Source organism: Nonomuraea solani (assembly GCF_900108335.1).
Lineage (GTDB): Bacteria > Actinomycetota > Actinomycetes > Streptosporangiales > Streptosporangiaceae > Nonomuraea > Nonomuraea solani.
The window spans coordinates 1-57,671 of record NZ_FNVT01000026.1 but is presented as its reverse complement, the minus strand read 5'-3'; the positions used below and the strand labels follow the sequence as shown (position 1 = coordinate 57,671).

Here is a 57,671-nt window from a genome sequence, read left to right as displayed (position 1 = left end):
TCTTTCTCCGGTACGGCAGGCAGCAGGAAGAGCGGCGTGCCCTCGATACGCGACATCACCACCAGATCGGTCCCGTACTCCACGGGTGAGGGCGTGAGCCCGGGTGCGTGCTCCGCCAGCAGCACCAGCGCCCGCCACTCCCGCTCGGCGCCGCCCGGCTTGCCATCGACGAAACGTTTGCGCACCAGGTCGCCGTTGATCTGCACATCGTGGGTTTGCATGAGTGGATATTGAACCGGACCGCCCCGGCCCTCACTACGCCAACCTCATGATCGAGCTCCGCAAGCTTGCCGCATCCCTAGCGAGACTGATCGACTGATCATGACCTCTACTACCCAGCCGCCAACAAAACCTGGGAACCGTCATCTATAACTGGAGGTCGCATCTGCACCGGGTGGTGTGCGCCGACACCCGCCATCTATCGTTCACAGCCGCCAACTACGAATCACAGGCACATCCTCCTCCTCACGCGTGCTGCCGGGCTGGGTTCAGGTCCAGGTCATGACGAGTTGCGTGTGGCGCTTGCGGAAGACCCGGCCGATCTTCGGCGCCGCCACGGCCGCGTCGATCGGGTACAGGGTGAAGTCCGGACCGGGATGAGCCCGCCACTCCCGATCCCAGGTCACGACCTCGGCGGCGAGCTAGCGAGCCAGGTCGTCGCCGAGGCGGCCGTGGCCGTAGGCACCGAGTTCGTAGCGGCGTTCCCCGCTCTCGCTGTCCTGGTGCTCCGGTCCCATGGTGAGGTAGGCGAAGCTGTCGGGCGTGATGAGGGCGGGGGTGAACCAGCGCATGGCGGGCTCGATACGGTCACTGCCGCGCTCCGGGTCGGCCCAGATCACGCCGAAGGTCTCGCGCTGGGCCGCGAGCCACAGGTGGAGGGTGTCGAACGGGTCGTCGTAGCCCACGGTGACGCCGGTCCAATATTCGGTCCGGTCGCCGTCCAAGGCCCTGCCGAGCGCTGCCGCGTCGAGCGCAGGGCCAGCATCCACCAGCAGATTCACCGTCCTGTCGACCAGCACGGCCAGGTTCTCCAGGTGGGCACCCGCACCTTGGATGGGGATGAACCCGCACACCGTGGGATTCAGGCCAGCGAAGTGGTCGCCGTCGCGGACGAAGGTGAAGGAGCGGGTGAGCCCACCGAAGCGCAGCGGGACGATCATCCGGCCTCCGGGAGCCAGCAGGTGGCCCCAGGGGCAATCCCAGGCGCCGATCGTGACGAGGATGACGTCGAACGGGCCAAGGTCGTCGGCGGCGTGCTCGGCGTCTCCGAGCACCACCTTCACATGCGGGTAGCCGGTCTCGGCGAGGAAGCGGGTGGCCCGCTCGGTGACGAACGAGTCGATGTCTACGCTGATCACCACACCCTCCGGGCCGACGAGCTCGGCGATGAGCGCCGCGTTGTAACCGCCGCTGCCTACCTCCAGCACCCGCGCGCCCGGCCGCAGCTGCGCGGCCTCGAGCATCTACGCCTGCAGCCACGGCGCGCTGATCGAGCTGGTCGCCTTTCCTTCCGCATTGCGCTTGGTGACGACCGTGTCACGAATGGAGTAGGCGGCGGAGACGACGGCCTCGGGGGCGAACTTCTCGCGCGGCACCGCAGCGAAGGCGGCGGCGACCTCGGGCGAGCGAAGCACGCCGCACGCTCTCAATTCGGCGACCATGTCGGCGCGCAGACGGTCAGGACACTCGACTGGTGACGCACTGTCCGCTGACACTCGCGCAATGCTATCGGAGGGCGGCCAGGTGTGCCGCCGCCTCGCCACCGATACCCCTGCCATCTGCAGCAGATTCCGCAGTGTCTCAGCCTTCGCTATGCGCCATATCCGTGTCCTGGTCAGGATGCCGACGGAGACATCGTTAGCCAGTCCCAAGTCAGGAACCCCATATTTGGACGCCCCTCCGCTGTACTCGGGGTTCGTGGCTGTGGGCTCGTTGTGTCGGCGACGTCTGCCATGATGCCGCTTGTGGGAGAGTGGAATGGAGACGCCGACCTGCAGCAGGAGGGCAGCCCGTTGGGGCCCGGAAGAAGGATCGCCCTGCAGGGGCATCTGCCCGTTGTAGGGCGAGTCGTGCGCTCAAGCCGATTGTCTAAGTCCGTGATCCTGGCGAGGGATATCGTTGTTAGGTCGCCCATACAGGAGTACGACGCCTTGTGTGTTCTTCCTCAGGCCGTGCCCGCTGTGAACATGCCGGTAACGCCCGCGATGGGTGACCAGTAGAAATTCCCCGGCCTTCGGGCCGCCACCTTTGACGAGCGAGGACCCCCGACTGATGGCAGTGACCCAGCAGGAGATCGAGAACCGCTTGTGGGATGCCGCCGACGAACTGCGCGTGGCGATGCCCGAGGCACAATATGCCTCCGTCATCTTCCCTCTGATGTTCTGGAAGTACCTGTCGGACACCTGGGAGCACCAGCACGAGCAGTTCCTGGCCGAAAACGAGGGCCTGGACGACCTGTCCGCCGAGGAAGCTCACGAGATCGAGTACCGCGACTACCAGTCGTTCGAAATTCCGTTTATCCACCCTGGCACCGTCCACCAGCGTCGCGCCTCCTGGACGTCCATCCTCGCCACCATCACCCAGCCCGGCCTCGGCCAGCGCGTCCGCACTTCCCTGCAAGCCATCGAGACGGCCAACCCTGACAAGTACTCTCGCCTGTTCGGGGCCATGACCTGGACCTCCGAAGAGGTACTGCGGGGGGAGGTGCTGGCGGCGGTCATGCAGACGATGGACCGCACCCCGAAGATGCACGAGGGCAACATGTCTCACGATGTCCTTGGTGGGGCGTATGAGTATCTGCTGAAGCGGTTCTCCGACGGGTCCGGCACCCGAGCCGGCCAGTTCTTCACCTCCCGCGAGGTCGTCGAGCTGATCGTCGAGGTCCTAGACCCCAAGGGCTATGAGTCGGTGTACGACCCAACCTGCGGATCGGGCGGCATGCTCATCGCCTCCGCTAACCTCCTCAAGACCCGCGGCGGGCGTGGCTACACGCTCAAGTTGTACGGGCAGGAGGCCGTACCGGACACCGCGGGCGTGGCCCGCATGAACCTCTTCATGCACAACCTCACCCAGTTCAAGGTCGAGGTCGGCGACACCCTGAAGGACCCACGCTTCAAGAGGCCGGACGGGTCCGTCGCGCAGTTCGACGTGATCGTTGCCAACCCGCCCTACAGCCTGAAGTGGAAGCCCTGGACCAACGACCCGCGCGCCCTCGGCGGGGTCGCCCCGCCCTCAACCGCTGACTGGGCGTTCGTCCAGCACATGATCGCCAGCATGAGCCCTCAGAAGGGACGCGCCGGCGTCGTCCTGCCCCACGGCGTCCTCTTCCGAGGCGGCCAAGAGGCGGCCATCCGCCAGCGTGTCCTGGACGATGACCTGCTCGAAGCAGTCATCGGCTTGCCTGCCAACCTCTTCTACAACACCACCATCCCCACAGCGATCCTGGTGTTCCGCGCACCCGGCACCAAGGACCCGGAGCGGCAGGGCGGCGTACTGTTCATCGACGCCTCCAAGCGGTTCTCCAAGGCCAAAAACCGCAACGTCCTCACCGACGCCGACATCGCCGACATCGTGACCGCCTACCACTCCAAGATGGACGCCGACGGTAACCCGGTGGACCCCGACGGAGAAGGCGGACTCGCGGCGCGATTCGTCCCCGCCGCGGAGATCGCGGCGAACGGATACGACCTGAACATCGGGCGGTACATCAAGCAGGTCGCCGCCGAGCAGGAAGACCTCGGCACCCTCATCGACGCCTACAACCTCGCTCGTGCTGAACGTCAGAGGACCGAGCAGCGTATGCTCACCGTCCTCGCCGATGCTGGAATCGAGGGCTTCGATGAGTGACAGCTATCCGCTTCGTCCGCTCGGAGAGGTGATGCGCCTCGACATCCAGCGCACACCGATGAGGCCTGCAACCACCTACCGTCTGGCCGGAGTCCTGAACGCAGGACAGGGGCTCGTCGCCAAAGGCGAAATCGACGGCGGAGGCACAGAGTACTCGGCAATGAACGTGCTGCGCGTCGACCAGGTCGTGATGCGAAAGCTGACGGCGTGGGAAGGCCCGATCACCGTAGTACCTGCCGAGTTCGACGGATTCGTCGTCAGCAACGAGTTCCCGACATTCACGCTTGGTCCAGAACTGGTGCCCGCCTGGATGAGGCACGTCTGCCGCTCACCGCGACTGTGGGCAGAAATGAAGAACCGGGTGAGCGGGACAGTTCAACGGCGTAAGCGCCTCAATCCAGAGCAACTCTTGCAGATCGAACTGCCGATCCCACCCCGAGAGGTACAAGCGCGAATCGTCGAGATACTCGACGCAGTCGACGACCAGATCACCGCACTCGATTCCGAGGCCAACACTGCACGGAAACTCCTCCACGGGGTGCTCGCAGAGCACTTTGCGACTGTCAAGGGTGAAAGGCGTCGGATTGTTGATCTGTGCTCCCATGTGGTCGGGGGTGTCTGGGGCAATCCCGAGGGCGAGGGCGAAGTTGATCGGCTCGCGCTCGGGCCTCGCATCTACGCGCCCGGCACCTCCGACTTTGTAACCGACGGCTCCCCAGTCCGGTCGTTCACAAGCAAGCAGGCGGGCACCCGGACGGTACAGGAGCAGGACATCATCTTGGAGCGGTCAGGCGGTTCGCCCGAGCAGCCCGTCGGCCGAGTCGTCATCGCAGGCTCCGATCTGGAGCCGTGCGTGCCCACCGATTTCCAGCGGTTGATTCGGGTAGACCCGCAGAAGGTGTCCCCCAGGTACGTGTTCTGGCGGCTCCGACACGACTGGGCATCAGGGCTGACCTACAGCTACTCCCGCCGAACGACCGGGATCACGAATCTGTCGGTGAAGGAGTACATCGCCCGCGAGGTTCCGCTGCCTGCGTTGGAAGAGCAGACGGGACTCACTGAGAGCGCCGAAGCGGTTGATGCGCTGGTAGCCACACTGCGCACGGAGGCCGTCAGACTGCGTCAGGCTCGGGCGGGGCTGTTGGCAGGGTTGTTGGATCGGACCATCGACATCAAGTCCGCCGAGCTAGAGGGATGAGCCGTGGCGAAGGGCATTCGGGAGCGCGAGTTCCAGAACCTGCTGATCCAGTGGTCCCTCCCCATGGGCTGGACCTTCACCGCGGGCAGGGCGCTGCCGCGTGAGACGACACAGACGGTGCTGGCCGGCCTGTTGCGGGACGCCATCGTCCAGTTCAACCCCGGAGTGATCGACGGGTACGACGTGGACGCAGTGGTCGAGGAGATCACCGCCACGGTCAATGCTGTCGAGGGCGGGCTGGTGCGGGCCAACGAGCAGGTGCTGCGCCTGCTGCGAGGGCACAAGGAGTTCCGGGATGCCGACGGCGCGTGGCACGCCCTGAAGATCATCGACTTCGAGGACCCGACCGCCAACACGCTGGTCGTGTCGGACGAGGTGACCATCACCGTCCCCGGCAAGACCTCCCGCCGATTCGACCTCGTGTACTGGGTCAACGGGCTGCCCCTGGTCGTGGTCGAGGTGAAGTCGCCGACCGCGAACTCTGGATGGGCGGACGCCGCCCGCGAGATCAACGACGTTTACGCCACCGAGTACCCATGGTTCTTCACCCCCAACGTCTTCGCCGTCGCCTCCGACGGGCTGAAGCTGCGGTTCGGTGCCGCCGGAGCCCCCACGAACCTGTGGCAACCGTTCCGGTCCACTGCCGACGACGAGAACCTGTCCGGGCAGACCGACGTGCAGCGCTCCGTCGAACTACTGCTCAACCCAGCCACCGTCCTGGACATGCTGGCCAACTTCGCCTTGTTCGACACCTCCGGCGGCGGGGTGGACACGAAGTACCTGCCACGCTATCCCCAGATGGAGGCCGCCCACCTCATCCACAAGCGAGTCCTGGCCGGCGGCCGGAAAGGGCTCATCTGGCACCACCAAGGCAGCGGGAAGACGCTGCTGATGGTGTTCGCCGCCTCCCTACTGCTGGCCGACACCCGCACGGAGTCCCCCACGATCATCCTGCTCTCGGACCGGACCCAACTCGTCCGCCAGACCTCCGGCGTGTTCACCTCCGCCATGGGGAGCGCCTACTTCCACCAGCCCGCCACCAGCCAGGAGTTGCGTGCCCTGCTAGCCGACGACGTGCGCGGCGTCATCTCCACGACCGTCCACAAGTTCGCCGACGCCGGCAAGAACCTGTCGACCCGGGACAACATCATCGTGCTGGTAGACGAGGCACACCGCACCCAGTCCGCCCGGTCGGCGTCCCTGGCCGGGCAGATGCGCGCAGCGTTGCCGCGCGCGAAGTTCTTCGGCATGACCGGTACCCCCGTCAGGAACCTCTCCACCGACACCTTCGCCCTCTTCGGTGAAGAGACCGATCCAGGCAGGGTTCTGCACCGGTACTCGGTGTCCCGGTCTCTGCTGGATGGGGCCACCGTTCCGGTCTTGCTGGACCCGCACCCGGTCGCCTTCGATTTAGACGACCAGGCGTTGCAGGCTGAATTCGACCAGTTCGCCGACGACTTCGACCTCGACGACCCCGACCGCGAGCTCCTGTCCCGCAAGTTCGGGCGCCTCACCTCGGTGTTCGCCAACCCCGACCGCATCCACGCGGTCTGCCAGGACATCGTGGACCACTACCTCGCCGGCGCCTACCGCAACAGCCTGAAGGCCCAGGTCGTCGCCTACAACCGTGAACTGGCCGTGGCCTACACGGACAAGATCAACGAGCTGCTGGCCGGCTTCGAGGCGTCACAGGTGCTCGCCGAGGTCGGCAAGCATGACCGGATCACCGCCGAGGTGAACATCTCCGTCTCGGACGCCAAGGGCGAAGACCCCGCCATGCGCCCGTTCCGGCTTTCGGAGGCCGAGGAAGAGGAGCAGAAGCGGCGCTTCCTCACCCCGGACGACCCGCTGTGCTTTCTGGTGGTGACCGCGAAGCTGATGACCGGGTTCGACGCCCCCAACGAGGGCGTCCTCTACCTGGACAAGCCGCTGAAGGCCCACACCCTCTTCCAGACGATCACCCGCCCGAACCGTACCTGGGTGTCCCCCACCGGGTTCGTCAAGACCTCCGGCGTGATCGTGGACTACATCGGGCTGGCCGAAGAGGTGCAGCGGGCCGTCGTCGATCCCACCTCGCCGGGCACCGGTAAGGGCGGCGGGTTCGTCACCGACCTGTCCGAGCTCGTCGATGAGTTCCGCACCACCTTCGCCCGCATCGAAGACCTTCTCGTGGACGTGGACGGCCTGGACCTCACGGTCCACGGATACGAGTCCGTACGAGCCATCAACGCCTTCCTGGACGCCAACCCTGGCACCGCCGAAGTGTTCAGCAAGGACTACCGGCTCCTGGCCCGCCTGTACCCGCTCATCAGCACCGACAAGCGCGTGGCCAAGTACCGGGACGGGCTCGGGCTGTTCGGATCCGTGTACACGACCCTGTTCAAAAGGTCCTCCGACGAAGAGAGGAAAGAGCGGCTGAGTGAGCTGGGACCGATGGTCCTGGAGATCATCAACGCCCACGTCCACTCCTTCTCCGTGGTCGCCACCCGAGAGGAAGCCCTCATCCTGGACGCACAAGGCATCGCCATCCTCAAGGAACTGATGGCCCTTGTCCGGCCTAAGCCCAGCAAGGACGGCGAGGACAAGAGGCCGCCGTCCGCAGCGGAGATCCTGGACCACATCAAGGCCGCCCTCGAAAAGGGCGTCGAACCGGGGTCCGCCAAGTACACCGCCCTCGCAGAGCGGATCAAGCTGCTGCGGGACCGGATCATCCAGAACTCCCAGGACGCCCTGGAGTTCCTGTCCGAGGCGCTCCGGATCGCTCGCGCCATCGTGAACGCCAGCAAGCACCCCGACGAAGCGGTCGTGCTGGACGACGACCACGTGGGCGTCCTGTCACGGATCATCCACGACCACGCACCTCCCGGCCTCACCATCACGGAAAGAAACCTGGCCGAGGAGATCGACCAAGTGGTCACCCGCACCCTCGCCCAGACGTGGGACAACGCCGACGCCCGCAACCGCGGTGTCCGTCGCGCCACCGCCGCAGTCTTCCGCAAATACCTGCTGAAGCCGGTGGGAGAGCCATATGACTCCACCGTCGCCTACATCGAAGCCCACTACCTAGTCGACTGATCAACGGAGGCCCGGCGACCTGTGGCAGCCACTGGGCCTCCGTGATTCCGCGTTCGGCTCCGGCCCTGATCTACCCCTAGATAGCCCAGCATGTAGCCGTCAACCTACGAGACGTGCGACGAATGACGAGGCCCATACTCAAGCAGCGCCGCACTCGCCGACTACCGACACGCCGCCGGACGTCGGCGGCAGAAGTCAGGACGGGGCCGTACCGCGCGGTCGGAGCATTGCGCCAGCGCCTGCGATGGCTTCCCTCCGTTGCGCTCAGTAGGGCCAAATCGAGACGCGACAGGTTCAGGTCGCCTAACCGGATGTATCGCGGCGGGCTGACTCGATCAGACCCACATATTGCGCGTGGCGGCCGTCAACAAAGTCGATCTCGCGGATCAGAGTGCCTTCCTCGCGCCGGTAGATGGGGGAGGAACCACCCCGATAGGACAGCCACTCGAAGCTGCTGTTGATCCAGGTGTCGTCGAAGATGAGGCAGTGGGGGTACGGCTCGTCGAGGCGAGTGAGGGTGAGGTTGTCGTGTCGGTCGGCGAGTCGGCGTAGACGTTTGACGGCACTGGAGTCTTGATTCGCGGGGCCGTAAGCGATGTGCACGCTAACGCTGGTGCGGCGCAGCATCGCTTTCAGCTGCGTGATCAGGTTGTCAGTGACGACGGCGCTGTGGAGCGTGGAGGTGACGAGCAAGAATCGACGGCGGGTGTGCTCGATTGCGTTCGCCAACAGCTCTGGGTGCTCGAATACCGGCACGCATCGTACGGTCAGGGCGTCCAGTTCCTCCCGAGCGGTTACCCTGTCGCCTTCTGCTGCTGCGTCGAGGTTGGGCAGTTCGGGCAGGGCGGCGTCGATGCGTCGTTGCAGGGCTCGGACGGTGTCGTAGGGAGCCCTCTGGTCGCGCAGGTGCTGGGGCAGGTCGGGTTCGCCTTTAGGCGGCGCCACGGTGATGCCTAGCTTGTAGGCGCCGCCGAGTTTAGCGAGTAGATCGTCATGTTCCCGGCTGGGCAGGTCGTCAACCACGAGGGTCAGGCGGATGTCGTCAGAACCGGTCGCGGAGTACACCAACAGGACGGCTGGCAGGTAGCGGCGGCGCTGTCGGATGACCTCTTCGACGGAGAGAACTTCGACCGTTCCGGCGCCGGCTCGGCGGCGGGACTCCCCTGAGACCGTGCCACGGGCTCGGCGCAGCTCCTCGAATGTGCGGTTGAGAGCGCGCGCCGAGACTTCCTGCGTGGTGACCTCGTGAGTGCGGGTAGACGGCAGGAGTAGCATGCCGCGGGCTGTGGCGTTGTCGCGGGTGATCAGGTCATGGTGGAGGTGTGCAGAGGGTGCCCACAGCAGGCGGTTGAACGCGTGCGGCAGCTCGACGCGGCGAGGAGTGATGACTTCCAGGTCGTTGACCGTACGGGTTCCGGTTGTGCTGAGACTGATGATGCGGCTACCGCGGTGTTCGGGCCGCGGGTCAGGCCGGTAGTCGAGGGTCTCAGCAGACAGGTGGTAGGCGACGGAGTCCCTGATGACGTCGTCCTTCATGCCGAGGACGGCGGCGACGTCGGTGATGGTGTCGACGCCCGCTGCGCACAGCCGTAGTACGAACTCTTCGACCAGCGGCAGCGGTTTACGTTCTTGGGCGATGACGTCGAGGGTGAGCCAGGCGAAGGGGATCGCGGCATCAATGGCGGCGACTAAGTGGTAGCCGGGATGTAGTTCGTTGTAGCGGCGCGCGGCGAGGGCGGTGGCGTCTGTCATGCGCGAGCGTTTCCGATCCAGCAGGCGTCGGGGTGGCGGCGGATATGGGTGAGGACATCTTGAAACGGGCCGGGCTCGGCTTCACAGAATGGGGCGTCCCCAATGATGACCAGTCCGTAACGGGATCGGGACAGTGCCACGTTGACGCGGCGCCAGTACGTTGGGCCGAGGAATCCGAGGCTGTGGTGGTCGTTGCTGCGCGCGACGGAGAAGAAGGTCACGTCGGTCTCACGGCCTTGGACGGCGTCCACGGTGTTGACTTCGACCTCAAGGAGCGGTGAGCTGGGACCAGCAATGGCCCGGCGCAACTCCTCCATCTGCTTGCGATAGGCGGTAAGAATCAGGACTCGAAGGGGTTTGCCGTCGTCGGTTCGGACCTTCTGGGCTATGAGAGCTTGGCGCAAGTCAGCCAACGCCTGTTTCACGACGCGAACCTCGTGGTGGTTGACTATGCCGGTCCCGACGCGTTCTTCGCGGCGCTGTGCTGATCGGCCGGTGTCCAGCCAGGCGACGGGCCTGTGGAAGCAGGTGTCCCAGCCCGCTAGCTTTGGGCGGGCTGCCGAGCGAAGGGAGCCCTTATAGAAGCAGTCGGAGATCAGGCCACCAATGCTGGGGTGCATCCGATACTGCTGAGTGAGTTGGTGATGTGCAGCGGCTGGGGCGCCGTCCAACAGTTCTTGAAACAAGCTGCGTTCAACGTCGGTGCGTTCTAGGCCGTGACGATCCATGATGTCTGGGTGGTCGAGGACTTCTTCCTGCATCGGGGGAAGTTGGTGTGGGTCGCCGACGAGTACCCATCGCCGAGCGCGGGCCAGCGGAACCAAGGTCTCCGTCGCGGTGGCTTTGGATGCCTCGTCGAGGATGCACAGGTCGAACTCCAGGTCCCGCACTGCTGGGTGAGATAGGAATCCCAGGCATGTGCCGGCCACGACGCGAGCTTGACGCAGCAAAACCGCTTCCAGGTCTCGGCTGGATTCGATGCGCTGGAACCATTCGGCCTGCAGTCTGAGGATCCCGGCTAGTTTACGCAGTGCGGGGTTATGGTCGACTGCGGAGTTAAATGCTGTGCGGGCAGTGGCGGGTGTGAGCACTGGGCCAGGAGGCAGCAGGGCGGTCAACGCATCGGTGCCAAGCAGCGAGGCGGCGCGATCGAGTAGCTCACTGATCCGATCGGACAGCCGCTGGAGGCTGTCATTAAGCTGGCCCGCCGCGGAGGTGTCATTATCGCCGTCGGCCTGTCTGGATACCGGCGGGGCGGCGGGCTGCTGTAGGACGTCGATGATTGCCGCGCGCCGGGCGTGTAGGTCGCTCTGTTCCTCAAGCGCGGCGATGAGTTCACCCAGCGCGGCCACACCACGTACGTTCTCTAGGTCCACCTGCGCAGTGTGCGCCATCTCCTCCAGTTGGCCTTCGGCCCGGTCACGGATGTCCTGCACCCAGCCGGGCATGAGCTGGTCGAGCAGGTAGGGTTGGGCCCGCTCGGCGACACGCGAGTCATCGGGCCGACCCAGTCGCACGACGTTGTCCAGTCCTGCATCGACAAGCCGGACCAGGGCATTGTCGACCGCCACGTGGGTCTGGCTGACCAGCAGAATTCGGGCGTCGGGGTTGCCGCGGAGTTCTTGCCGTACTAGTTCGGTGATGAAGCTCGTCTTCCCCGTGCCGGGCGGTCCTTCGAGTAGGTAGAAGTCCTCACAGCCCAGGGCACCAGCAATGGCGGTCCGCTTATCCTCATCCAGGTGCTCGTCGAACCAGTTCATCTCGGGCTGAAGCATGGGCGGCGCGATGCGCGATGGGTCTAGCAGCAGTTGCCGGAGCTGAGGGCGTACCGAGGTTTCGGAACGAACGTTGACGACGGCTTCGCGCTGCCGCGACAGCGCCACGGAGCTCGCGCCGGTGCTCAGAACAAGTTCGCCTGCAGTGGGAAGGTTTGCCGGCTTGTACTTGTAGGCCAGTGTGACGCTGTGATCGTCCTGAGCGATCACGACTCCGATGCCGCCGACGACCTTGGTCCGCCCGTAGTTGGAGGCACGAACACGACAGATGCGTTCCTCGCCGACGACATCAGTGTCGGGGGCAGCTGCTAGGTGGAACCGCGCTTGCTTGCCCTTCACGGAGACGGCGTGGTACGGAAGTGGAGCAGAGCGCTCGGCTTCCAGGTCCTCCTTAGCCTCGAGCAGATCAAGCCATTTGTCGAACATGCGGTTCTCGTCGCGCTGTTGCTGGAGGTCGTCCTGCTGTAGATAGTGCGCGTCCAGGGCAGCGAGCACGCGGTCCTTGGTCTGGCGTGCTGTCGCGGCTGCCTGATCGCGTGAGGTCCATTCGACCTCCTCGACGACGGGCCAGGCATCCCGCCGGGCCGCGTCGAGTTCTCCTTCATTGGCCTTGTAAATCTTGGTGACGATGAACGCTGGCTGGTCGGGTATCACGACGAGTCGCAGCCGCCTTTGGCTCCCGACCAGGTGCAGAATGTCGACTCTACGTTCCGCGGTATTGGGGTCAACCATGCGCGCCAGGTGCGTTCCGTGGGCGAACTCGGCCTGCAAGGTGCGCTCAATCGCATCCCGGTCGCGATCGTTGGGCGGAGTCAAGAGCTGGCGAGCCGCCTCGTCCCGCACGATGAGTTGGGCTTTATGCACCTGCATCCATTTACGGGTGCGACGCAGGTGGATCTCCCGGATCAGATCGCGCAGAATGATGGCGTTGCTAGGGCGGGCGTCGGGGTCGCGGCTAGTGCATTCCCGCAGGATCTTCTCGACCTCCGGCGGCACATCGACGTCATCAAGTGCAGTTTCCAGGTGTGGGTAATCTTCGAAAGGGCCGTCGATCAGGCAGCTCAGCGCTGTGGCAGCGAACCCCCAGACGTCACGGCTGGCACGGCTCATCCCTGTCAAGTCCGGCGGCGCGAAGGGGCGGGAGGCTAGGCTGGCGACGGTGGCCTCAGTGGCGATGCGACTACGAATAGTGCTGATGCCGAAATCGGCTAGCAGCAGCGTCCCATCGTTGTCGATGAGGATGTTGGATGGCTTGACGTCACGGTGCACGACTTCGTGCTCGTGGGAATAGGCTAACGCGTCCAGTAGAGGCAACCCCCACCGTTCAATGAGGTCGTCCCACCCGAAGTCGTCGACCGAAGGCAACACCTCTGGCAATTGCCGCTCCAGCCACGGGAATACCAGGTAAAACGAGTCCTTGCCTTCGTCCTCGCCATAGTCGAGCAGCGACACGATGTTGGGGTGGCGCAACCTGCGCAGGGACTCGACCTCACGGCGGAAAAGCACCCGATGTGTGTCATCGGCGTCGGTTCGCGGAATCAGTTTCACCGCGACGTGCCTACCGTCGGGCGAGCGCATGTCTATCGCTTTGACCACCACCGTGGCCGTGCCACTTGAGCGCTCCTGCTGAGGCAGCAGCGCATACCGATCAGCCACTGTGTCGAACACATAGCTCCTTTGCCGGTGCAGCGCAGCAGTCTATCTCGTCAGTCCTGGCGATATAGGTCTAATGCGAACTGAATTTATTTCTCTCTGACCAAGGACGGGCAGGTGCCTTCCGGGGGTCGGCGACCTGGCTGGGGATAGGTGCTGGACGGTCGCACCACCGATGGCCGGTGGGCGAGGATCAGCCAGCGTGTCCTCACGCCTCGACGCCGTGATCTGTCACAGCTAGAACACCCAGAGACCGTGGATACGCGGCTCGGTGGTACTCGTTGATCAGGCGGCCGATCTGCTGCTCGATGCCAAGCGGCGCAGGATGCGCGCGCCGGTGTTGGCCATCGGCGACGGCGCGGCTCTGGCTATCGTTCCGGATCCCCTTCGCGGGCTTCCAGAGTACGAAGCAGCGGCTCCAATGCTGACTCTCCGCGGTTGAGGATTATGTCGGTCAACTGCTGCTCGAACCATGCGGAGCGAGGATCGAAGCCATGGCGCCTGAGCGCTGCGCTATAGGCCGCCGGGATCTCCCCTACCTTAATCGAATTGTGGGTGGCGGATGCGAGTTGTCCGATGAGAGTCCGCAAGCTCTCAGTTAGACTGCGCCCTAGTTCAACATCCTGACCGGTTGCCTCGCGAGCAAAGAAGCCGCCCTGCCCAGCGCGCCACTGCAGGAGAACCATCGACTTCCGTGCTTCTGGGGCGATTGTTGAACCCTCAGCGTGCCACGGGCAGACCTCATTGATGATGTACGTGCACCACGCGATGAAGGAGCGCGGATCGGCCTCTTGGCTTGACCAACCCCAGTCGATGACACATCCGCATGGGTGTTCAAACGGCGTCCAGTGGATATCGCCCGTGCTGTTAGTAGATTGGGGCCCTTCCTCCCTTGGGCCCATGCGTTCGGAGACCGTTGCGAAGGCATGCTCGATAAGTGGATCGCCAGCCTCATGGGCTCGTTGCGCCCAACTCGTTGCCTCATCGATGTCTCCGTGTTCGAGCAGGTGAAGTGCGAACCGGCCCATCGCGTACGGGGCGCCGCCGTCGGCGGCTTTAGCCAGCCATGCTCCTGCACGTGCTGTGTTGCCGCGGTCATCCATGATGAGGGCGAGGTAGAACATGGCGTCGTGGACCCCGGCGTCGGCGGCCGGTTCAAGCCAGCGAACGGCCTCGTCGTATCTGCCGAGGTCCCACAGCATCGCCCCAAGTTGAGCCATGGCATGGATGTTGCCGAGCCCAGCGGCTTGGTTCAACCACGTGTACGCCGTGTCCGACTCCCCCAAGGCGCGATGTACCTCGCCAAGCCTGGCAGCGGCATCGGCGAAGTTATTGAGATAGGTCTGACGGATCTTCCTTCCCGGCGCGTCTGGGTCACCGTCATCGGTTACGAGGTGAGGCAGGACGTAGGCGGCCTCGGCTTGGGCGTGATCGACTGCCTTTCGGAACCGATCGCGCGCGCCTTCCAAGTCTCCGTGGTTCCGCAGGAATGTTCCGAGAAAGAGCGAACCACAGCCGTTTGGAGATTGAGCGGATCGTTCATACCAGTAACGTGCGGAGTCCAGGTCGCCATCGTCCTCAAGTTCGCATCCCCAGCCGGCCATCGCACCAAGATCCCCGGCTTCGGCTCCGCGCCGCAGCCTGTGCCGCTCGAATATTGAGTTGCGTGGCTTGAGCTGCGGTTATGCGGCGTGGTGGTATTCGTTGATCGTGCCTGTGACGACGGGTTTTCGGTGGATGGATCGTAGGTCGTTGAGGTCGGTCGCGTCGTGGGCAGGCTGCGTTGCGATGTCCGGGGGACGTTGCTGTCGGGACTGGTGCGGTCGGCGCCCGTTGTAGTGGATCAGATACTCGCGGAGCACGAGTGCCAGGTGGCGTTCATCAAGGATCAGGATCCGGTCCAGGAGTTCGCGGCGTAGGGTGCCGATGACCCGCTCGCAGATAGCGTTCATCCTCGGCGTCCGCGGCAGCGTGGTGACCAGCCGCAACCCTTCAGCTTCGAAGACCTCCCGAAAGGCGGAGGTGAAGAGCGGATCCCGATCGTGGATCACGAACCGCAGCCCGGCGATGCGGTCACTCAGATCCATGACCAGGTTGCGGGCCTGCTGCGCCGTCCATGCTCCGGTCGGGTGCGCGGTTACTCCGGCCAGGTGCAGCTTCCGGGTGCCATGCTCGATGAAGACCAGCACACACAGCCGCTTGAGCAGCACGGTCTCGACCACCAGGAAGTCACACGCGATGATCGCGTGGGCCTGAGCGGCCAGGAACTGCCGCCAGGTTGGCCCGGCCCGGCGGGGCGCCGGATCGATACCGGCGGTGTGCAGGATCTCCCACACCGTGGAGGCGGCGATCGGGTACCCCAGGCGCGCCAACTCGCCTTGGATTCTTCTGTGGCCCCAGGTCGGGTTCTCCCGTGCCATCCGAACGATCAGTGCCTTGACCGGCCGGCGAGTGCAGGGCCGTCCCGGGCGCCGCCTGTCGGTGAAGGTCCATGTACGTGCCACGAGGGTGCGGTGCCAGCGCAAGATCGTCGCTGGCGTGACGGGGAAGACTTCCGCCCATCGACGGCGGCAAATCAGCCGCGACAACGCTGCAAGCCAGAGCCGGTCGGCGTGATCCCACCGCGGCTGGCCGCCGAGCTGCCGGCGGAGCACCTGGTTCTCCTGACGGAGCACCAGCAGCTCAACATCCTTGGACAGATCAGAACGGACCAGCACCGTCAGCAGGCCGAACAAGCCCCTTATCAACCGGTAGACAAGCGATAACACCACATCGCGATGGTCGCAGCCACCGCCCTGATCGCGCAGCAAAACCCCAGTTCACAACGCGAACCCGTGTTTTCGAGCGGGTCACCCGCTTCCGGCCGGGTGACGAGGTCTTCGGCATGCCGCGCTTCCCGCACAAGGCCGGCGGCTACGCGGAGTACGTGACCGCCCCGTCACGACACTTCACCCGTAAGCCGGCCGGCCTCGACCACGTGCACGCCGCGGCGCTGCCATTGGCGGCGCTCACCGCGTGGCAGGTCCTGTACGACACCGCGAACGTGCAGCCGGGCCAGCGCGTGTTGATCCACGCCGCGGCCGGCGGGGTCGGCCATCTGGCCGTGCAGCTCGCCAAGCATCTCGGCGCGTACGTGATCGGTACCGCTCGTACGCCCAAGCACGCCTTCGTACGTGAACTGGGCGCCGACGACGTGATCGACTACACCGAGGAGGACTTCGCCGAGACGGTCCGCGACATCGACCTGGCCATCGACAGCATCCGTGGTGACTACGGGGTACGTTCCTGCGGACGCTGCGGGACGGTGGCACCCTTGTCCAACTCGCATCGGATCCTGACGAGGGCCTCCTTCGGCAGGCCGGCGAGCGCGACATCTGGGCGGGCTCCGTCCTCGTCGAGCCGGACAACGCCGCGATGGCGACGATCGCCGAGCTCGTCGAGACAGGGCGGCTGCGCGTCGAGGTCGACACCGTCCTGCCGTTCGAGCAGGCGGCCAAGGCTCACGAGCTCGGCGAGACCGGCCGTACCACCGGAAAGATCGTGCTCACCGTCGCCGGATGACCTGCACCGGCGCGCACCGCGCCACCAGCGTCCGGCCTCCATCGTGAATCCGTAGGTGTAGCCGACGAGCTTCGGTCCCTCCTCGGCGGACACGACCACGAAGCCGGGATGCCGCGCCTGGGCGGAGGCGCGGTCGAGGTAGGCGTTGCGACTGAAGAGCGGGTTCGCCTCATAGGAGGGGTCGGCGTGGACGCCCTCGTAAACCCGGACATACGGCTCGCTGAGTACGGCCTCCGCGTCGAAGCGCACGAAGATGGTGCGGTCGTACTCGGGCAGCTCGGCGACCGCGTCCCGGGCGAGGTCGAGCCCGGCCACGACATCACCGAAGAACAACTGCTGCAGGAGTTGCAGGCGGTCAACACCAAATCCAGCGTCTCCACCACCGACCTGCACGACGATACGCCTCCAGGGCCGGGCAACCGGCCCGCACAACTGGTCGTTCACCACGGGCGGCCCTGACATCGACCCGCCCACGGTGGATGGCATCGACCCCGCCGAGGTGGCTTCGACGAGGCGGTGTCCGACGTTCGGATCACAGTCAAGGACTCAACCGTGCAGGGAACAACGGCGAGCGACAACGCCGAATGGACCTGCACGCCGACCTCGCCGCTCGCCGCCTCGAAGGTGTACCGAGTCGAGGTGAGCGGCGCCACGGATGGCTGGGGCAACGTCATGACGCCCTACACCTGGTCATTCACTACAGCCGGGGATACGTGATCGATGACTACCGGTGAGACCGCCCCGTCGCTCCGTGAGCCCGTGGTCGCGCGAGGCACCCCAGTCGGGGACTGCGATCGGCGAAGCTCCCGCATCCGACCGATGGATCCAATCCTGCCCGTTGGGTAGGCGAAGGCTGGAGATGCTGCCGGCACCCGCGATCAGTACGCCGCTCCCTCCTGCCGATCGAGACCGGCGCGCGAGAAATGCATCAGCGCCTTTGTCGGTGACAATGCTCAGCGGACTCGCGAAGGAGATATGTGGGGACCCTCCTCACGCCGTTGCACGGGAGCGCAAGGCTCAGAGGGGCGGGGCTTTGGTGTGCTGAACGATGGGGGAGGTGGACCGGACGACGCCGACGCCGGACACGGCCCGTCCGTCGTTCTCCTTCCAGAGCTCGAAGTTGTAGCGGCCGGCGGACAGTCCGGCCCAGGTGTGGACCTGCCAGGCGTTGCACTCGAATCGGGCGGACGTGCCGCCCGGGCGTAGCGCGATCCAGTACTCGGTCATCCCGCTGGGACACGCCAACTTCGCCCAGACCTCGAGGTCGCCATCGGTCTGCTGAGTCCACTCGCGGGAGGTCACCTGCTTGTACATGTTCTTGACCTGCCAGGAAAAGCCGCTGTCTGGGGAGACCGGAGGCGAAGCCGAGGCGCGCGCCGCGATCGCGGGGCCCGACCTCCCGCCGGAGAGCCAGAGATAACCGGCGCCCCCTACGACGACCACGAGGGCGAGCCCGACGGCCACCGGAAGCCTCCAGGACGTACGCCGCGCCGGCTCCTCGACAGGCGATTCGCCCGCGATCTGGCGCCACCGGGTCTCCCAGCCAACGGAATCCCCGTCACAGGCCGTAACGTACGATCGCACGAAGTCCAGCGGCGGCATTTCCTCCGGATTGAGGCGACGGGAGAGCGTGCTGGGGTGATAGCGCATTCGCCGCCCGATCTCCTGTAACGACAGTTCACCCCGTAACCGTCGTAGATCGTCGACGAACTCCGCCACGGGCCCCGACCCCCGGTCGATCGGCTGGTCCTTGCGTCCACCTCGAGCCATGGCCCGCTCCCGGTTGTTGCCTTTGTTGCTGCTATTGATTCGCAGTCCAGAAGCGGTGACAAGGCCCACCAAATGTGGCCAGCTAGCAGTGCAGATCACCCTCCAGGAAGGAAAATCAAGTGGCCACAAGATCAATACTTCTGGCGACCGTAGTGATGCTGCTGTGCGCGGTCGGCGCCACGCCCGCGGGGGCGTCGCGGCTCCAGGCGCCGCACGGCGTCTCGTGGCAGCAGGCCATGGCGCACAACCTCCGCCAACTCTCGGCGGGCGTACCCTTCGAACGAGCGAATTTATGGGTCTCAGCCGAGCCTGGACCCACTACATGGACCCACAACATCTCCGGCAACAGAACACACGGAGGGCATGCGAAGGCCCTGAATCCGCTCAAGTCCGCGATCACCGCACAATCCAACCTCCCCCTCTCCATCGGGATGCAGGAAGCCTGCCTCGGCCAGGTATTACTCATGACCGCCTGGCTCAGGGAGGAAAAGAACCCGCACTACCAAGTCTCCTTCCACAATCAAAACCCGGGTGGATGTGACGGGCAGGGCTACGGCGTTGCCGTCTTTGCAATCGGAAAGCTCAGCGAGGTCCACGGGGCCTTCGCCAACGCGAATCAGTATCCCTTTGACGAGCAGCGCGGATTCGCCTGCATCCGATCCGTCTACAAGTACCAGGCATGTTCCGCGCACATAACGCCGCATGAGCAACTGGACGGCGAAGGAGGGGTGTACCAGAAGAGGCAGTTCCAAGAAATGCGGAACGTTGTCGCGTGGATACATGCCGCCACTGGAGATTCGGTCTACTGGGGCGGCGACTTCTACTTGACACCGTCCGGCATCACCAACAACTTCGGCGCCGACTTCTTCGCCAACAACTCTGAGGGGGATATCTGTTTCGGCAGGCACCGGGCGACACACAGGCGCGTTAACGGTCTCGAACGGAAGGTCGACTACGTCTTCAGGACCAAACCCGTCGAGTGCGGCCGCGACGCTACCATCCGATGGAACCTCGGCTCGAGCGACCACGCACTCCTCGGCGGGTACATCTAGCCCAGCAGGGAAACGTTCGCCCCACCTGCAGAGGTGGGGCGAACTGCTGCCCTCAATTATTCGGGCCTCGACGCGCTCGGGCGGGGCTGGGTTCGCTCCCAGCAGACGCCGTCTTCCCAGGCGTTGATCTTGGCACAGGCCCTGCTCAACTACCTGGGCGCGCTCTCCCCGTCGCCGACCACACACTCCTGGATGCGATCAGCCGCTGGTGGGACCTCTAAGAGGGCGTTTGATTTGAGTAGATTGCGGCTTAAGTTCTATTAGGTGCCTCGCCAGGTTAGCGTGCGTTCGTCCGTTATTCGCTTGGTTAGGTCGTTATCGACGCAATGTGGATCATGGCTTGGGAGCTGGCGGGAAGAGTCTCATAATCACGGGTTAAACGACGGTACATCATGAGCCAGCCCAGACTTCTTTCCACGACCCAGCGGCGTTTTACGACGTGGAATCCGCGCGTTTCGGCTTTCCTGGGAACGACTTCGACGTCGATGCCGAGTTTAGCGCCGTGTTCGATCAGAGCGTTCTTGAAGCCGGTGTCGACCCAGGTTTTGGTTATCGATGGGTGGAGACTTTTGGTTTTATCTAAGAGACTTTTTCCGATCACGTTGTCGGACAGGCTCGCGGCGGCGACGAATACGGCGAGGATGACGCCGAGCGTATCGGTGACAATGCCTCGCTTGCTGCCCTTATCTTGAGCTCTCGGAATGATCATTATGTTGACCTGGTGCTCCGCGCGGCGGACGGTGTCTCCGACGAAGCATTCGCAGCGTGTGATCAGCACGGTCCGACCACTTTCGAGGATTTCTTCTTCGGCGTGTCGCGGGTGCATGGCTGGCTGAGGATCTCCTGGGCCCGCACCTCGCCGAGAGCGCGGGCCAACGCGTCGCGGAGCTGCCGGTTCTCATCTTCGAGCGCTCGGATGCGTGTGGTGGCAGCCTCCAGACGTCGAAGGAGAGTGACCTCGGAGGCGGGCTGACGCTCCGGTGGCGAAGAGCCGGCCGGTTGAGGCGAGCGTTTGCGAAGCCGTTGAATCTCGGCTCGCAGGTCGTCTTGGGCGTAGAGCCAGGATCGAGAGACGCCCGCCTCACGGCTGACGGTGTCGAAATTGACCGCCTTGCCGGTGGCGTCCATGCGGAGAAGGGCCGCCAGGGCCCGCGTCCGAGTCTGCTCTGTTCGGCGCTGCGCCGCGGCGAGGAGGTGACGGGTGTTGTCAGCTCGCATCGGCTGCCCCCGGCGTGAGGTCGTCCTTCTCGATCTCACCGATCATGCGGTCCAGATTGGCGAGGACCTGCTGGTTCATCTCGACGACGCGGGTCTGGCCCTTGCCGGTGGAGATGTCGATGAGGGTGAGGGTCCGGCGGTGCTGCTCGCGCAGCTCGGGGAGGAACTCCGGGCCGGTGATGAAGACCGGGCAGGTCAGACAGGCATTGGCGTGCGGACAACTCTTCTGGACGGGAAGCCCGCAGTGGCCGTTGGGCAGGGTCTGGGTGGCCATGCCGACGCGGGTCTTGGCCCACTGCGCCTGGGCGAGCGGGCCATCGGGATCGAGGGTGACGCGTTCGCCGTTGACGTTGACCTTGGTGGCCTGTTCCCAGTGCCGCCGGACCGTCTGGTCGGTGATCTTGGCGTAGCGGGCCGTCATCTTGTGGGACTCGTGATCCAGCAGGACACGGACGACCTCCTGGGGGACGTCGCGGTTGATCAGACGGCAGGCGAACGTGTGCCGCCATTGATGTGGGGTCAGCTTCGCCGGGCGGCCGTGCTCGTCGTGGATGTCGCAGCTGTTCAGCCACCGGTCCAGGGAGCCGCGGAAGCTGGTGGGCTGCACGGGGATCTGTCCCGTGGCGTTGGAGTTCGGCCGTGGGAACAGGTGTGGGATGCCGTCGGGCCACCGGTGCAGGACGCGGCGCTGCTGTTCGACGATGTCGGCCTCGAGCCGCTCGTCGATGGGGACCGCCGCCTCGCGTTTCATCTTGGTGTTGAGGTAGCGCAGGTAGGGGGCGCCCTGCCCGTCGTGCAGGAGACAGTCGAACTCCAGCCCGAGGGCGCTGGAGATGCGCAGACCGCAGCGGATGAGGATCAAGATGATCAGTCGTCCGGCGGGGTCGGGCCAACGATCGAGGTTCTCGGGTGCCTCGACCTGCGCCATGACGTATTCGGCCAGACGGCGGTTGAGCTTCTCGGGAACCGGTGCGGTGTCGCCGGGGAAGAAGGCGGCGGTGCTGGGCAGCGTGTCATCCCAGCCATGTCTGCGGACGTCGCGCAGGAAGGTGTTGAGTTGTCCGATGCGCGTCTTCTTGACCCCGACACGCATCCGCGCTGCGATGGACCGCATCCTGGCCGGCGCGCCAGAGAACTCCACCGGCGCCCTCACCATCGTCGCCCTGGCCCAGGTGTCGACGTCCCCCGCAACGCGCTCACGCAGCGCTTCTCAGGGCGGGTCAAGCCCGCGGGGTCACCCCGGACGTCGAGGTGCGGCTGCGGGAGACGATCAAGAAGCTGAAGAAGACGATCGCGAACAAGAATAAGGAACTCGCCCAAATCAGGGAAGACGTTCCCGCGCAGGTCCGGGCCGTTCACCAGCTCACCCTGGAAAATCAGGAACTGCGCAAGCAGCTGGAGCTGCCCGAACCGAACATCACCCCGCTGCGCCGTCGAAGCTGAGAGCCGTCAAGCCGGGGGCGGCAGTCTCTGACGACAACGACCTTCTGATCACGATTCGCATGCAACCGCTGCCGGATCGCCTGCTAAAGGTGACGATAGCGGCGTGAACAGACGCAAGATCGGCTGGCGGGTCCTCCTCGCCGGGCTGGCCTTCCTGGCGGCTGGCGCGGTGGTGGCTGTGGTCTGGCCCGTCTTTGATCCGGACGACAAGATCAACCGCGCCGAGCTCACCTCCTTGATGACCGCTCTCATCGTCGCGGCGGCCGGGGTGGCGGTTTGGGCCCGCCGCTCCGCAACCGCGCGCGCCGATGCCGACACCGGGACCGAGGCGCGCAGCGTCGTGGACACCGCCGCGCACGTGCTGGCCGGACTGGTGGAGCAGCAGTGGCGCACCGAAGCCCGCCACCGGCTGCTGGACGACCCAGAACCGATCCCGGTCCACTGGAAGCTCATCGCCGACGAGACGGTGATGAGCCAGCCCCGCCTGATCACCGCCCAAGCTGAACTGACCTTCACCGGCCGCAGCGACGACATCGCGGCCTTGGCGGAGTCCTTTCGCGGCCTGAAACGGCGGCGGCTGGTCATCACCGGCGGAGCGGGCATGGGCAAGACCACGCTGGCGGTCCAGCTGCTGCTGAAGTTGCTGGCCACCCGCCAGACCGACCAGGCCGGCGCTCGCGAAGGGGAGATCGTGCCGGTGCCGGTGCTGCTACCGGTCTCCGGCTGGGACACCGGCACCCACGACACGCTGCACAAGTGGCTGGCCGACCGCCTGGAACAGGACTACCCGGCGCTGAAAGCCCCCCAGCTCGGCCAGGGCGCCGCCGCTGCCCTGGCCGAAGGCGGACACATCCTGGCTGTCCTGGACGGCCTGGACGAGATCCCCGCCCCCGCACGCGCCACCGTGATCGCCGCGCTCAACTCCTCCTTGACCGCCCGCGACCAGCTCATCCTCACCAGCCGCCGCGCCGAGTTCACCACCGCCATCCACGGCACCGGCCGCCCCCTGAACGCCGCCGCGGTCATCGTCCCCAAACCCATCACCCCGCAAGCCGCCGCCAACTACCTGACGGCCTGCCTCGCAGACTCCCCCTCCGATGCCTGGCAGAAGGTACTGACCGAACTACGATCCGGCGCCATTCCCGCGTTGACCCAGCTGGCCGCCACCCCGCTCGGGTTATGGCTGATCCGCGCCGTCTATGTCGCCCCCGGAACCGATCCCACCCCGCTGGCCGACCCTCTGGCCGGTGACTCCGCAGCCCTGCGCTCTCATCTGCTGGACCGGGTCATCCCTGCCGTCATCGGCGCTCGCCCGCCCAGCAGCGACCCCGCCGACCACTTCCGGCCCCGGCGCCGCCTCGATCCGGACGCCACCCGCCGTTACCTGACGTATCTCGCCCACGCCTTTCCTCCGGACACCACCCGCGACATCACCTGGTGGCGGATCGCATTCACCACATCTCACAGCAGGCGCCTGACCTGGCTCCTGGTCGGGCTCGCGGGCGGGCTCGCGGGCGTGCTCGTGTTCGGGCTCAGGGGCGTGCTCGTGGGCGGGCTCGCGGGCGTGCTCGTGGGCGGGCTCAGGGGCAGGTCATGGGTCGACGAAACACCCGGCTACGCCAGCTTCCGTGGACGACTCCCCCTTCTCCACACCATTAAGAGCGGACTCATAACCGGGCTCGTAACCGGGCTCCCAATCGGACTCGTGTTCGGGCTCCCGGGCGTGCTCATGATCGGGCCCGTGGTCGGGCTCGTGGACGGGCTCCTGGTCGGGCTCGTGAGCGGGCTCGTGTTCGGGTCCATAGGCGGGTCCGTGATCGGATCCGTGGGCGGGATCGTGGCCGGGCTGATCAAGTGGGCAGAACAGCCCACCCTCACCTCAACCAGCACCCCCCACTCCACCTGGCGATCCGACAGAGCGCTCACCCTCCTTCGAATGCTCGTGGCCGGGCTGGCATTCGGGCTCGTGGCCGGGCTCGTGTTCGACTTTATGGACGGGCTCGGGGACGGGCTCCCGGGCGGGCTCGTGGCCGGGCCCGCGCTCGGGCTCGTGGGCGGGCTCGTGGCCGGGCTCGTGGGCGGGCTCGTGGGCGGGCTCGTGGGCGGGAACCACCATGCCTGGCTCGCATGCATCATCGCAATCCCCCGGCTGGCCCTCACACGACGGCTCCCCTTGCGGCTCATGGACTTTCTCGATGACGCCCACCGGCTCGGGCTGCTGCGCACGGTCGGGCCGATCTATCAGTTCCGCCACGCGGCCTTGCATGACCACCTCGCCGCCGATGCCTTTGGTGAGCCTCCTATTCCGTGACGCTGAGCCTGGATCCACGGCTTGAAATCTGATGCATGCGTTGTGAAATGCGGCGAGGTGCCCTCTGAACTGGGAAGATTGGAGTTCTCTACGCTTCAATCAGCCAGCTCAGGAAGGCACCTCGTAAGTGCGATTCTCCCACGCCGCCGGCAACACTCACACGATCTTCGACGAAGAGCATCTGATCTCCTACGGCGGTCTGGCTCCGGCGCTGCGGCTGGCCGAGCGGGCAGGCCTGGAGCGCCTGACCGGCGAGCATGTGAACCCGGCAGCGGCAGACGGGGCGAACGCTCCTGCGAAGCTCACCTCGATCATGGCCGGGATGGCCTGCGGTGCCGACAGCATCGATGACCTGGACGCGCTGCGGCACGGCGGGATGGACAAGCTGTTCACCGGCATCCGCGCGCCGTCCACACTGGGATCGTTCCTGCGCGCCTTCACCTGGGGCAACGTACGCCAGCTGGACACCGTCGCCCGGCAGGTACTCGCCGCACTGGCCCGGCACACGCCGCTGCTGCCCGGCGCTGACGTGCTGGCCTTCCTCGACATCGACTCCATGCAGCGGCGCACCTGCGGGTATGCCAAGCAGGGCTCGGGCTTCGGCCACACCAAGATCCAGGGAGTGCGACACGAAGTCGCGCACAGCGAGTGAACTCGCAGATTGGAGGCCCGCCATGCCGGGTGCGTAGTTCCCGATCAGTGTTCGAGATCGGTTCCCGCCCTGACGTGCGTCCGCAGGTCCTGCCTGCCGGGGGTGCGGAGCTCAGTGCCCGTGTACAAACTGATCCCTGTGCTTGCTGCGCGGGGCCGATATCGGGCGAAACTGTGACGTAGAGCGAATCTTCTGCGACATAGAGCGACCTTCCGGTAGCAACGGTGGTTATCGAAGCCCCATCGCCAACCGGAAGGTCTGCCGCCGTTGTACGCCACCGCTCCCGCCGCTGTCTTGCGTAACGAAGAAACCGCCTGCTCATGCGTGGCCTGCCGGTACGGCCGCGGAGCCGATCACCCGATCCGGGCGCCCCGCTACACCACCGACATGAGTGACGCGGAATGGCAGGCCATCGAGCCGTTGATGCCCCGGCCGGCCTGGTTACACGGCAACGGCGGACGCCCCGAGAAGTACTGCCGTCGCCTGATCATGGATGCCATCCGGTATGTGGCCGACAACGGATGCAAGTGGCGCAACCTGCCCGTCGACTTCCTGGCGCCCTGGCGCACCGTCCACTCGATCTTCACCCGCTGGTGGCAGGATGGCGATCTCTATGCGCTCCACAATGACCTGCGCGAACAGGTCCGGATAGCCGACGGGCGCGAACCGGAGCCCAGCGCGGGGATCATCGATTCGCAGTCGCTGCGGGCCGCCGAGACCGCCGCCGCCGGCTCGCGCGGATACGACGCGGCCAAGAAGGTGCAGGGCACCAAGCGGCACGTCATCGTGGACACCCTGGGCCTGCTGCTGGTCGTCATCGTCACCGCCGCCAGCGCGCAAGACCGCGACGGCGCCAAGCCCGCGCTGGAACGCCTGCGCGACTGGTACGAGCGGATCACGCTGGTCTGGGCCGACAGTGCTTACGCCGGAAAGCTCGTGACCTGGGCCAAAAAGCACGTCCGGCTCACCTTGGAGATCGTCAAGCGCAGCGACGACGTCAGCGGCTTCGTGGTCCTGCCCCGCAGGTGGGTGGTCGAGCGCACATTGTCGTGGATCTCCCAGCGCAGGCGATGCGTGCGGGACTATGAACGGTTATCCGAGCATCACGAGGCCATGGTCCTGTGGGCAATGATCATCCCCATGGGACGACGACTCGCACGATCCGGGTCTCCCAAATCGACCTGACGATCAGTTTGTACACGGGCACTCAGGGAAGAAGCCCAAGGGCTCCTGTTCCGTCCAGGGGAGCAACCGGGCGAGGGAAAGACCGAGCGGGCGAACGCAAGTGAACCCTCGATGACGCCTCGTGATCTTGAGCCTTGGCAGGCGGGATGAACACCGAGGTGATAGGGCCTGGCCGTTGGAAGAGGCGGCAAGCGGCGACCAAAGGTCCTTGGTTGGTCGTGTGAACACCGCTGGCCTCGGGGCTTAGTGGTCGTCTGCGTAAATCTTTCGGGGGTTACGCGGCTGCGTCGAGTGCGGCAGGCTGATGGTCGCAGCTGGCGGGTTGTTGGGAGTTACGCTCTTTCTGTTCGTGTCGCTCGATCCGGGCCAGGAGGTCCTCGAGGTCGGCCGGGGTGAACTTCCATTGGAAGGGCCGGGCGGTCTCGTTGTAACGGCGCTCGAAGGCGATCAGCCGGTCTTCGACCTGGTCAAGACTGGTGAAGTCGTTGGGTGAGACGACCTTGCGCTGCACGATGGAGAAGAAGATCTCCACTTGGTTCAACCACGAGGCGTGCACGGGCGTGTGCACCATCACCGCATTGGGAAAGCGTTCGGCCAGTCGGTCGGCGGCGGCTTTGCCCCTGTGGGAGGAGCCGTTGTCGACGACCCAGAACACCCGCGTGGCCGAGGCGTAGGGCTCTTGGGTCATCACCTGTTCGACCAGGTCCATGAACGGCGTGATGCCGGTCTTGGGCGAGCAGCGGCCGAAGACGCGAGCGTGGTGGACGTCGTAGGCGGCCAGGTAGGCCAGCGCGCCGCCGCGCTCGTAGTCGTGGTTGACGCGCATCATCCGCGACCGTCCCGGCGGCAGGGTGGGGTGGCAGCGGCAGCGGGCCTGGATGGAGGTCTTCTCATCGGCGCTGATCACGTACTCGTCGTCGCGAGCGTGGTGCCGTCCCAGCGGCGGGCGTACAACTCCAGCACGCGGGCGGCCTTGACGCTGAAGGCCGGGTCACGGATGAAGATCCATGACTGGTGCTGCCAGGGCTTGAGGGTGTCCTCGGCCAGGATCCGGCGCACAGTGGAGGCCGAGATCGCCGCCGCCAGGCCCCGGGTGACCACCTCGCGGGCCAGTTCGCTGCTGCTCCAGCGTGACAGCGGTGCGCCGGACTCGGCGGGCAGTTGGCAGGCCAGAGCCTTGATCTCGGCGATCTGGATGGGCGTGAACTGCCGGGGCCGGCCCGATCGGCGCCGGTCGCGAAGGCTGGCCGGGCCTTTGCGGCTGTCGTAGCGGTCCCGCCATAAGCGGACGGTGTCCACGCTCACCTGCTGCCGCTCGGCGATCGCGTTGTTGGAGTAGCCGTGTGCGGCGTCCAGCACGATCCGGGCACGGATCACCAGTTGGTAGGAGGCGGTATGGGAGTGGGCGATCTGCTTGAGCCGTCGCCGTTCGGCGGCGGTCAGGGTGATCTGGCGAGCGGAGGGAGCAGGCACCGGGGTCTTTCGGGATCGGGCGGGGTAGACCTCGCCGAGGTTGCCCGACCATGATCGGGATGTGCCGGTGCGACACGCCGGTAGGGCACGATGGTCTGCATGCCCGCGATCCCCGAGTCCACCAAGATCTCCCTGCAGCAGCGGTTGTGGGAGCGTGCCGAGCAGAACTGGCCGCAACTGATCGGGGTGAATGTCCGCTTTCGCGCCCAGTTCGCCTATGTCGACGGCGAACTACGCGACGGCGAGCTGCTGCCCTTGCTCCGCCTGCGCTACGGCGGATCGGCTCACCGGTGGAGCTCAGCGATCTACGTGGCAAGCAACGGGAAGTATGAGGACCAGATCTGGTTCACCGGCGAGGTCGAGGACGTTTTCGACCTCGCCTGTGACTTGCACGTCACCAACGCTGACCTCTGATCACCACCCGCATCCCACCAGTCAGAAGTCAACCCCCGAGGAACTTCCAGCGCGGACCACTTAGCCCGCATAACCGCAGCTCAGGGTGCGTAGCTCAATATTCCAGCGGTACATCGCGCGCTATGGACACCATGACCACCCGGTCATCGGCGTGGCCGCCGTGCCCATCGTGGCCAACCCAGACACCGTCGCCTCCCTGGCCAGCGGTGCTATCGCTCGCCGCTCACAAGCCCGTTGTGCCGTTCTGGAGAGGGGCTCGGCCGGTACACGGCAGACCAGTCAGCGTGGTCGGCCGCTCCCGACGTACTATCCCACCACATCCCAGGAACTGCGTGTGATTCTCATGAGAACCCCACACGGCCTGAGCCGGAAGCGTTTATTGATGGCATGACTGCGATATTGTACGCGTCAGTCATCGGCGAGCCGAGTCAGTCGCTCGGCCACGTCGGTCGCAGCCAACTGACCGGCCGTGTCCACGACATGTCCGTCGGCCAGGAAAACAATGGCATCTGCATATGCTGCCACGCCCGGATCGTGCGTCACCATTATGACGGTCTGGTCTAGACGATCGACGATGGCACGCACCAGTTCTAGAATTTCCCTGCTGGATCGGGTGTCCAGGTTTCCAGTGGGTTCATCTGCGAAGACCACTTGGGGTCGCGGCGCGAGCGCTCGGCAGATGGCGACCCGTTGCTGCTGACCACCCGACAACTCGTGTGGATGCCGGCCTACATGCTCGGCGATCCCGGCCACACTTAGCAAAGAATTCAGCCACTCCTGATCTGGTGTTCTCTTGGCCAGTCGAAAGGGAAGCGTAATATTCTCAATCGCAGTCAGTGCTGGCAGGAGGTTGAATGACTGGAAGACGAAACCGATCCGCTCTCTGCGGACATCAGCGCTTTCCTTCTCGCTCAGCCTGCTGATCTCCTTATCGTCTAGAAGCACTTGGCCTGAACTGGGCCGCAGCAAGCCAGCCGCGCATTGCAGCAGTGTCGACTTTCCCGAACCTGACGGTCCCATCACTGCGGTGAAGGTGCCTCGCCGGAACGAGAGTGTGACGTTGTCGAGCGCTATGACACTGCCGCTGCCACTGCCGTAGACCTTGGAAACCGCATCCAACTGTACTGCGACGGAGACTGTTTGTTCGGCCATGACATTAGGATTCATGTGGATACCTCGGTATGCTCCGACTTAACCGGGTGTAAAGTCCTCCAGCTTCTATTAGGTCGTTATGGCATCCCTTTTCTACCAGGCTGCCGCCTTCCATTACAACTATTAGATCAGCATGGCGGACTGTAGCTAGACGATGCGCGATTATTAGACAGGTCCGCTGCTTCAGGTACGGTTGCAGCGACTGTTGGAGCGCGTTCTCGGTTGCGTTGTCGAGATGAGAAGTTGCCTCATCCAACACCACGACACGCGGGTCTCTCAACAATAGCCGTGCAATGGAGATTCGTTGACGCTCTCCCCCAGACATCTGTAGCCCCCCATCTCCGACGATCGTTTCGAGTCCGTCGGGAGCCGCCTCGATCACGCTCCAGATCTGCGCGTCCCGGCAGACTGAAACCAGTTCGTCCTCGTCCGCGTCCGGCTTGGCCATCAGCAGATTCGCACGGATGGAGTCGTTGAAGAGAAAAGGCGCCTGGCTCACCACGCATATAGTGCTCCGCAAGGATTCCAGGGTCAGCCGCCGAACATCCATGCCGCCTACGAGAACGCGGCCCGACGTAGCCTCCCAGGAGCGCACCAGGAGTCGCGCGAGCGTCGACTTCCCTGCGCCGGAGAGCCCGACCACGCCTACTGTCATCCCGGGCTCCACAGTGAGGTCGAATCGGTCTAGCGTCGGCCCGCGAGGGGCCTGCTTATCTAGTTTTTCACCCATGAGCGACGGGATCGAGAGGCCGGTGCTTGAAGGATATTCAAACGATACGTTCGAAAAGACGACCGAGGCGCCCTGCCCGGGCGGGAGCTTTCGAGCGTCGGGGCGGTCCATTATGTGTGGCTTGAAATTCAGGACCTCCTGGACCCGGTTCAAGCTCACCAGCGCCGCTACGAGATCGACCTTGATTCCGGAAAGGGTGACCACCGGGCTGTACAAGCGCGCCAGTAGCGCCACCATGGCCACCATGGTGCCCATGCTAACCGTTCCCGAAATCGTCCAGAGCCCAGTTACAACGTATGCACCTGCAGTGGCCACGCCCATCGTCAATGTGAGGGCGGCGGAGAGTCCCGCACCCAACATGACTTGCCGGACCGCGAGATCCCGGATCCGCATCGCGTCGACGTTGAACGCGGCCCGTTCGAGCTGGGCACAGCCGTACTGCTGAATGGTCTCGACCCCTGCGGCACTGAATCGCTCCACCACTCTGGAAACGAGCGTGGCGTTGGCAGTGAGCTTCTTTCTGGTCACGATCTTGAGCGCACGGGAAATCCAGGCGGTGACCCCGTAAACGAGAGGTACTGCGACCAGAACGGCCACGGCCAGTCGCCATTCCAGGATGATGAGCGCGATCCCCGCGCTTAGCAAGGTGACCGCCGCTGAGACCACGCTGGGGAGGGTGCCCGAGATGAGCCGCTGGACCCCGGTCACGTCGCCGTGCACTCGGGAGGCGATCGCACCCGTCTTCGCGCTGTTGAAGAACCCCACCGACTGCTGGCGCAGGTGGTCGTAAAGGTCGAGGCGGAGCCGTAGCACCATATCCTCGCCGATGCGTGCGGCAAACGCCCGTTCGGCGAATGCGGTGACTGAATGCATGCAGGCGACGGCCACCAAAAACATGCCGAGCTGGGTCAATCGCGCCGCATCACCTGCCAGCACGCCCTCATCAATGACGAGTTGGCCAATCAGAATCGGAATGATTGACAATGCGGACTGCACAACAATCAGGATAAGCAGAAGGCTGATCCGCCCCGCAAACCTGCGCAGAAACCGTGCAAAGTCGCGGGTCATCCTGCCTCCTTGAGTACGGCACGTGACGCCAGCATCGTTCCCACGGCCCCCGCTATAAGGGCGGCCCCGCCGAGAGCGGCAAGCCAATCCCACGGGACGAAGTCGGCCAGGGCCATTAGGCTTTCTGGGGAACGTACGACAAACAGGGTAGTTGTCCAGACGGCAAGGACTGTGGCGAGCAGCATTATCGGGGCGATGCTGAGGATGGCTTCCCAGACGACCATGCGATTGATCTGGCGGTGGCTGACACCCAGCAACCGCATACTCACGAACTCGGTGCGCCGGTCGAGCATCCCGACCGCCAACGCGTTGATCGTAGCCACCAGGCAGAAGATTGCGATCAGTGCCACGATGTACATGAACGGCTGGTTGAGCTCAGCCCTCTGCCGCGCCACCTCGGCGACGAACTCCTGGTGCGTACGAACCTCCACCACCGTGGGATCTATCGCCACCCGATCGGCCACCTGCTTGATGTCCGAAGCGGATACCCCATCTCCGGCTCGCGCATAGAGTCGCTGATAGGGGGGAACCTTGGCGTACGGGCGTACGGCCTCCGCAGACATCGCCAGCGGGGGCACACCGTTTATGTCACCGTAGACTGCAGCGACTTCATAGCGCGCGCTCTTCATATCGGGGAACCTGACCTCCACCTGTGACCCGCGCGCGACCCCGAGTCGGGTCGCGGTGGATGCATTTACCGCGATGGAATTGGCGTCGAGTGCTGAAACATCGCCATCGGAAGCAGGGAAGTTTAAAGCGTCTTCGATATTTCCAGTGAAGATCTGCGCCCGGCCTGTGGTTACACCGCGCTTGGAAATCACACTCATATTCGACAGCCCGCTGGTCCCGGCGACCGTGGTCACCCGCTCAAGCGCTAGCCGGAGATCCTCACTGAATCGTACTCCGATGCGTCCGGCATCGATGACATATTCGGCCGGCACGGTCCGTGCGACATCCGCGGCCGCCTGCCAATTGAAGAACTGCTGCATGCCCACTGCTGACCCCGCCAGCGTCGCGCCGAGCGCGAGTGGCCCCATAGTCCCGGCGAACCGGCGATGATTGAACTTCACGTTGGCGACGGCGAAGAATCCAGTAACCCTTGACAGCGCGCCCACCGCGCCTGGAATCAGCCTGTTCAGGAACAGCACCGCCCACGGACCGAGCAGTCCAGCCCCGGCCACTACCAGGGCGATGACACCAAAGGGCGCGAAAAGACCCACTGTGGCGTCCAGAGTTATCCAGCCGCTAGTCAACAAGGCAGTCGTGCTGGCGGCGAACGCAAGACAGGTTGCGCCAGCGAGCAGTCGCGGCTTCCGTAGCGATCGCCCTTCAGCCGGAGCCTCAATCAGGGCGTCACCCGGGCGGATACGCAGCGCTTCCCGAACCGCGATGAGCGCGGACACCTCAGCAATCAACACCATAAGTATGGTCGTCCACCCGATAGCCCATGGCGTGACCACGATTCTGTAGGACGCGCTGAACTGGAGAAACCCGAAGCGGGGGCCCGTGATCCCCGCAGCGATCAGTCGTCCTGCTGGCAGACCCAATGCCGCGGCCACAAGACATAGCAGCAGGCCCTCGGCCAGCAGCATCCGCCGGACCGAGCCAGGACGAGCACCGAGTGCGCGCAGGATCGCGATCTCCTTACTCCGGCGCCGGATTGACACCCCCATCGCGCCGCTGGTCACTCCGATTGCGATTAACAGAACCAGTACGACCAAGACGACCATGGACTGAGCCATCTTGCCGTCGTCGACGAGATTGCCCTCCGCAAGAGCGAGCCTCGACCCGATGGCGACGTCGAGCCCGTGAGTGACTCGCTTCAAAGCCGCGGCGACCTGTGCGGCGTTGGCCCCCCGCCGCACGAACACCCCGAGCGCATCGACGTTGCCGCCTTGCTCTGCGAGTTCAGCGGCGTGTTCGTCGTTGAAGAACACCGACGACTGATATCGCACTGGATGGCGAGAGGAGGCGATGCCTACGACCTTGTACTGGCGCGCCACACCGAGCACAACAATCCGGATCACGTCACCGACTTCGACTCGTGCTTCACGAGTCAGCCGCGTGTCGAGAACCACTTCACTTGCGGCATGCGGTGGTGTTCCTCGCTGGATAGTGAACGGCGTCAGGACAGCGCTCGCCCAGCCGTGAGCCCAGGCACTCGGATGCTGGTCGCCAGGCACCACCACGGCCGTTCCTGTTGCGTCGAGAACGTCAGCGGCGAAGTTCAACTCGGGGGCAACACTAACGACATTCGGCACCGCGGATACCCGCTCGACCACGTCGGGGGTGATCATCCCCTTGTCTTGGGAGTACACAGCCGCCGTTGCCGCAGCATATCGTTCCACCGTCGGTTGTTGGCGGCCGACCGAGTCAAGGAGGAAGACGAAGGCACTGGTCAGAGATGCCGCGATCGCGAGAGCGATGAGACTGCCAAGCAAATTCCCCTTGTGCCAGCGAAGCGTCCTCCAGGCGAGCATCATCACCGCAACCGCCTCCACACGGATAGTAAGCTTGCTGTGCGTGTCCGATGCTTGCTCCGAATAACGCTCGGAGCAAGCACCGGAGGCGTTCAATTAGGAGAAGTATCCGCTGTCATCGCTTTCGTAACACCACGGAGACAGCGAGCTGTGCTCTTCCGAGGGGTTACAACAGATTGTGCTAGTGAGGCTTTCGAACGCAGAAGCGTCCAAATCGGGACTCAACCCCTGGAGATCGTAAAGTGACATACTGGTTCACCTCCTCTCGGCATAACCGTTGACGTAATCCGTGACCAGCGGTAGGCCCACGGGTGTCTCTGCACCTGGCTGACTAGCGGCCAGCGCGAGGAGCACACCCGAGTTCCCGGTGGCCAGGTCCATAGAAAGTCGCAGTAGCTGGGAGCCAGGGAAGGCTGTTTTCCCGTTCCAGCGGGTAGCGTGCCACTCAAGGCCACGGACCTGTTCGCTGGCGTACGTGGCAGCTCCACAGTGCGTATTGAACAAGATCAAACCTGCCAGACCTCGGAACAGCCCCGGGAAGATTGCGAAAGAGATAGTGGTCGCATGCCGGATCTCATCGAAGCTCTTGCGGAGATCAGGAACGTCGTACTGTGCTAGGAAGCGGTGCAAGGCCAGGCCAATGCCCGCGCTCCCGTCGGCTAGGTAAGGCAGGATTCGTCTGCCCTCGTTAACGTGGAGTCCGCCGTCGGAGTCATGGGTGCAGCGCCTGAGGTCCTGACGTAATGCAGTCTCTGCGGTGTCGAGGTATTGAGCTTCCCCGGTCGCTTCGTAGAGTGCGGTGAAAAGCAGGGCCGGTCCGGAGGCGCCATACATTAGACCGGCGTAACCATGCGGGCCACCGCTGGTTTCTGGCACCGAGTCAATTGTGCCCAGGCGCTCCTCAATAGTGGCGCCGGCGCGAATAGCCTTCCTCAGGAAAGAATCATTTCCGCACAGCCTAGCGAAATGCAGCCAGCTCAGCCCGATACCAGCCAGGCCGGAGTATAGGCTGTTGTCCGGCTCATCAGAGTCGAACCGGTCGGTCAGTGTCGTGAGAAGGTCTAGGGCTGCTTCTCGATGGTCGAGCTCCCACAGCGTGTAGGCTATTCCGTGCGCACCGTTGTAGAAGCCTGACGGTAGATCTTTTTGTCCCTGCTGAGTCTGCTTGAGCAACCATTGTTCGCCACTTGAATAACTTCCAGACCCAATCTGCTGTAAGGCCCATAACACACCTGCCGCGCCATACGCCAAACTGAGGCCCCCACTCGGCTCCAGAAATTGGTTGATATCGCCGGGGAAAAGACGGTCCTCCCGACTGGGCGACGCGCTTGCTCGTATCGCTGATGTCGCCGAGCCTATGACATCGGCTTCGCCTGGCACCGGCACAGACGGCTCCGTCCCCGAAAGCATCCGTACTGCCGACTCCAGCCACGACCACGGCACCCCGAACATTTCCGCGATTCGGTGCGCCAGATCCGCCGCTTTCCCGTTATCGAGACGGGTCAGCGTGGTCACCGGTGTGAAGAGGGCCAGCTTCAGGCATGCAAGCGCGTACTCGTCAACGTCTGTCCCTTTAGTGCCGCGTGGGGCGGCGAAACCAGGATTGGCCATAACTTGCCGACCGCCCTCCTCGAGGAACCATCCGGCCTCGAAATCGATCAGCTTGACTTCATCACCCTGTTCGATGACAAAGATGTTGAACATGTGGAGGTCGCCGAATACCACCCCCCGATCATGCATGAGGTGTACCGCATCGGTGACACGCTCCCACAGCGCCATCGCCCAACGACCATAGTCCGTCAGTTCCTGTCGAGGTCGTGGTCCAGTCTTGATCAGGGGATTCCGTCGGAGGAGTTCGTGCCACAGAGTCTGGCCTTCGATGAATTCCTCGATGAGGAATTCATGCTCGCCGACCGTGGCATAGTCAAGGAGCTGAGGAACGCACAGCATCCCGTCTAGCCGCTCTAGGATCTTCCGCTCGAGACGGAGTCGATCCACCGCGTCACGGCCCGCGAGGTCGATTCCGGCATGGGGCCGGCCTTCCTTGGCAACTACCCGTTGAGCGGTACGCTTGTCCCTCGCCTCGTAGACCCCGCCACCATTGGAGTAATGGAGGGCGCCGACGATTTCATAGGGGAAGCCGTCGAGCCGTAGATCATTTCTTCGATCCAGATGGGGCTGCAGGAACGAGGGTAGTTTGGCCCACTCTGGAGGGTTGAAAACTGGATCGCGAGGATCTCTGACAAGCTTTCCTTGAGGATCCTCGATCGCCAGAACGGATTGCCCGGTCGCGTCCCACGTCATGAGTCGCTGAAACGCGCCGTAGCGTACATGTAGTGGGCCGTCGCCCCACCGCAGATCGCTCAAGATGTACGGTCCTGCCTCACCCTGAAGGATTTCTCCTAACTCGGCCAATACGGTGTGCAATTGTGCGTGGTTACTTGGGTAGATCGTTGCTAGTTTGCCACTGGCGGCTCGTGGGGCGTACTTGGAGTTACGGTTTCTCCATTCCACTGGGTCCGGCACCACTTTGAACGTTATCTCATAGCGGACGCAATAGTTCCGGACTTCTTTAGTCACGCGCTCCGCATTCTTCAATGTCGCCGAGACGTGGATCTTCCATCCTTGGCGAGGAATGAGCGCACCAGGCGGACGGAGGTGGATCCAGCCCTCGGCTGATATGCGCTCCCAGCCAGCCGGTGTGGCCTCTTCCCGCAATGGCTCAAAGATGGAGACGTGCGGAGAGTCGAGGTCTGTGCGGTCGTAGAAGTACGGGTCCTTGGTGCAGTAGAGCTCATATCGACGGTCCATCGCCCGCTCCTTAGCACATTGGCCCTTTACTGTGCGCTAAATGTATCTTGCAGCGCTGTCGATACGCTGTCCTCGTTCAACAGCGACGAAGAGCGGTGATGTGAGGTCTCGCAGAACGCAACGCCATCGCCACAAGCTGTAAGCGGTCAAAACGTACCAATGAGCCGTTCCTGGATTCAAGCCCACGTTTCCCGTAATTTGAAGAATCTAACGAGGGTTCGCCTCGGACCACCAAGGTTCGTGGTTCAGCAGGCGTGATCGTGCGGGATCGTGGACATTCGCAACCGTAGGAACGGTTGCGTTACAGTAGGTGATCGACGTGATTCGTGCTGAGACACTGACGGACATTCTTGATGGGCATGTCGCACTCGACGTTGACTGTATCGATCGGCTCTACCTCACCAGGTACGTGCCGTGCATGTAGACCAGCGGCCAGGTTGTCGGGTTCCTTGCAGGTCATCGACCTTCAGCCCACACCCAGCTGACCAGCCTGAACGGCACCGCGTAGAGAAACGCCCTCCAGGCGGCCGCAGCCATGTCAGCCCAGTTCAGAGCACCAATCTGCATCTCTAGTCCACCGAATTACGCGGAACATGGGTCAAGGGCGCGACGGCGAAGCGTCGCTGTGGCGATTGCTTCAATCGCGAGCAAGCACTTTCCGTCGCTGCAGCTTGAGGACGCGGGTGAGGGCCGCGAGGAGCTCAGTTTCCGATTCTTCGGCCACGGCCCGCCCTCTGGCATAGTCCAGAACGAGAAGATAGCCGCGATACCCGGGTTCCACAAAATGAGCGTCGATCAGGTTGTCCAGCAAGTCCTCAGCAGCGTCCTGCGAGCAGTCAGCGAGGGCTGCGGCGTCCGATAGCGAGAAGTGGTGTTGGCCGTAGAAGCCGACACGTCGAAGGAGCGAACGCGATTGATCGTCTAGCATTTGGTAGTTGGAATCCAGCAGTGGACGGACCCGTAGCTCCCCGCTCGCCATCTCGTCTACAGGCGAACCGAGAATCCGATTAAGGAGTTTCCGGAAGCTCCAATGGGGTTTGGCTGCGAGGCGCGCGGCGACGATTTTCAATGCCAGCGGGTACCCCTGGCACAGTTCGATGAGTGCGTGTACGGCAGCGGGATCAACGTCGAGTCGCCGCCCGCTGTCGGCCAGAATCGCCCGCGCTGGCAAGTCAGACAGAGGGAAGAGCCGGATAAGTGTCGCGCCTGGGAGTTCAGTCAGCGGCCGCCGGCTGGTAATGATCGTCCTACAGCTGGACACCCCTGGGAGCAGGGGCTCGACTTGCGTGGTGTTTGCGGCATTGTCCAGGACCATCAGGAGACGTCTGTCCGCGACCACGGATCGAAAAAGCTTCGCGCGCTGCTCGACGTCATCGGGAATGTTCTGTTCAGAGACCCCCAGGTCTCTGAGGAAATCCCCAAGTACGTTGGCCGGCATGGCGGGATCGCTGGAGCCGGATAGCTCCGCGAATAGCTGTCCATCGGGGAACAGGTCGAGGGCCTGATGAGCGGCGCCTGTCGCGACGGTTGTCTTGCCCACCCCGCCCGGTCCGCTGACCACCACGGGGGAGCCGGGCCCGGCGACAGCAAGCGTGGACAGGATTGAGTCGATCTCAGACTTCCTGCCCTCGATGACCGGCAGGCGTCGAGGGAGCTGGCGAGGGGCGCTTGTGCTGGGCGCTCCCGGCAACAGACTGCTGTCGTTCATGGCGATGCGATGCAGAAGCTTCTTCAGAGTGGGACGGGGGGCCTCGCCCAATTCACCCTCCAGTCGCTCGCGTAATCCGTGATAGGCGTTCACTGCTTCGGAAGGACGCCCGGCGCGGAAGAGTGCCAGCATGAGTTGCTCGTGAAACGGCTGGTGCAGGCAATGCTCGTGAACGAGGTTCGTCAGCTCAGGCACCAGGTCGCGTCCTTTGCCCATCCGGAGCTCCGCCCACGTCCGTTCCTCCAGGGCGATCAGGCGAAGTTCCTCCCAAGGCAGCGCCCGAAGTTGGAGATCGGCTGAATCCAGACCGCAAAGCACAGGGCCACGCCAGAACTGCAATGCAGTGCGGAAGAGTTCGACGGCTTCCTCGTCGCATTCGGCGGAGTGAGCTTGGCGCGCTTGCTCGATCATCGCCTCCGCCGCAAACCCATCGATCCTCAGTTGCTCTATGCGCAAGATGTAGCCGTCCTCGTACGTCTCGATATCTACTTTATGACGGCGCAGTACGGACACGGCTCGTTGCACCTGGTTCTGTGCCGTACGAGGTGGCCGACGGTTGTAGATCGCGTCGGCGAGGAGATCCCGAGTGATGGGAGTGCCAGGCTCGAGCATTAGTCTGGCTAGACAACTGCGTGCGCGGGTGTCTGACAAGGCCACGGCCTGATGACCATCCCAGATGCTGATCGGGCCGAGAAATCCAAGCCGGAGCTGAGAAGTGGAGCTCACGTCACCTCCATGCGACTATGACGATCATCGTCCAACCGGACGACCAGTGACCGCATGTGCTCGTGCCCGGGGGTGAATCTTGAGGGCAGACCCCGGTCAATATGCGCCTTGATCTACAGACTGTCAACTGACTTGTCCGAGCCCGACCTGAAGACCGCGCCAGTTGACGGTGCCCCCGTGGCCCATATTTTCGATTTGTGCTGTGAGCGACGGTGGAGACGCCGCCAGTGGCTTGGGAGGACGATGCGCCTATGCCTGGCAAACCGCTCAGCCTGACAGAGAAGCTGGATACGCTATTCCAACTTCGGCTCCATCCAGAGCGTGCCATGGACTCCAATCAGCTCGGCGTCAGTTCTTAGTGGGCGTTTAGCCTCTGTATGCCACACTTCGTCCGGTTTATCCTGTGGCGCATCTGTCGTATTAGTACGTTTTAGGTGGATATCGTGAGCCAACGCGGGTGATCGACTGTCCGAATAGGGCCACTTCTGCGTTCAGGTTCCTGTTTGGTCACAAGATGTGGCACTTCGTACCGCTCATCATCGACAGACGACCCGCGGCCCCAGCCGGCCGATTGCTCGCCTTTGCCGGTTGACCTGCGATGACGCCACCGCAGCGCCATCAGCGATCTCGTCCCGGATGGCCGCTTCCACCGGAAAAGGCTAGGGACCAAACAGAATCCGCCGGATCAAACGCCCACTTATATGGCGAGGTCGTCGAAGCTATCCATCAGCGAACAGGTGGCCGCGTCGCGTATACCGCCAGTACCTGACGAAATGCACCTGGTTCAAGCAGGTGGGTCTGCCTGGAAGACCCTCCTTGGTCAGGGAACCGAGGTGATTGCGGTGCGGCCAGCCGCCGATTGCACATCGCTATAATCAGGAATTTAGCCTTCTCCGCAACGACGAGCTCGAGCCGAGTGGTCAGCGAGTCTTCGGTGGGTCGTATATCGTCATCTAGCCTGGTGGAATGAGCTCCACGTGGCGCAGTGTGATAGAAGCTACCAGTTTAGTCTGGCGTGCCGCCCCACTGCGGGCGGTGTGCTCCTTGACGTTCACCCTGCTGCAGGCAGGCATCCCCGTTACCATCGCTTGGCTGACCAAGCTGGTGCTCGATGACCTTGCTGGGCAAGGCTCGTCGGCCGAGATCATGTCCTTAGTCGTGGCGTTGGCTGCCGTTGGTTTAGCAGCGGCCGTCCTCCCGCGGGTGAATCAGTACGTATCGGCAGAGATGGGCCGCAGGACCGGCCTGCACGCCCTGGACCGGCTGTTCACGGCCACCGACCGGTTTGTCGGGCTTGGCCCATACGAGAACCCGATCTTCCTCGACCGGCTCAAGCTGGCCACTCACGGCAGCACGATTGCGCCGGTATTCGTCGGCAGAGTTTTCGAACTGGGCCGGAACGCCGTGACGATGACCGGATTCCTCACCTCCGTCGTGATCATCTCACCGGCCATGGCCGCCCTGGTGCTCGGTTCTGCCATACCGGCGCTGGTTGCGCAGCTTGCGCTGGCGCGTAAGCACGACAGAACCATGTTGGAGATCGCTCCTGCACAACGCCGCGAGCTTTTCTACTCCCACCTGCTCAGCAGCGTGGCGGCTGCCAAGGAGAATCGCCTGTTCGGGCTGGGCGCATTTCTGCGCGGACGGATGCTGGCCGAGCGGCGTTTTGCCGATGAGGCTCAGCGGCGACTGGAACGCAAGGACTTGTTCGTCCAGTCCGCTCTGGAACTGCTCGGTGCGCTGGTCGCTGGCAGTGGTTTGATCTGGGCGGTGCTGGCAGCCAGCGGCGGTGGGCTGACGATCGGGGACGTGTCGATGTTTATCGCAGCCGTGGCCGGGCTGCAAAGCGCTTTGTCCGCGCTGCTGTTAGGCATCGCCCGCACCCACACGCAGTTGCTGTTGTTCGGCAACTACGCCGATGTCGTTCATGCGGAGCGGGACCTGCCCGTCGCCACTAGCCCTCGTCCCACGACACCACTCACCGAATGTATCGAGCTGCGTGACGTATGGTTCCGCTACGCAGATGACCTGCCCTGGGTGCTGCGCGGTATCACGCTCACTATCCCATGCGGGCAGGTTGTGGCGCTTGTAGGGCTTAACGGCGCGGGCAAGAGCACGCTCGCTAAGCTTCTGTGCCGCTTCTACGACCCGGTGCGCGGGTCGATTTACTGGGACGGCGTCGACCTGCGCGACCTGGACCCAGTCGACCTGCGCGTCCGGCTCGGCGCGGTATTCCAGGACCACATGACGTACGACTTCAGCGCCCGCGATAACATCGCCGTCGGTGACCTAAGCGCACTCGACGACCTAGACCGCATCAGGGCAGCCGCCAGGAACGCGGGTGTGGATGAGACCATCGTCGCACTGCCTGACGGCTACGACACCGCTTTGACCAGGGTGTTTCTCCTCAACGAGCGGGCACCCCAAACCGGTGTGGTGTTGTCGGGCGGGCAGTGGCAGCGCGTGGCTCTGGCCCGCGCGTTCCTGCGTGACGACTCCGACGTCATGATGCTTGACGAGCCTAGCTCCGGGCTGGACCCGGAAGCCGAGCACGACGTGCACGCGCGAATGCGCCGCTATCGGACTGAACGCACCAGTCTGCTGATCTCGCACCGGCTCAACGCGGTACGGGAAGCGGATGTGATCGCTGTGCTCAGCGATGGGGTGATAGCTGAGTCGGGTACGCATGAGGAGTTGATGGCAGCGGACGGCTCATATGCGCGGCTGTTTCGACTGCAGGCGAGCGGTTATCAGGAGGACTGAGCCTGAATCCACGGCGTGATTCCGTTTGATCATTTTCCGACCCGATTCCTCCACGAGGACGGGTTCCGCAGGTGGAGGCACTGTTTTCGGGCGTGGGAGGGCCGCCGTGCTCGGGTCGCGGCTTGTCCGGGTGCGTTCGGAGGCTCGGGTGCGCGAGAGCGCGGTGACCGCGAAGGTCGTCAGCAGAGTATGACCAGGGTTGCGGCTGGTCAGGCCGCTGTGGCGGCGGGTGGGTCGTGGGTGGCGGTGAAGGCGTTGGTCCAGGCGGGCTGCCAGCGCCATCCAGCGGGTAGGTGCAGGGTCAGGTGGCCGCGCTCGTCGGCAGGGCTGTGCCGGGCCAGCCGCGCGGGCACGGCGATGAGGTGGCGGCGCAGGGTCGCACCGCGCGCTTTGGCGTGGAAGGCCGAGGCCAGGCAGCCCAAGCCGCGCAGCAGGTTGTGGGTGATCGCCGCGCAGGTCAGCCAGGCCGCGTTGGCGGCGAAATGGCCGGAGGGAAGGTGCGCGAGCGGTCCGCCGATCAGATCGGCGTTGACCTGTTCCTGCACGGCGTGATCGCGGTGCTGTTCCTCGGCTTGGAGCAGCGCGTACGGGCTGTCGGTGAAGATCGGGTAGTAGCGCCAGGCCGGGAACAGCTCCTCCTGGCCGCATCCCGCCTGCTCATGGCGCATTCTGACCCGGCGCACGATCAGCCGGGCGCAGGCGGCCTGGCCCTTCTTGCTGGTGAAGGCGGTGTAGCCGACCTCGGCGACCTGCGCATCGGAGACCCAGCCGCCGGCCTGCTCGTCAAAGATCGCTCGCGGGTACTTGATCGGCTTCCAAGCGTCCTCGCTGATGGTGGCGATGGCGGCTTTGACCTTGGGGTCGAGCTTGGCGGTGACGGAGAAGCGCGCATCGTGCTCGCGGCAGGTGCCGATGAGTTCGGCGCCGTAGAAGGCGCTGTCGCCGCGCATCAGGAGGGTGCCGGTGCAGCCTGCCTGGCGGGCGGTGCCGATGGACTCGCGGACCGCTGAGGCGGCGCCGCGTGCCGACCCGGCCGTGCCGCCGCGCAACCGGCTGGCGGCAACCACCGGTGCCGACAGCGGCGTGGACAGGGTAATGGTCAACGCGTTCAGCCCTTTGACCAGAACACTCTTGCCGCCGATCTTGGTGTGCCCGAAGCCGGAGCCCTGCTTGGCATACCCATAGGTTCGCCGCTGCATCGAGTCGACGTCCAAGAACGCCAGCACCTCCTTGCCCGGCAGCAACGGAGTGTGAGCGGCCAGCGCCACCAGCACCTGCCGGGCGACCTTGTCGAGCTGGCGGACGTTGCCCCAGGTGAATGCCCGCAGAAACGACCCCAGCGTGGACGGCGCGCGGATACCGGTGAACATCTTGCCCATCCCGCCGTGCCGCAGCAGTTCCAGGTCGTTGATGCTGTCGGCGCCGCAGGCCATCCCGGCCACGATCGAGACCACCTTCGCCGGCGCGTTGACCCCGTCGGCCGTGCCCAGCGCCACGTGCTCACCGACCAGCCGCCCAAGGCCGGACCGCCCGGCCAACCGCAGCGCCGGAGCCAAGCCCTGCGTAGGAAATCACGTGCTCGTCATCGAAGATCGCCTGCGTACGGCTGGCGGCATGCGAGAATTCCAACTTACGAGGTGTCCTTTGCAGCGGGCTGATGGAAGCCTAGAGAACTCCCATCCTCCCAGGTCAAGGGACACCTCACTTCATTTCCAGCACCTCGCCCCGGACTTCACGCTGTGAATCCAGGCTTAGAGTCATGTTCCTGTAACTTCACCCTCGCAGCCGAAGCTGGCATCGATCAGATACGGGGTTTGCAGATGGCGCTATTCCCTGGGTTTGGCATTTCTGGATATCGAAGTATTCGTGATGACCTGCAGCTCCTGGGTCCGCTCGGCAAGGTGAATTTGCTAGCCGGGCAAAACAATGCGGGAAAATCTAATCTCCTCCGAGCTACTCGATTCCTTAAGAACGCGCATCCTGGCGCAGAAGAACTTGACGCTCCCTACGGGACCCAAGGCCAGGCTCCGGCAGAGATAGCTATAGCGATCAGTGCGGACAGTCCGATCATCACGAATACTTCCGCATCCATCCCTGGCGACTCTGTGGCGTCGAAGGCGTTCAAGCTCTGGTCGGAAATAGGACCGTTTGGTAGGCGCGCGTCAGCAACCTGGCATCTTCAGGAGGTTCAGGTTGGCATGGGCCTGCGCTATTACCTTGGGTAAGTCACCGACTCCGAGATGTGAGAGACAAGTCGATCGATCAGGATGCGACGGCTTCGCCGTCGACGAGGTGAACCTTCTTTCCGGTAAGCCGTTCGATCTCACGGATCTTCCGGCGGGCTTGCTGCTCAGGGCTGTTCAGCCGGTCGTAGTAGTCGGCGCCGAGGTCATGAAAACGTAGGGTGGGGTTGGCGATCAGCAAATAGGCGATCTCCAGGATGGAGCGGCCAACCGCGACCATGGCTTTCTGTTTGCCGCGGCGTCGCCGGATCCGCTGGTAGCGTTCGCCGAGGAAGGTGCCCTTGCTCTTGGCGGTGGCCATCGCGGCGGTGCCGAGCGCCCCGCGTAACCACCGGTTGCCCTTGCCGGTCGGTCCGCTGCGTGAGGTCTTGCCGGACTGGCGAACCACGGGGACTAGCTTGGCCCAGGCGGCAGCATGCCCGGCCGTGGGGAACTGGGTGGTCACGTGGGTGCCGAGTTCGGCGATGATGACCTGAGCGCAGGACATGCCGACGCCGGTGATCTCGTCCAGGCGTTCGGCCAGCCCAAGGAGCCGTACCCCGGCATCGGCGCAGCCGGGCGCATGCTCGCCGCCCACCAGAGCGCAGATACCGCACGCCGGGGCCGCGCCGGGCAGGTCGGCGACCATCGCGGCGATCTGGTCGTCGAGGTCGGCGACCTTGGCCTCCAGCAGGCCGATCAGTTCCAGGAGCATGCCGATCTCGACGGCGTGCACGTCGCGGAAACGACCGGTCAACGCGGCGCGCAACCGCGCCGGGCTCGCCCGGACTCGATAATCGGCGAGCTCGGCCAATCGGGCCGGATCACGCTGTCCGGCCACCAGTGCGTTCAGGATACGGCGCCCGCTGGTGCCGAACAGGTCCGACAACACCACCGAGATCTTCAGCAGCGCGTCTTCGAGGACCTTCTCGATCCGATTCATATGCCGGGCGGCGTCCTGGCCGAGTTTGGTCCGCAGCCGGGTCAGCTGCCGCAGATCCCGGATCTCGGCCGGGGGCACGAATGAGGGACGCAGCATCCCCCGCTCGTTCAGCTTGCACAGCCACACCGCATCCAGCTTGTCGGTCTTGGGCCGCCCCGGCACGTTCCTCACTTCACGGGCGTTGACCAGCCACACCACCAGCCCGGCCGCCTCCAGCAGATAGTAAAAGATCCGCCAGTAATCCGACGTGCTCTCGATGACCACCCGCTCCACCCCGTGCGCACGCAGATGATCGCCGAGGGCGAGAATGTCGTCGTGACGCGCGGGGATCTCCCACACCTTCTGAACCTTGCGCCCAGCCCGGGTATCGTGCGGCAGCCGGGTGCACACCATCCCGCTGTCCTTGCCCACATCGATCGCGGCGACCCGCGCCAGGATCTCCTCCGGCTCCCCGTCGGGCTCACCATCATGCACACCGTCGGCCACAGGAGCCGTCTGTTGAACTCGTACCACGCGACTTCCCCAACCATCGATAGATCGCTACGGTTGAGGCCGGCCGGAGGGCGGTGTGGGACCGACGAATCTGGTCGGCGTACTCGTGGTAACAGGACGCATCCCTTCGACCGCCCCCGGCGCCACACTTGCTTACGTGCTCGCAGCTCCAAAAATCGCTCGGGCTCACGGCCAACCTCGCCACTGATCATTTCGTGACGACGCGACGGCTACCAAACCCTGGTCACTTGCTTGACCATCCCATGCTCAGCCTCACGCAAGACGATTTGCTGTGGTTCCACTATAAATTCATGGCGGGTACCAGCAGTTCTCTGACACCCAGTGATCGACAGGTAGCTGCAATAACAAGCGACTTGGGCCATCATGGGTTGAGTGAGCTGTCCTCGGCGCTAACAGGCAATGCAGGTGGCCAACAGGGTGAGGATGCCAGAAGGGTTCTTGCATCCTTTCACACGTGGGAATCATTTCCCCCCGTTGCTTCTATCGATGCTTTTAGGATGATTGGTGGAGCTGCGATCGGGCCACATAATGGATCGGATATTATTGAACGCCTTGCTCGGCTGCAGAATCCAAGTGCGTCTCAACAAAATGATCGGTCGAGGTTTGATGCGGTGAATCGGTTCCTGCAGACCGTCCTAGAGGATGCAAGTGCCTATCTGGAAGTCCCATTCGAGAGAAACACAATCAACGTTCACAGGGGCGGGAAGGTTCTGCCGCTAACTCATCTTGGAACCGGTATTCATCAGGTGATAATCCTGGCCGTCGCTGCAACGGTGATGTCGGACCACTTTGTGTGCATCGAAGAGCCCGAGGTGCACTTGCACCCCCTTCTGCAGAGAAAACTGGTTCGATACCTTCGGGATGAGCCTTCAAACCAGTATCTCATCGCGACACATTCTCCACACATATTGGACTATGATCAGTCTCATGTCTTTCATGTGAGGGACATTGAAGGATCTACATCGGTTTGTCGCGCTAAAACGCCTGCAGAGGTCGCCACCGTCTGCTCAGATCTGGGATACCGCCCGTCTGATCTCCTACAAGCTAACGCAGTGGTCTGGGTTGAAGGACCAAGCGATCGAATTTATTTGCAGCACTGGATTCAATTGAAGGCCCCCGACTTGATCGAAGGAATACACTATTCCATAATGTTCTATGGGGGGCGGCTTCTGAATCACCTGAGTGCGCTTGATCCAGAGGTTTCGGATTTTATATCGCTGCGCCGACTCAATCGACATATCGCGATACTTATTGACAGTGACAAAACATCTGTACGCAAGCCAATTAATCGGACCAAGAAGCGCGTGCGCGATGAATTTGACGCCGAGGGCTATCCAGGCCATGCTTGGATTACCGATGGCTACACCATCGAGAATTATGTACCGTCCGATGTGCTATCTGCGGCCGTGCTGGAAGTTCATGGTCGTCGAATCCTTTGGTCGGGAGACAGGTGGCGTGATCCTCTGAAGGAATACGTACCAGCGTGGGGCGGGTCAGCAGATAAAATCCGCATCGCTCGCTCCGTATGTCAGAATTGGCCAGGCTTGGATTTTCCGAAAGTTCTAGAGAAGCACGTGGAAAGGTTGGTTTCATTTATGCGAGAAGCTAACCAACACGTTGGGGCTGTGGACCGATAGAGAATCTCAACGCGGATCCGCACCTGCTTAACGCAGGAGGTTCAGGTGAAGAGAGGCGTGAAAGGCCCCGTGCCCGCATTGCAGCCGTTCTTGTCGCCGGCGCTCTCGCAGAAGCTCGCATTCGGCTGCCAGGAGGTCGAGGAGGGTCTTACGTTCGTTCGCCTTGGCCCCGGTCAGGGCGAAGGCGATGGGCAGGCCCTGAAGGGTGCAGACCAGGTGCAGGCGCAGGCCCCAGAAGAAGCGCCTGTGGCTGGCGCAGTAGCCGTATTCGGCCCAGCCTGCCGGGTCGGAGCGTTTGACGGTCTCGCGGGAGCGCCACATTCCACCGGGGAGGAGTCCACAACCCATACGTCGTCGCTCCACACCGAGGTGGTGGTGGCCAGGATCCGGTTGACGCTTCGCATCAGACCGGCGGCCTTGCGCAGCCGCTTGTTGTAGCCGGGTCGCTGAGGCCGGGAGGGGAAGAGGTGGCGCAGGTGGGCACGGGCATGGCGGAGCCATTTGGCCTCGGAGGTGAAGCCGAGTATGGCCTGCATCATGGCGAGGGCGACCAGTTCGGCCTCGCTCAGGCGGGGCGTCATGCCGACCGGGCGGGCGCCACGGCGCCAGGTCGGGATGCTCCTTCAGCATGTCGTCGGTCGCCGCACACCCTCGTTCTCGTCTCCGCAGGCACCGCTTGGACCACACCACCAGGAGGAACCAGTGTCATACCCGCAACCGCTCGCCCCCGAGGAGAAGCTTGCCGACGCGAAGAAGCTGTTGGGCCTCCCGCGTATCGTCGTGATCTGCGGCTCCACCCGTTTCATGACCGAGATGAACGAGGCCGATCTGCGGGAGACCAAAGCCGGAAAGATCGTCGTCAAGCCGGGTTGCGACATGAAGTCGCCGCACGAACTTTGGTCCGACCCTGTCGAGGCCGAGGCGCTGAAGGTTCGACTCGACGATCTGCACCGGGCGAAGATCCGGCTCGCTGATGAGGTGCTCGTAGTCGGCGACTACATCGGAGACAGCACCCGAGCCGAAATCGCCTACGCCCGGTCGCTGGGCAAGCCCGTGCGGTTCACGCACCCCGAAGTCGACCCCGACGTCCGAATCAGATAGTCCGCCTCATACAGGTCAGAGACGATGGTCTGCACCGCCCGCTCGGTGAATGCTGATCGCCTCGGCGATGTCCCGCGGGCCGTACCGGCACAACGACGCCACCGGACAAACCGTCCTACGCTCACTGATCGCCTACGATCACTGACCCCTTGGAATAGATCATCTAGCTTTGTGCCGCACGTGCGCCAGCCACTCGAAACGGGATATCTTCTCCGCTATGAGTGCCCAGTACGCATGGTCTGAACGCCTTCCTGTAAGGCTTCCGATGACCGAGGGTTCTGATCGCCCGGCGGTCAGTCCACTCGGCGATCTGTATTCCCCGGCCACCGGAGCAGAGGTTCGCGAGCTTGAAGATCGGCTGAGTGTGAAACTGCCGCCGAGTTATCGGGAGTTTCTCCTGTTCGCCGACGGGTGGGGCAGCGACGATGACTGCTGTCTGCTGCGTGTCGATAAAGTCGGCTGGCTCCGTGATGTCGACCCCTCGAGGGCCGAGAGCTGGTCGGCTCCCAAGCGGGAGAACTTATGGAGCGTGCCTGACGAGCTCTACTTCGTCTACGGACTGGAGCAGGACTCCATACATTACAGAGGGGAGTATGTGTCCGACACTCTTCTGATCGGATATTGGGATGACGGAGTGGCTCTCCTCAATCCGCACGTCAGCACCGCTGAAGGTGAGTGGGAAGCATGGTATCTCGCGCCATGGCTGCCTGGGGCTAACCGTTACAGGTCTTTCTGGGACCTCGCAATGGACGAGCTGAAATTGCGATATGCACGTTGATGTCCCCGTCGTCGTTGCGGCGTGACCGAGGCTGGGCGTAATTCGTACTTGCTGGAGCAAGGTAGCCCTTGATCGGTCATGGCCGATCAAGGGCTACCGAAGGGTTCAGTGCCGGATGTCGAATTCTCTAGCGGCCTTGAATTCGGCATCCGGTACTGCGCCTACTGCTATTGGATCATCACCCAGAAAGAGTTCTCATCGCCGACTCTGAATTGGGCATAGAATCTGCCCAGAGCGTTTCCTTGATCCTGGTTGTCCTTTGCTTTGATTGCCCGAATCGAGAAATCCCACTCGGTGCTCGCGGCTCCTTCTAGTGTTGTGGCGAATGGATATTCGTCACAATTCAGATCGTTGAACCTTTTCTGGGCGAGATACTTCTCCCATTGATAGTATTTGCAATAGTTGTTGCCGTAGTTCTGTGGCCATTCATAGTCTTTCTCATCGCCGCGGTCGGCAATGAAGGAGCGTCCCGAAAAGACGAGCCGGTTGGAATTCTTCCGGAGCTTGCTGGTGGTCCTGTGCAGTGGTTCGCCTGCGTCGCTCCCGATAGGAGCCGCCCAGTTCCCAGGGATGCGCTTGGGCTGCTCAGTGCCGAGGACGGCCCTGTTCGGCGGATTCGGAACCTCGTACTCCCCAGCACGTTTAGGCGGATAGGTACTCTTGTTCGTCGAGGGGTTGAGAGCGTCCTTGATGTGCTGAGCCGTTTCTGGAAATTCCGTACCAGGACTCGTGGACATGACGAATACACGTTTCGACCTGGTGTTGATACAGCCGCCGACGCGATCCTCGACCTGCGGGTCACCCGCGCCGAACGCGAGGGTGTCGCAGCGGAAGTGGGGCATCCACCGCTTCCAGCCCTCGGGCACACCCTCACCCTCGCGTGCGACGCCGACCCACTCGCCCCTAACGTCAATTACTTTCTGACTGAAGAGAGGCAGGCGCAACCACTCCATCCCATTGTCGGCGTAGAACGCGACCTCGGGATGGAACGCGCAGGTGACTACGCCCGGATTGTTAATGGTCGTTCGGATATTGAAGATATCGTACGGGCTGGATCGCCATGTAGAGATGTCCTTCTTCTTCTCGCCGTCGCCAGTAGTGCAGCCTTCATTTGTGAGAGGAGGATCCGGAATGTACAGCCTCGTCGTGATGGGCATGCCGCTCAACTGGTTTCCGGGCTTGATCACGCGCCCGTCTTCATCGATGAGTGCGAACTCATCGAGCTGGATGAACATCTTCATGTCCGTCGGCTTGATGCCGGTTCCGGCCCCATGCACCACACCAGTTCCGGTCGCGTCTCCGAGATAGCTGTGGATGACCACCGTGGCGCGGAAGCGGAGGGCGATGTCTTCATCGAACGGCTCAGCCATCTGCTTGCAGGCCCATTTGAGGACCGGATTCTTGAACGCGCTTTTACAGCCGGCTTTCACTAGTCTGCCGCTCGACTCGTCCTCTACGTAGTCGTTCACTTGCAGGTAGGAGGACCAGCAGGAGTTGTACGGCAGCTCGCGGATTCGTGCATCGTACTCACCATGCCCGGTTTCGCTTCCGCTGACCTGGCACGTTTGCAGATTGATGCGCTCGTAATCAAAGTCGCCGGTCGCAGCCGCGGCCTGAGTAGAAGCGGTCTTCTGCGGTGCGGGCACAGCCACAAGCGTCGGAGCCGGGACCATCACATTGGCGATCTCATCGGCGCTGAACGGGCGTTGGTAGATCTGAACCTCGTCGAGGCTTCCTGCCATCGCCGCGCCGATCCGTAGCGGGGCCTGGGCGTTCCAGGCGGGGAAGGACAACTGCGCGGTTCCGGCCTGCGTTCCGTTCAGGTACAGGGTCACCGCACGGGTGGCCGCGTCGTACACGCCCGCCAGGTGGAACCACTCATCCACGGGCGGTTCGACCCCGGACAGCACGCCTTCGACCGTCGCACCGGCGGCGTCGGCGCTGATAAAGGTGAGCACTAGTCCGTGGTCGGCGGTGTTGCCGAGCCGGAAGGGTGCCTGGTGGGTGCCCTTCTGCTCGAGGACGCTGTAGTCGCCGTCCTTGTCACTCCAGCGCAGCCAGGCGGCGGCGGTGAAGCTCTGATCGGTGTGGATCACCGGGCCGGCGGTTTGCGCCAGAGGCTCCTCGCCGGGCTGGGTGACGTCGACAGTGACCTGCCGCCAGTCCGACCAGGTCGAAGCGGCCTGCTCGGTGACCGCGCGCAGACGCCAGCGCACCTTCCACCCGTCGGCCAGCTTTCCGTCCGGGACGGCGATGCTCGCCTGGGTGCCGGAGGCCACGTTGTCTACGGCGCCGGTCCAGATCTGACCGGTACCCTGGCCGTCGGGTGCGGCCGGGTCGTGCTCGATTTCGGCCTCGGCGCGCAGGGTCTGGCCGGTCGGGTGGGTGAGGGTGGCCTGCAGCGTGGGGGTGATCCTGGTGGTCACCGTGACGCTGTCCACCACCTTGGACGGGGTGATGGCCAGACCAGTGGCGGTGGGCTTGGGCACGCTGACGGTGAACGCCCGCCAATCCGACCAGGCCGAGGCGGCGGTGGACGAGACCGCACGGGCGCGCCAGCGTACCTTCCATCCGTCGGCCAGCTTCCCGTCCGGAACGGCGATGCTCGCCTGCGTCCCGGGCGGGACGTTGTCGGCGCTGCCGGTCCAAATCTGGCCGCTGCCTTGCCCGGTCGCGGCCGGGTCGTGCTCAATCTCGGCCTCGCCCCGCAGGGGCTTGCCAGCGGGGTCGCTCACCTGGGCCAGCAGGGACGGGGTGCGCGTAGGCGTGACGGTGGTATCGTCCACCTGCTCGGATGGGCTGACCTGCAGCGCTCCCACGGCCGGTTCGGAGACCGGGTCGGGTACGTCGATGGTCAGATTCTGCCAGTCCGACCACGGCGAGCCGACCGTCGTGGTGGTGTTGATCGCCCGGACACGCCAGCGCACCTGCCACCCGTCGGCCAGCTTACCGTCGGGTACGGTCGCCGAGGCTTGACTCCCGGAGGCGACGTCATCGACGGCACCGGTCCAGATCTGGCCGGTGCCCTGCCCAGTCGCGGCGGGGTCGTGCTCGAGTTCGAACTCGGCCCGTACCGGCTGGGCGGCCGGGTCGGTGACCGTGGCGCGCAGGGCCGGGGTCAGGCTCGTGGCCGTGGTGACACCGTCCACTACCTGGGAGGGAGTGACCTGGAAGGCGCCGACGGTCGGGTTGGGCACGTCGACGGTGGCGCTCTGCCAGTCCGTCCACGCTGAGGTGGTAGTGGCGGTGGCATTGGCCGCGCGGGCGCGCCAGCGGATCTTCCAGCCGTCGGTCAGTTTCCCGGCGGGGACGCTGACGGTGGCTTGGCCGCCGGAGGTGGCCGCCGGTGAGGAGCCGGTCCAGATCTGGCCGGTGCCCTGCCCGGTGGCGGCTGGGTCGTGCTCGATCTCGAACTGGCCGGTGAGGGTCCCGGTCGCGGGGTCGGCGACGGTGGCGGCGAGCTGCGGGGTGAGCGAGGTGGTCACGGTGGTGTCGTCCGCCGTGTGGGACGGGGTGATGGCGGGGGCGGAGACGACCGGTTGCGAGGCCGGTCCGCTGGTGGTGATGGTCAGTTTGGGCGGCAGGTTGAAGTCGGTGTCTTCGGAGGAGGTGAACACCCGGTAGTTGTTGATGCTCGCCTCGTCGGGCGATTTGAGCACCAGTCCGTGGTTGGCGGCGCCGGCGGCCCAGTCCTGGGCGATGCCGGTGACGTTCCAGTCCATGCTGTCGGGGTAGGTGGGGCAGTCCGAGGTGACGCCCTTGAAGTTGGTGGAGGCGTCCTCGGTAGTGTGCGCGGGCTTGCCGGCCCAGTACATGCCGCTGGCCTGGTCCCATGCGCCGGTCAGCCGGGCGACCTGGATGCCGTTGGCAAGCGTGGCGCCGCAGCTGTGGCTGTCGAGGGTGTTCATCGACAGTTTGGCGTCGGTCACCGTGCTGCCTTGCAGGGCCGTGGTGTCGAACTGCAGGTGCACGCGAGCCGCCACCCCGCCCCTCATGGTGCCGGCCATGATGGTTGCGCTGCTGGGGTAGGAGGGCGCGTCCACGTCGAGCGTGCTGACCTCGACGTCGGCGCCGAGCGGCAGGGTGAGTGCCGCGGCCACCCGCACCGGGTAGGTGGTGCCGGCGTCGGTCAGGAACGCCTGGTCCGGCTTGACCACCAGCTCCGTCCGGCCGTCCTTGGTGACCAAGTCCGCGCCGGCCGTACCGTGCTTGACCAGGAGGCCCTTGCCGCCGTCCGAGACGACCGGCCGTGTGCCTGCCGCGACGAGCTTCTTGTCCTTACCCTTCAGCAGCAACCGGCCGTCCTTGCCCTCGGTCAAGGTCAGGCCGTCGTCTTCGACGCCGATCCGCAGCTCCAGCGGCTTCGATGGCCGCTGCCGCAGCACCACTTCATGCCGGAACCCGGTCGGCAACGCCGTCACCACCAGGTCCACCCCGGCGCCTACGGCATCGGTGTAGGTGGCGACACTGCCCTTGACCGCCGGCTTCGGCAGCGGCGTCGGCCAGCGCAGCGCGTACGATTTCCCATCGGCGGACATCTTCACGAATGGGTCCGTGCCACCGGTGGAGAGTTCCACGACCGCGCCCTCGGCGAGAGCCTTGGGCCGCAGCTTGCCGCCCTGCTCAGCCAGGGTGGTGTCGATCGGCACCCAGCCGCTGCCCTGCCTGGCCCGCACAGGACCGGCCGCGACCTCGGTCTTGAACGTCTTCCCGTCCGGCTGGGCGTAGGTGATGCTCGTCGCGGTCGTCTCGTCCGCGACCTCGACCGCCTTGCCGCTCTTGGCCGCAAACTTCGAGGTAGCGATCCGCACCTGCGAGGGCACGTTGGAAACCGCGTTCCCGCTCTTGCCGGTGATCCACGACGCGGTGTCGTTCAGGCTCGCATGGTGATCGTTGCCAGAGGAGTCGGCAGCCGTACGGCCGTCCCCTTCATCAAACGTCCAACGCGCGGCCGCCTCATCGATCGTCCGGAACGACCAGGTGTAGGGAGCCATCTCGTTCTCCGCCGCATCGATCGCTTCTGAGACCTCAGCGGTGTACGCTGCGCCGGGGCGAAGCGGCTGCGCAGGAGTGAAGGTCGCGATCTTCTCGGTCTCGTCCAGCACGGTAGTGCCCTGGAGCTGGACGCCCTGCGCGCTCTTCACCACAAACTTTGGATCGAAGATCTCCTCCGAGAACGTCACCCGGACATGAGAACCCAGAGAAACACCGGTGGCGCCGCTGGTCGGCTCTGTCGCCCGTACCCGCGGCGGTGTTGTGTCCTCACCGTCTGGATTGGTGGTGTCGTCGCTATCGCCGGGATCCGGCAGCGGAGGGGAGAGCTGTTCGGGTGCGATCAAGGTACCTTCGCCGTTTCGCCGCCCTTCATTGGCAGCGATCAACTCCTTGCTCAACTGCTCGATCGGCTCGTCGAGCTCCGGCGTGTAAACGGATTTTGTTAGGGCTTCCTCGTATTCAGGAATCGAGGTGAGCGGCTCCCGTGAGGTGGTGACCACCGTTTCCAGGCGTGGCGGCGTTGGCGGCTCGAAGTCGATCGTGAGCCTGGGGCCGTGGGCGGGGTAGCTCTGGCCATGCTCGCGGCTGCGGTAGTGACGCCAGTTCCGCAGCTCGGATTCGTCACCTGCGCGGAGTTGGACTCCGTAGTTCTCCTCACCGTCGGCCCAGGCCTGGACGATGTCATCGACTGAGTGGACGAGGTCGTGCTCGTAGTTCATCGAACCGGAGCAGTCGGGACTGTAGGCCCCGCCCTCGGTGTCCGCGCCCAGGTTGGTGACCGACGGTTGGTCAGACCACTGTAAGGTCAGATGGTCCCAGTCAGAGGTGACTTGCCGGGCGGTGATTCCGGATCCGACGAACTCGCCGCAGTCGTTGGACTTGAAGTTCCACAGTTCCAGGTTCGCGTCCTGAATGGTGGAGCCCCAGAACGGATCGCTTGCCTGGGGAAGCGGGAACTGGATGTAGGCGCGCCAGCGCTTGGCGATGCTGCTGGAGTAGGACTTGCCGACCCACATTTGGTCGCGGTAGTGCATGTTCCAGCTGTCGGTGAGGTCCACGTCGTTGATGTACGTGTCCATCGGGTCGCCGGCGGGGCAGGGGTCGCCTCCGAGGGTGCACTCGTACCAGTCGTCGTCGACTGCGGCCATGGTCACCGGGTACGTCGTTGCCGGGTCGGCGAGGAAGGCCGGGTCGGGACTGTACACCAGCGCCGAGCCGTTCAAGCTCACCTGCGCCCTGCCGAGCCTGACGGCGCCGAGATCGGCGTCCGCGTCGGCCGCGGCCGCGTCCAGCAGCGCCGCGGGCCGGATGTCGAGGCTGTGCTTGCCGTCTGCGCTCTTCAGCGTCGGCTGCCCCTTGGCGTTCTTGCCGAAAGAGAGGCCCTTGGGCAGATCCACGGGGACGTGGAAGGTTACCGGTTCGGCGGGGCGCTGCCGGATGATGATCTGCTGGCGGAACCCGGTCGGGGTGGCAGTGACGACCAGGTCAATGCCCTTGCCGTAGGCGGATGTGTATGTGGCGGTGCTGCTGTCGAGTGTGGGCTTGGGCAACGTGCGCGGAGCGTCGATCTGCGCGGCAAGGTCGCCGCTCCTGCTCCTGATCGCTTCGGTGTTGCCGCCCGCGGACAGCGTCAGGCCGCCCGCGGCAGCCTTGGGCTTGATGACGCGGCCTGCCTCGATGAGGGTGGTGTCGATCGGGGTGAAGCCGTTACCTTTGGCGTTCTTGACCCGGATGGGCTCTAGGTACTGCTCCAAGCGCAGGGTCTTGCCGTCGGGATTGGCGTAGTAGGTGGCGGTCTCCGAGCGCAGCGACTCGATCTCGACGCGCCGGTTGTCCTTCTTGGCCTGCGCCAGCGCATTGCTGGTGGGCGTGACGGGGGCGCTCGGCGGCGTCTTGGAGGAGGGAGCGGTGGTGGTGGAGGGCGGCGTGGGGCCCTGGGCGATTGCGGGTGCGCTCATCAATGAGAGCGGCATGGCCACGGCAGCGATCAGGGCAGCGCGGCGGCGCGTCCGGTCGGATAATCCGGACGATGTTCGTGATGGGTTCACTCGAGCCTTTCGAACAGATGTAGCAAAACGGAGCGATCATCACATATGTCGCGATCCTGTGTAAAGATCCTTTTTGGTAACGGAGTGCTGGATCAGGCAACCGAAGCGAGTCGCCGATGAAACAAGTCCCATTCGGCAGACCAGTCATGCCTCATCGCCACCGCCGCCCGGCTAGGCAGCCTGACCGTGGGCGTGCTGGACGAGTCCGGCCAGGAGAAGAAGGGCACTGCCACAACCGTGTCCAACGTCAGCACATGGGCTGCGCCGGCAGCATCGACAACGGCATCAACACCGTCTACCTCGCCTACGTCCGCGCCGACGCCAGGCATGCGCTGATCGGCGCACGGCAATGGATCCCGCCGAGCAGATCAGCGACCCGGTCACCGCGATCACCACCGGCCCGCCCCTGGACCTGGCCTTCGCCACCAAGGGCGAATTGGCCATCGGCCTGCTCGGCGAGACCTACGCCGATCACGTGCACCTGGACTTCGTGACCGAGGACGAGGTCTACGGCGCCTGCACCAAGCTGCGCACCTATCTGGAGGGCCACGGGCAGGCCTACGTGCCGCGTATCCGGGCCTTCACCCTCACCCTCGGCGGCGGCACCTGCCTCACCTGCGCCCAGGCCGTGGCCAAGCAGCTGCGGCAGAAGCGCCGATGGGTGATCCGCTCGGTCACCACCGCCACGGCGCGGCGGCTGGGGGTGTGGGCCTTCCCCTGGACCTCGCCAAGGAAAGGCCTATCTTCGCGAGGCGGATGGGCTCCCTTTGAGAGGGATGATCACCTGTTGTGCCGCAGGTCAGTAGATCAGTCCTTGTACTCTGAGCAGGTTCTGCCACTCGGCCACGACTTCGTCCGCAAGGTTGGCTGCGTCGTAGTAGTGGCCGTCGAACTCGACCAGCCACAAGTGCTCGGCGGTGGTTGCGTCGGCTGGAGGCGTGGCCAGCTCCTTCACGGACGGCCCAAACTCGGACACCGTCTCGAAGGCGCCTAGGGTGACGCTAACGCTCTGGCTGGCAAGGTTCGCTGGCGTGCCGGGGACCCGGGGGTTGTTGAGCACCAGGTGCTTGGTTCCGTTGCACAGGTCAGCGCAGTTCGCAAGAGCACGCGTGGCCGTGATGTGCCGTTCGAGTGCCTGCTTGGCAGCGGGAGTGAACCCGAGGCTGGGGTCGTTCACCAGCCAATCTTTGAGATGGTAGGAATCCTGGAAGAAGTGGTAGAGGTGGTCGCGCGCCTCATCAGATCCGATCGATGACGGCCCCGCGGCTTCCGCCAGGCGCCTCCGGCTGCGGAGCATGCGGTCGTAGTGATCTCGCCAGCCTTCAGAGAACGGCACCGATGGTCCTCTCCAGGTTTCGTGACAGCGGTGGAGTCTACGCCATGAGACCTGTTTGGCCCCGCTATGGGGGTTGGGTGTAGCTCTTCCGTAGTGACTGATTCGATCAAGCGCTGAGGGTGTATTCGTCCTGGTGGCGGTGGTGGTGGACGCGCTGGTTCTCGCGGTCGACGTGGAAGGTCCAGTACTCGTCGAGGTCGTTGTTGGCGATCAGGGCGCGGAGCTTCAAGATGGCCTCGGCTCCGGCCAGTCCCCAGCGGGCGCCGGTGATGTCCAGGCGGT

Annotated in this window: 37 protein-coding genes and 4 pseudogenes (1 of these 41 running past the window's edge); 17 read left to right on the top strand and 24 right to left on the bottom strand. The window is 64.0% G+C overall.

The genetic code is table 11. The features are described 5' to 3' along the window. The 3 genes and pseudogenes from C4V41_RS63605 to fxlM all read right to left on the bottom strand — a co-directional run. A protein-coding gene (locus tag C4V41_RS63605) for a phosphotransferase family protein (protein WP_200824839.1) crosses the window boundary here: on the bottom strand, positions 1–221 show its 5' end (the start). Its footprint begins 529 nt before the window's first position; the window shows 221 of its 750 coding nt (coding positions 1–221); the start codon lies at positions 219–221; its stop codon lies beyond the left edge, outside the window. 267 nt (positions 222–488) lie between these two features. Beyond that, the gene (locus C4V41_RS62465) at positions 489–626 is read right to left on the bottom strand and encodes a hypothetical protein (protein WP_160150686.1); all 138 of its coding nucleotides are present in this window, start codon (positions 624–626) and stop codon (positions 489–491) included. Between the two features lie 15 nt (positions 627–641). Beyond that, positions 642–1,661, bottom strand: a pseudogene (gene fxlM / locus C4V41_RS51570) (methyltransferase, FxLD system). Between the two features lie 610 nt (positions 1,662–2,271). On the opposite strand from fxlM, the gene C4V41_RS51565 reads away from it, so the two are divergent. The 3 genes from C4V41_RS51565 to C4V41_RS51555 are packed head-to-tail and all read left to right on the top strand — an operon-like array spanning position 2,272 to position 8,119. Further along, complete coding sequence (locus tag C4V41_RS51565) at positions 2,272–3,846, top strand: type I restriction-modification system subunit M (RefSeq protein WP_103963424.1); 1,575 nt, start codon at positions 2,272–2,274, stop codon at positions 3,844–3,846. Further along, complete coding sequence (locus tag C4V41_RS51560) at positions 3,839–5,044, top strand: restriction endonuclease subunit S (RefSeq protein ID WP_200824838.1); 1,206 nt, start codon at positions 3,839–3,841, stop codon at positions 5,042–5,044. The genes C4V41_RS51565 and C4V41_RS51560 overlap by 8 nt, the downstream gene beginning before the upstream one ends. 3 nt (positions 5,045–5,047) lie before the next feature. After that, positions 5,048–8,119: a type I restriction endonuclease subunit R gene (locus tag C4V41_RS51555; protein ID WP_103963423.1), complete on the top strand. Its 3,072-nt coding sequence runs from the start codon at positions 5,048–5,050 to the stop codon at positions 8,117–8,119. 303 nt (positions 8,120–8,422) lie between these two features. On the opposite strand, the gene C4V41_RS51550 is transcribed toward C4V41_RS51555, so the two are convergent. From C4V41_RS51550 to C4V41_RS66465, 5 genes are all read right to left on the bottom strand, one after another. Then, entirely contained in the window at positions 8,423–9,871 is a 1,449-nt protein-coding gene (locus C4V41_RS51550) for a phospholipase D-like domain-containing protein (RefSeq protein ID WP_103963422.1), read from the bottom strand. Continuing rightward, positions 9,868–13,314 carry an AAA domain-containing protein gene (locus C4V41_RS51545; RefSeq protein WP_103963421.1) on the bottom strand — a complete coding sequence of 1,149 codons (3,447 nt, stop codon included), beginning with the start codon at positions 13,312–13,314 and terminating at the stop codon, positions 9,868–9,870. The genes C4V41_RS51550 and C4V41_RS51545 overlap by 4 nt, the downstream gene beginning before the upstream one ends. A 353-nt stretch (positions 13,315–13,667) precedes the next feature. Continuing rightward, positions 13,668–14,903 (bottom strand): tetratricopeptide repeat protein, encoded by a 1,236-nt coding sequence (locus C4V41_RS62455; RefSeq protein WP_160150684.1) that lies wholly within the window; start codon positions 14,901–14,903, stop codon positions 13,668–13,670. Between the two features lie 78 nt (positions 14,904–14,981). Next, complete coding sequence (locus tag C4V41_RS51535) at positions 14,982–16,109, bottom strand: integrase core domain-containing protein (RefSeq protein WP_200824837.1); 1,128 nt, start codon at positions 16,107–16,109, stop codon at positions 14,982–14,984. 128 nt (positions 16,110–16,237) lie between these two features. Continuing rightward, positions 16,238–16,462, bottom strand: coding sequence for a hypothetical protein (locus C4V41_RS66465; RefSeq protein WP_456093868.1), 225 nt, complete (start codon positions 16,460–16,462; stop codon positions 16,238–16,240). Between C4V41_RS66465 and C4V41_RS66460 the strand changes: the two genes are divergently transcribed. The 3 genes from C4V41_RS66460 (at position 16,361) to C4V41_RS51520 (ending at position 17,577) form a co-directional block, all read left to right on the top strand. Then, positions 16,361–16,915, top strand: coding sequence for a zinc-binding dehydrogenase (locus C4V41_RS66460; protein ID WP_456093867.1), 555 nt, complete (start codon positions 16,361–16,363; stop codon positions 16,913–16,915). The genes C4V41_RS66465 and C4V41_RS66460 overlap by 102 nt on opposite strands. A 131-nt stretch (positions 16,916–17,046) precedes the next feature. Further along, complete coding sequence (locus tag C4V41_RS51525; protein ID WP_103963419.1) at positions 17,047–17,319, top strand: hypothetical protein; 273 nt, start codon at positions 17,047–17,049, stop codon at positions 17,317–17,319. A 57-nt stretch (positions 17,320–17,376) separates the two neighbouring features. Beyond that, entirely contained in the window at positions 17,377–17,577 is a 201-nt protein-coding gene (locus C4V41_RS51520) for an Ig-like domain-containing protein (RefSeq protein WP_103963418.1), read from the top strand. 300 nt (positions 17,578–17,877) lie between these two features. Here C4V41_RS51520 and C4V41_RS51515 read toward each other — a convergent pair whose 3' ends face one another. Further along, the gene (locus tag C4V41_RS51515) at positions 17,878–18,579 is read right to left on the bottom strand and encodes a helix-turn-helix domain-containing protein (RefSeq protein ID WP_146104123.1); all 702 of its coding nucleotides are present in this window, start codon (positions 18,577–18,579) and stop codon (positions 17,878–17,880) included. A 170-nt stretch (positions 18,580–18,749) separates the two neighbouring features. Here C4V41_RS51515 and C4V41_RS61300 point away from each other — a divergent pair, with 170 nt between their 5' ends. Continuing rightward, complete coding sequence (locus tag C4V41_RS61300) at positions 18,750–19,682, top strand: endonuclease/exonuclease/phosphatase family protein (protein WP_146104122.1); 933 nt, start codon at positions 18,750–18,752, stop codon at positions 19,680–19,682. 260 nt (positions 19,683–19,942) lie between these two features. Here the strand turns inward: C4V41_RS61300 and C4V41_RS51505 are convergent. The 3 genes and pseudogenes from C4V41_RS51505 to C4V41_RS51495 form a co-directional block, all read right to left on the bottom strand. Then, positions 19,943–20,364: pseudogene (locus tag C4V41_RS51505) on the bottom strand (transposase); the annotation flags it as partial. Positions 20,365–20,453: 89 nt separating this feature from the next. After that, the gene (locus tag C4V41_RS51500) at positions 20,454–20,900 is read right to left on the bottom strand and encodes a DUF6262 family protein (RefSeq protein WP_103963415.1); all 447 of its coding nucleotides are present in this window, start codon (positions 20,898–20,900) and stop codon (positions 20,454–20,456) included. Further along, the gene (locus C4V41_RS51495; protein ID WP_200824835.1) at positions 20,890–21,993 is read right to left on the bottom strand and encodes a tyrosine-type recombinase/integrase; all 1,104 of its coding nucleotides are present in this window, start codon (positions 21,991–21,993) and stop codon (positions 20,890–20,892) included. The genes C4V41_RS51500 and C4V41_RS51495 overlap by 11 nt, the downstream gene beginning before the upstream one ends. Positions 21,994–22,151: 158 nt before the next feature. Between C4V41_RS51495 and C4V41_RS63600 the strand changes: the two genes are divergently transcribed. The 4 genes from C4V41_RS63600 (at position 22,152) to C4V41_RS51475 (ending at position 26,491) form a co-directional block, all read left to right on the top strand. After that, a complete protein-coding gene (locus C4V41_RS63600; RefSeq protein ID WP_200824834.1) occupies positions 22,152–22,343 on the top strand; it encodes a hypothetical protein in 192 nt (63 codons plus the stop codon). Positions 22,344–22,446: 103 nt separating this feature from the next. Beyond that, a complete protein-coding gene (locus tag C4V41_RS51485; RefSeq protein WP_103963413.1) occupies positions 22,447–24,654 on the top strand; it encodes an NACHT domain-containing protein in 2,208 nt (735 codons plus the stop codon). A gap of 127 nt (positions 24,655–24,781) precedes the next feature. Beyond that, positions 24,782–25,306, top strand: a complete 525-nt coding sequence (locus C4V41_RS51480) for a hypothetical protein (protein WP_103963412.1) — start codon at positions 24,782–24,784, stop codon at positions 25,304–25,306. A gap of 387 nt (positions 25,307–25,693) precedes the next feature. After that, positions 25,694–26,491: an IS5 family transposase gene (locus C4V41_RS51475; RefSeq protein WP_103963497.1), complete on the top strand. Its 798-nt coding sequence runs from the start codon at positions 25,694–25,696 to the stop codon at positions 26,489–26,491. Positions 26,492–26,765: 274 nt separating this feature from the next. Here the strand turns inward: C4V41_RS51475 and C4V41_RS63595 are convergent, their stop codons facing one another. Both C4V41_RS63595 and C4V41_RS63590 read right to left on the bottom strand, forming a co-directional pair. After that, on the bottom strand, positions 26,766–27,398 hold the full coding sequence (locus tag C4V41_RS63595) for a transposase (RefSeq protein ID WP_200824833.1): 633 nt from the start codon (positions 27,396–27,398) through the stop codon (positions 26,766–26,768). After that, a complete protein-coding gene (locus tag C4V41_RS63590) occupies positions 27,395–27,964 on the bottom strand; it encodes a helix-turn-helix domain-containing protein (RefSeq protein WP_200824832.1) in 570 nt (189 codons plus the stop codon). The genes C4V41_RS63595 and C4V41_RS63590 overlap by 4 nt, the downstream gene beginning before the upstream one ends. Before the next feature lie 99 nt (positions 27,965–28,063). Between C4V41_RS63590 and C4V41_RS51465 the strand changes: the two genes are divergently transcribed. Beyond that, positions 28,064–28,378 (top strand): hypothetical protein, encoded by a 315-nt coding sequence (locus C4V41_RS51465; protein WP_235030910.1) that lies wholly within the window; start codon positions 28,064–28,066, stop codon positions 28,376–28,378. 408 nt (positions 28,379–28,786) lie between these two features. Here the strand turns inward: C4V41_RS51465 and C4V41_RS51460 are convergent, their stop codons facing one another. The 5 genes from C4V41_RS51460 to C4V41_RS51440 form a co-directional block, all read right to left on the bottom strand. Next, positions 28,787–29,545, bottom strand: coding sequence for an ABC transporter ATP-binding protein (locus C4V41_RS51460; RefSeq protein ID WP_235030909.1), 759 nt, complete (start codon positions 29,543–29,545; stop codon positions 28,787–28,789). Then, positions 29,535–31,328, bottom strand: coding sequence for an ABC transporter ATP-binding protein (locus C4V41_RS51455; protein ID WP_103963409.1), 1,794 nt, complete (start codon positions 31,326–31,328; stop codon positions 29,535–29,537). Before C4V41_RS51455 ends, C4V41_RS51460 begins: the two co-directional genes overlap by 11 nt. Then, a complete protein-coding gene (locus C4V41_RS51450) occupies positions 31,325–33,904 on the bottom strand; it encodes an ABC transporter permease (protein WP_146104121.1) in 2,580 nt (859 codons plus the stop codon). The genes C4V41_RS51455 and C4V41_RS51450 overlap by 4 nt, the downstream gene beginning before the upstream one ends. 159 nt (positions 33,905–34,063) lie before the next feature. Beyond that, positions 34,064–36,619, bottom strand: coding sequence for a class III lanthionine synthetase LanKC (lanKC, locus tag C4V41_RS51445; protein ID WP_103963407.1), 2,556 nt, complete (start codon positions 36,617–36,619; stop codon positions 34,064–34,066). 637 nt (positions 36,620–37,256) lie between these two features. Continuing rightward, complete coding sequence (locus C4V41_RS51440; protein WP_146104120.1) at positions 37,257–39,053, bottom strand: AfsR/SARP family transcriptional regulator; 1,797 nt, start codon at positions 39,051–39,053, stop codon at positions 37,257–37,259. A 1,035-nt stretch (positions 39,054–40,088) separates the two neighbouring features. Here C4V41_RS51440 and C4V41_RS51435 point away from each other — a divergent pair. Then, a complete protein-coding gene (locus C4V41_RS51435; RefSeq protein WP_407670166.1) occupies positions 40,089–41,816 on the top strand; it encodes an ABC transporter ATP-binding protein in 1,728 nt (575 codons plus the stop codon). A 209-nt stretch (positions 41,817–42,025) separates the two neighbouring features. Here the strand turns inward: C4V41_RS51435 and C4V41_RS51430 are convergent, their stop codons facing one another. Together C4V41_RS51430 and C4V41_RS51425 are read right to left on the bottom strand one after the other, a co-directional pair. Then, positions 42,026–43,372, bottom strand: coding sequence for an IS1380 family transposase (locus C4V41_RS51430; protein WP_146104119.1), 1,347 nt, complete (start codon positions 43,370–43,372; stop codon positions 42,026–42,028). A gap of 706 nt (positions 43,373–44,078) precedes the next feature. Continuing rightward, positions 44,079–45,467, bottom strand: a complete 1,389-nt coding sequence (locus C4V41_RS51425) for an IS110 family RNA-guided transposase (RefSeq protein ID WP_200824830.1) — start codon at positions 45,465–45,467, stop codon at positions 44,079–44,081. Between the two features lie 254 nt (positions 45,468–45,721). Between C4V41_RS51425 and C4V41_RS51420 the strand changes: the two genes are divergently transcribed. Beyond that, positions 45,722–47,131 carry an ATP-dependent nuclease gene (locus C4V41_RS51420; protein WP_146104118.1) on the top strand — a complete coding sequence of 470 codons (1,410 nt, stop codon included), beginning with the start codon at positions 45,722–45,724 and terminating at the stop codon, positions 47,129–47,131. A 90-nt stretch (positions 47,132–47,221) separates the two neighbouring features. On the opposite strand, the pseudogene C4V41_RS66455 reads toward C4V41_RS51420, so the two are convergent. Beyond that, positions 47,222–47,761 (bottom strand): annotated as a pseudogene (locus C4V41_RS66455) (transposase); the annotation flags it as partial. 72 nt (positions 47,762–47,833) lie between these two features. Between C4V41_RS66455 and C4V41_RS51410 the strand changes: the two are divergent. Next, a complete protein-coding gene (locus tag C4V41_RS51410) occupies positions 47,834–48,232 on the top strand; it encodes a hypothetical protein (RefSeq protein ID WP_103963403.1) in 399 nt (132 codons plus the stop codon). Between the two features lie 217 nt (positions 48,233–48,449). After that, positions 48,450–49,010: an SMI1/KNR4 family protein gene (locus C4V41_RS61295; RefSeq protein ID WP_146104117.1), complete on the top strand. Its 561-nt coding sequence runs from the start codon at positions 48,450–48,452 to the stop codon at positions 49,008–49,010. Between the two features lie 167 nt (positions 49,011–49,177). On the opposite strand, the gene C4V41_RS51405 is transcribed toward C4V41_RS61295, so the two are convergent. Next, positions 49,178–55,978, bottom strand: coding sequence for a DNRLRE domain-containing protein (locus C4V41_RS51405; protein ID WP_235030919.1), 6,801 nt, complete (start codon positions 55,976–55,978; stop codon positions 49,178–49,180). A gap of 424 nt (positions 55,979–56,402) precedes the next feature. On the opposite strand from C4V41_RS51405, the gene C4V41_RS51400 reads away from it, so the two are divergent. After that, positions 56,403–57,047, top strand: a complete 645-nt coding sequence (locus tag C4V41_RS51400; protein ID WP_103963401.1) for a hypothetical protein — start codon at positions 56,403–56,405, stop codon at positions 57,045–57,047. Between the two features lie 448 nt (positions 57,048–57,495). Here C4V41_RS51400 and C4V41_RS51395 read toward each other — a convergent pair. Continuing rightward, positions 57,496–57,671 (bottom strand): annotated as a pseudogene (locus C4V41_RS51395) (ISKra4 family transposase); the annotation flags it as partial.

Excerpts from the sequence above, each read along its gene's own strand:
- C4V41_RS51465 (WP_235030910.1), top strand. The coding sequence starts at position 28,064 with ATGCCCGCGATCCCCGAGTCCACCAAGATCTCCCTGCAGCAGCGGTTG.
- C4V41_RS51560 (WP_200824838.1), top strand. The coding sequence starts at position 3,839 with ATGAGTGACAGCTATCCGCTTCGTCCGCTCGGAGAGGTGATGCGCCTC.
- C4V41_RS51455 (WP_103963409.1), bottom strand. The coding sequence starts at position 31,328 with ATGACCCGCGACTTTGCACGGTTTCTGCGCAGGTTTGCGGGGCGGATC.
- C4V41_RS51460 (WP_235030909.1), bottom strand. The coding sequence starts at position 29,545 with ATGAATCCTAATGTCATGGCCGAACAAACAGTCTCCGTCGCAGTACAG.
- lanKC (WP_103963407.1), bottom strand. The coding sequence starts at position 36,619 with ATGGACCGTCGATATGAGCTCTACTGCACCAAGGACCCGTACTTCTAC.
- C4V41_RS51475 (WP_103963497.1), top strand. The coding sequence starts at position 25,694 with ATGAGTGACGCGGAATGGCAGGCCATCGAGCCGTTGATGCCCCGGCCG.
- C4V41_RS51495 (WP_200824835.1), bottom strand. The coding sequence starts at position 21,993 with ATGCGTGTCGGGGTCAAGAAGACGCGCATCGGACAACTCAACACCTTC.
- C4V41_RS62455 (WP_160150684.1), bottom strand. The coding sequence starts at position 14,903 with ATGGCCGGCTGGGGATGCGAACTTGAGGACGATGGCGACCTGGACTCC.
- C4V41_RS51565 (WP_103963424.1), top strand. The coding sequence starts at position 2,272 with ATGGCAGTGACCCAGCAGGAGATCGAGAACCGCTTGTGGGATGCCGCC.
- C4V41_RS51550 (WP_103963422.1), bottom strand. The coding sequence starts at position 9,871 with ATGACAGACGCCACCGCCCTCGCCGCGCGCCGCTACAACGAACTACAT.
- C4V41_RS51500 (WP_103963415.1), bottom strand. The coding sequence starts at position 20,900 with ATGCGAGCTGACAACACCCGTCACCTCCTCGCCGCGGCGCAGCGCCGA.
- C4V41_RS51400 (WP_103963401.1), top strand. The coding sequence starts at position 56,403 with ATGGATCCCGCCGAGCAGATCAGCGACCCGGTCACCGCGATCACCACC.
- C4V41_RS51405 (WP_235030919.1), bottom strand. The coding sequence starts at position 55,978 with ATGCCGCTCTCATTGATGAGCGCACCCGCAATCGCCCAGGGCCCCACG.
- C4V41_RS61295 (WP_146104117.1), top strand. The coding sequence starts at position 48,450 with ATGAGTGCCCAGTACGCATGGTCTGAACGCCTTCCTGTAAGGCTTCCG.